Genomic DNA, 57,671 nt, shown 5'->3' with positions numbered 1-57,671 from the left:
CAGCATCGCAATGAGGGCAGCTGCACCAACGAGCTGAAGCTGATGCTGATTTTGACCAAAAAAATGGGATAAGGCGACCGTGAGTGTATGCATCTCTTTATCTTGCAAAAAGAAAATAGCAAATTGATAGTCGTTCCAAATATACACGCAGGCAATGATTAATACAGAAGCGGTAATGGGCTTTAGAAGCGGAAAAACGACAGTGAAAAAAACTTTGAGTGTCCCTGCTCCATCAATACGGGCAGCTTCTTCAAGCTCCTTTGGAATGGTCGACTGGATAAAGCCTGCGTATAAGAAAATCGTCAGCGGCAAAAAAGCAGCCACATTATTTAAAATAGCAATTTGATAGGTGTTCATCATCCCGATTTGAACGACCATTTTATAGAGCGGGACAAGGGCTGTGAGCGGCGGAATGACCATAATGGCAATAAATAAAACATAGACAGCTTTATTCAGCTTTGTGTTCCTTCTTGCAAGCGGATAGGCTGCAAGAGATCCAAAGATAATGAGCAATACAGCGGAACTGAACGTAATGATCACTGTATTCAAAAAGGACTGGCCAAGCTGAGCCTCTGTCCATGCTGTGCGGAAGTTTTCAAGGTGCAGCGCTTTTGGAAACAGCCATTTTGAGCTAAAATCTCCTATCCCTTTTAATGAAGTCGTCACTAAAATATAAAATGGAATGAGGTGTAGCAATGTAATCAATAGTGCGAGGAAGGAGTACCATCTTTTCTTGCGTTTATAGGCGTTATCCATCACACCTCGGTCTCCTTTCGTTTGAAATAAATCAGCGCTGCGACACTAATGATAAGGATGATGATCGCCATGAAAACCCCTTGTGTCGCTGCATAGCCCGCATCCTGACGTTTGAAATACAGATCATACATAAAGGTCGACATGGATTGCGAGGAATCTCCAGGTCCGCCGCCCGTGAGTGCCACAATGACATCAAAGAGCTTGAGCCCGCCAATGACATTCAGCACAACATTAATGGTGATCGACGGCATAAGCAGCGGCAATGTGATCCGCCTGAATTGCTGGAGGCTCGATGCGCCGTCTAATTGTGCCGCTTCGTAATAATCCTTAGGGATACTTTGAAGTCCTGCTAAATAAATGATCATCGCAATCCCGACGAATTGATATGTGTTGACAAGCACAATGATCCATGTGTTGAATTGCGGGTTGCCGAGCGCATTTATTTGATCAAATCCAAAAAGCATCACCACATCATTTAAGGCACCGCCTTGGTAAGCAAACACAAAATACCAAATATAGCCCATCGCAATCGGGCTGATCATGACAGGTAAATAGATGACTGTTCTTGTGATGGCTTTCATCTTTAAGCTTTGATTTAATAAGAGCGCATATCCAAGTCCGATGATATTTTGTAAGATGGTGCTCCCAATTCCGTAGAGAAGCGTGTTTTTGACAACAAGCCATGTCGCTTGATCCTGAAGCAGCCGCTCATATTGCTCAAGACCAATCCATTGATAAGTTTGTGAGAAACCGTTCCAATTCGTAAAAGAAAGCTGAATGCCGTTCAAAAAAGGATAAATGATAAAGGTACTGACGACGAGAACAGCTGGCATGTACATCCACCAAAGTGAGGAATTCTGGCGTTTTTGCATCTTTTGTTTTGGTATAGAGGTGAATGCGGCTGGCTGCTTTGCTTTTGTGATGTCATTCATTGGCTTCACTCCTGTTTCAGCATCCATCGGCTATTGTTTTTTCAGACGCTTATACTCCTCTTCCATTTTCTTTGACAACTGTTCTGGTGTGATGGAGCCTGCTAATAATTCTTGACCCGTTGTTGCCATGACCGCCCACATTCCGCTTGGTAAGTATTTTCGATCGAAATACGGTTCAATCTTCACCTGTTCGTATTGATCGTAAAATGTAGAGTAATAGTTTTTCGCTTTCACTTGTTTTAGAGCTGTTTCAGAGGATGTGCCTTCTGCGATTTTTTTTGCGTTTTCAGGCTTTGCTAAAAAATCGATGAATTGTTTTGCTTCTTTTAGATGCTTAGAGTCCTTCCAAGCAGCGACAGTAAACCGTTCTCCGCCAATCCAGCTTTGTTCATCTCCTTCATGAATGGCTGGAACAGGCATCGTGCCTACTTTGATCGATGGATTCAGCTCTGTTGCTTCAGGTCCTAACGATCCTCCGACAAAGGTGAAGGCGATTTTGTTTTGCGCCATGAGTTCCGGTGCTTGAGAGAGTTTCGCTGTCAGGACATCTTTGTTTAAAAGGTCTTGATCTTTCAGATCTTTCATGAATTGTGCAAGCGGTGTATAGAGAGACCAATCAAATGATCCGTTTTCAAGTTCCTTTCCGTATTGATGTTTTTGATCGGTGATTAATAAAGGCGTCGCCAGCTCATCAAAGACTTGGGCAATATTTGAGTTATCTCCTCCTGGTATCCAGAGCGGCACAACATCTCCTTTGCTTTTTTCTTTCACTGTCAGCAAAGCCGATTTTAATTCATCAAGTGTTTTAGGGGCTTCGATGCCATATTTCTTTAATAGATTGGCATTAAAGCTAAGCCCGTCTTTTGCTTGATTCAGCGGATAAGCGTACACTTTGCCATCTTGGTCTTTTAAAATCTGGTCGAGTGAAGGATCAAGCTGTTTGACCCAATCCATCTTTTTTAAATCAGCCACATACTCGCTATAGCGCAGTTTGGCCCAGCCATGTGTATCAAAAAGGTCTGGCATATCGTTTGCCCCCATTTTGACGCGGATCATATCTTCATAGCTGTTGCCTGGGAAATTGGCATCGATTCGAATGTGTTGATGCTCCTTTTCAAACTCACGAATCACTTCTTCAAACGCTTTTCTTTCCCCGCTGTTGCTCATCGTTGAAAATAGCGTCAAGGTGACCTTTCCATTTGCTTCAGAAGAACCGTTATAGCCGCAAGCAGACAAAATCATGGTCAAGAAAATGGCTGCAATCAGCAGCATGATTTTTTTATTCATGGTTTCCTCCTTTTGATCACTGAAAATTCAGACGATAATCGGTAGAATTCATGCAGTTGCGGAAACAAAAGAAGTCCATTATACTGGAATTCTATTCTTTTCAAAGAGATAAGAGAGCATACCGGCAGGCTGCCTTGTTCTTAGCATGATCTGGCCATCATGCTAAGCAGCTTGCTTTCTGCTTTTTTGTCTCTTTTTTGTGTGCTGAAATTGATGGTTCACCCCCTTTCATGGATGAGACATGTACTGCCTCGCTCGATGAGTGTTGTTGGCACGACGACTTTTAGAGGAAGTTTTCTTCCGTTTATTCTCTCAAGCAAAAGCTTCAGACCGACTTCCCCCATTTCTTCTGTATATACTTTGACGGTCGTAAGCGGCGGGCTTGAAAATGACGCGGCTTCAATGTCATTAAACCCAACAATGGATACATCTGAAGGAACGTGTAGACCAGCTTCATGGAGAGCGCGCATTGCCCCGATTGCCATAGAGTCACTTCCGATGAAAAAGGCTTGCGGCAGTTTTCCTTTTTTGATAGCTTGCTGCATAAGCGTATAGCCTTCATGCATGGAGTATTCACCAATGTGGATGTCTTCCATATGAAGAGCTCCCGCCTCCTGCATTCTTTTCATAAACGTCGTTTGTCTTTCGTCCTCAATCACAGCGTTGCCTTCGAAATAATGCTCCCGCTCTTTCCCCCCAATATAGCCTAGATGTGAATAGCCGAGAGATTGCAGATGACGAATGGCGCGATCTGCCGCTCTGACAAAATCCACATGTACACAATCATACAAATCTTCATCTGCAAAATGATTGATAAAAACAATGTGTTCCATTCGATTTGTCATTTTTTCAACCGTATCAGGGCTGATTCGTCCAATGACGATCAAGCCGTCAATATCCTTTAGCATCGCCCCTTTATCCATGCTTCTTAGGCGAAAGGTATGGAGAGTGGACAGTCCTTGTTTGGCATATTCTTTTTCAATTCCTTTTCGAATCGATGAAAAAAAGGGATCATTTAATTCTTCGTCAATGGATTGAGCGACAACGATACCGATGACTGGGGATTCAGATGGGCTTTTTTCTTCTGCTTGATCGGCTTTTCTTGCTCTCACTGGGGTATAGTTTAACTTCTTAGCAATGTCGAGGATATTTTGTCTCGTTGCGTGTGAAACGGCAAGTGTTTGATCGCCATTTAACACACGGGATACAGTGGAAACGGACACTTTTGCATCATGAGCAATATCTTTGAGTGTGGTCATAGGCAAACTCCTCATCGTTATTTGACTAAATATTTACTAAAGATATTTGAAGGATAACATATTAATAAAGCGCTTTCAATTATAGATTTGTGATTATTATTTTGTATTTGGGTAAGTTTTAGTGAGTAAATGTTGTTTTAGTAAAAATTGCGTAAAAAAGAGGATGGGTTTCATCCTCTCTTTTACTAACGCGATTCGATTGAAGCTGTTTCTTTTGAAAATATTTGCTTCATTGTTTCCCAAGCAGTGTCGAGTTGTTTATGAAGTCCAAATAAACCTGAGGTGCCGATGATGTATATCTCATTTCCAGCCTCAGCAAGCAGCCGGAACGTGCTCTCATTACAAGAACCATCTACTTCAATTGAAAACGAGTATCCTCCGTGTTTTTTGATATCTTTCACCTGTTTAATTTTCTGAAGCATTTCTTTAATAAAAGGCTGTCCGGCAAAGCCTGGATCGATCGTCATGATCGTCACTCGGTCTATTAAATGAATAAAGGAATCTAATGCTGCAACTGGTGTGGCGGGGTTTAAAACAAAGCCAACCTCACATTTTCTTTGGTGAATATGCCGGATGATTCGAAAGGCATCTTTCTGCACGACTTCTGGGTGTAAACAAATCATCGTTGCGCCTGCATCAATACACGCATCGATTAAAAATTCCTGGGGGTGTTCAGCCATTAGATGAACATCAATCGGTAAATTTGTCAGTTTCCGAAGCTGTTCAATGAAAAAGGGTGATAACGTCATATTCTTCACATAATGCCCATCCATCACATCGACATGGTACCTGTCTGCTCTCGTGTTGAGAAAATGAATTTGTTCACGGAAGTGCGTGAGATCCATGCACATTAGTGAAGGTGAAAAAGTGGCTGTCAATCTCAGTCTCCTCCTTATTACAGCTGAAATAAAAGCTTGATCAAGCCAATTAAGATTCCGATGATACCAAAGTCTGTATCTCCAAACGTTGTCCCTTCAAAACCGAGGGTTCCGAGCACAGGTAATAAACAAGCAGGTAAAAAGGAAAGAAGCAATCCATTTACAAAGGACCCAGCGACAGCACCTCTTACCCCTCCTGTTGCATTGCCATACACTCCTGCTGTAGCACCGCAAAAAAAGTGCGGGACAAGACCAGGGACAATGATAGTTAAACCAAACAAAGGTAAAAGAAAAATGGATACGATGCCTCCTGCAAAGCTGCATAGAAAACCGATAATCACCGCATTTGGCGCAAATGGAAAAACGGTTGGCGCATCAAGTGCCGGCTTTGCTCCCTTCACGAATCGATCGGCAATCCCCTTAAAAGCAGGCACGATCTCGCCAATGGCCATCCGTACCCCTGCTAAAATAATGTAGACACCAGCAGCAAACGTGATCGCCTGAATGAGAATGAAGACAGCGAAGTTCGTGCCCCCGCTAATTTGTTCTATAAAAGGAATTCCTGCAAACGGTGCAATCGCAAAGAACAGCAAAGCCATCGTAATCGAAATGGCAACAGATGTATCTCTTAGAAAACCGAGTGATTTAGGCACTTGAATGGTTTCCGTTGATTTTTCAGGAGAACCAACCCATTTGCCGATCATTCCCGCAGTAAAATAACCGAAGGTACTGAAGTGTCCGAGCGCGAGATCATTGCTTCCGGTGACTTTCCTCGTAAACGGCTGGAGGATTGCGGGGGAAATGACCATAGCTGCACCTAATATCATTGAGCCAGTGGAGATGAGCAGCCACCCGTGCATGCCGGCTGTCGAAAGAACGACGGCGAGCATAGCCGCCATATACAACGTGTGATGTCCAGTCAAAAAGACGTATTTAAAGGGTGTGAATCTTGCAAGTAACAAATTGACCAGCATGCCAAAAATCATGATAAGTGCTGTCTGTGTACCGAATTCCTTTTGAGCAATGGCGGCCATAGCATCTGTATTTGGCACAACCCCTTGAATGTGAAAGGCTGCTTCAAACATCTTTCGAAAAACCCCGAGTGAATCAGAGACGACTGTAGCGCCCGCCCCTAATATTAAAAAGCCCATGGTTGTTTTCAAGGTGCCTGACACAGTATCTGCGGCTGATTTTTTCTGCAAAAGTAAACCGGCTAGAGCAAATAAACCGATGAGAATGGCAGGTGTGCCCAATATATCGTTCATAATCAGTTCTATCAAGATGTGAATCCCCCTTTTTCATGACTTAAATGTGTTGACGAAGGACGTCCTTAATGGCTTTCTGGTCTAACAAATTATTTAAGCCAGCCACATTTCTTGTGCCGTCATTCAGCTGGTCAATAATATCAGCTGCGCCGATATAAAGATCTGCTTGTTCATTTTTACTTGTACTGAGATCGGTATGATCCACTTCAGCTATAAGACCTAATTCTTCTAATGCTTTTTTGACATTCATTTCTACAATAAAGCTGCTCCCTAACCCGTTTCCACATACAACTAGAATTTTTTTCATTCTCTTTTTCCCCCTTTATACTTGTGAAAATTGATCAATTAATTCTTGCATCGATGCTAAATCTTCTGCTTCAATCAATTGTTTCGTCCGTTTCTCTTCACTTAACAGCATGGTCAGCTGTTTGAGTGCTTTCAAGTGGCTCATGCTGTCAATAGCGGCTAACACAATGACAAGCCGCACCTGCTTTTTGCCATCCTTTGAAAACGAAATGGGCTGTTTGAATGACATGAGTGTCATGCTCAATTTGTTCACGCCATCCTCGGGCCTTGCATGTGGAATGGCCACTTGTGGTGCAATCACAATATAAGGACCATTTTGATGAACAGACTGAATCATGGCTTCTACATAACTTGATTCAATGGCATTTTGATCAAGTAAAGGCTGCGCCGCTTTTGTAATCGCCTCTTGCCATGTGTCTGCTGTTTGGTGGAGTTTAATGGTTTGTTCTGTTAATAAATCGTTTAACACTGGGTTCCACCCTTTCTGATAGGATACATATGTGGGATGAAGCAGCTCCTGAATGTCATGAAGCAGTGCTTGTTTGTTTTGTACGATGGTATGCTGCTGAATGATGTTGAATAAAGCGTTTACATGCTGCTCGTCAACCTTCGTTTCTAAGACTTTCCCGTATTGAAGTAATGTTTTTTTCTCATAGGCAGTTAAAATAGGATGAACGAGATGAACTGGTTTTCCTTTAAAAGAAATAGGTGTTGTGGACACAACGAAATCTGCATCAACGGCTGCTAATTCTTCATATGCACGCTTTGATAACAGCCCGCGTACTTCGATGTAGCCGATTAATTCGAGGAGCTGAGTTTTCAGCATGTAACTTGTGCCGATTCCTTCTCCGCAGACAATGTATACAGAACGCTTAACAATGGATGAAATTCCTTCTCTTCTCATCCAGCTGCCAAAATGCATGGTGAGATATGCAATTTCATGGTCACTCAATTTTGAACAGGACGCCTTTTCTAAATGGCAGGCAACTTTTTGAGTGATTTCAAATACTTCTGGCTGTGCTTTTTTTATAGACTCCGTCAGTTCGTTGATTATACCAATGTGATAGATGAGCCTGTAATAAGCTGGAATTAAATGCATGGTTAAGTTTTGCTCTAATGCTTTTGGTTCTTGAAAGGAAATACAAGCATATCGCTGAAAGTCAAATATCATTTGTCTAGCGATGGTGCGAATGAGATGTTCTTCTGGTTTTTTAATTGATGGAAGTTTTTGTTTTTTGGCACTTAGCCATAGGGTGCTAAGAAAATAGATCTCATCATCATGAACAATGAGACTGGCCTCTTTTTGAATCTGCGCCATGAAACGAATAGCCGCCAAGCATTCCTCTGTTTCCTGCAATGTTCGCTTTTCTTCGTTTGAAATGTGTACAGCATGCCCTAGCTTCATCCGCTTGAAGTAGAAAAAGAGATCCAAAGAGAGCTGATCCAGCATCTCATCTGCAAATTCAAGCTTAAGTTCTTGTTCTGACTGCTGGAGGAGATGGTGTACCCGTTTGGACGAAATAGGTCCCTTTAACCAAAATGACGGAAACGTTTTTTCGTTTTTTATCATTGTGCGAATGAAATGTATATAAGGTTTGAGTGCCAATCGAATGGACCTTTCGTCTCCTGAAATCACATAGCCGCTTGCTGCCTGATAGCGGAGTGTGATCTCCTGCTTTGAAAGCGCCTCTTTTAGCTGTTTCATATCCTCGAGCAATGTATTTCGGCTCACCTTTGTCATCTTCATAAAATCATCAATTCTTAGGCAATGCTCGCTGCATGCTATGGATAAAAGCAAGATGGCCCTTCGTTCCTTTTTACATGGTTCATAATCGTGACCAACAAGAATGGTATCAGCTTTTTGAATAATGATTTCTTTTTCCAGAGGATTTAAATAATAGCCAAGTTGACCTTTTCGCTGCACACCACTAAGCTGATGAGTTTCCAGCCAGCTGTTCATTCGCTGGATTTCAGCGTAAACGGTTCGAGTCGAGACTTTCATCCGATTCTGTAAATCTTCTATTGATAGATAAGTTGTCGTGTGAAGCAGCATAGATAGTAAAGTCGTGCCCCTTTTGGTTAAGTACAGTTGGAATTCCTCCTTTCTTCTCTTTGCTTATAAGTCTAATCAACTCACATGCATCAAAGAAGTCCAAATGTCTTCAGCACGTGCTGTGCAGCGATTGTGTGCTCTTTTCATAAGAAAAACACACAATTTGAGTGTGCTTTCAGGCAAAGAGTCCTTTGTCTTTTTTTAGTGTTTGAGGACCAATAAACACAAAAAACCTTGAATGATATAAAGCCAGTCAAGGTTTTTTCACTTCTTATCATCTTTTATTTTTCCTATACGTGACGTTTAAAATTATTTTTTGTTTAAACTAAATCCGAAATCCAAATCGTTTTCAAATGAAATACAAATACACCAATCACCTTTTAATGATATAAAGTAGTGGTGCTGAGGGATATTTAAAAAATAGACTAGTAGCTCTTCTAATTGTTTTAATTCAAACTGATACCCAAACTCTGTAAGGTTATCCCCTATGTAAATTACTTGTAAGTGATTATCTAAATATTTGCCTTTTAATTCAGTTATAAATAGAAGAGCATCAGGAAGTAACGATTCATTATTTGAGCTCTTACTATAATGTTTATTGGTTTGTAACCAATCTATTTTTGAACCAGCAAAATCAAATTTTTGTTCTATTAAATCTAAATAAATTTCGGGATTTTTATGTACTTTGACACTTTTAAGAAGGTCTTTTAATTCCAAATCCTTTATTAGTTCTTCATCATAAGAAATCAATAAAATTAACCCCTTTATCTAAAATGTATTTAACTGCCTTCTTGTCAAAATTCATAGGAATCGCTGTTCCATCATTTGTCGCATTCATCATTTCGGCTTACAATGCCATTGTAGTTTGCTGCTCTGTCTCTAACAAAGAATATTCACCTTTTAAATTTTGATCGAGTTTTATTAAATCTTTAACCGTTTTCTTCCGCAGCTGAGCTCTACAGAAGATGGAAATAAGATTGGTGGTTCATTGAGATTTGTTCGAAATACGACTCAGCTTCATGTATCTAATACAAGGTCTAACCAGCATTGATTATGGACAATATAGTAGTAGTCTCTCTTGTAAACTTTCCAAAATTTCTACAGGCATTTCCCTGACCTTGATATCCTCACCTAGGAAAAATAGCCAATTTGTTATTTCGGTTATTTCTTCTGAATAATTAACATTGATAAAAGTCTTTAAAATGGCTGTAGTTTGGTAAGGATTCGTATAAGAAATTGACATTTTGAAAGGATGGTATTTTTTGAACTGTGCAATTGCCTTTGGACCAAGTTCAAGGGCAAGGTTGATTACTTCCTTCTGCTTACTTAGTTTTTCTAAAATCTTTTTCCTGGTTAATCTATTTTTTGTAGAGCATGGTTCTACATCTGTGAGGTTGTCGACAGTCAAAATCCGTTTCTTCTCTTCCTTTAAATCAAAGCCTTCAATCAACCACAGGCTTTTTTCACGATAAGGTTCAAAAGGTAAATAGGATAGGACTTGATCACTTTCTCCTCTCTAACGGTAATCAGTAAATATCGATCCAAAATAAGCAATTGGATTAATTTTTCTAACATGGGGTGAGGGAGATCGGACAAATCAAGCAGATCAGGATTATTCGGGTTGGTCCCTTCAAATAGCAAGAGGCGATTTAACAGAACGAGGTCATCTTGCTGGGTTTCTGAGATGAGTCCTAGTAATTTTTCAGCTAAAGACTGGCGACTCTTTAAATAAGGGAGTTGTTGGTTTCTCGTGGCCATAAAGGCAATAAAAAGAGCTTTAATCTCATTATCGGTAAAACGGACAGTTGGCAGGACAGAATTGTTCATCACAAAATATCCTCCGTCCCTTCCTACTTCTGCGACAAGTGGCATCCCCATAGCTTCAATTTCTCTGATGTCTCTAATTGCTGTCGAACGAGAGATATGAAATTCTCTCATGATTTCAGTAATTGTAAAGTTGGAGCGGTTGTTAATATACCGCATGATGGTATTAATCCGTTCAACTTTTTTCATCTGGTCCTCCTAAACAGTATCATTTTTTGACATGGTTTAAGCCTATTATATATTTATCAAGTGAAAAAAACATTTGATCAATTCACCAGAAGGAAGTGTTGAATATGGCAGAGTATATACTAGAAGAAAAAGACAGCTTTCACGTGTTAGGTATTGGAACTGAACTTAAGAGTCATTACACAGACTATGCGGGCATAACGAAGGAAAAAGCAGACTTTTGGCAAGCAGTCAACCAAGAAGGTAAGCTTGACACCTTAAAAGCCATTGCCACAAATGACTATATTTTTATCGTAAACGAAGCGGTAAATAATAAGCTGATGCATTATGTCGGGGTCATGACAGAGGAATCGTTACCAGAAGCGGACAGAGTGATTCAATTTCCTAAAGGGGAATATCTAATCGTTAAAGGGGAAGCTAAAACTGCTGATGAATTGCATCAAACGCTTACTGGTATTGCATTTGGTCAAGTCTTGCCTGAAGCAAAGAATTTCGCCTATGTTGGTGGACCAAATGCAGTGGTAGAAATGGGACAGCGAAACGACTTATTACTTGGTGAGATGTGGATTCCTGTTGTACGGAAATAACAAGGATATGGAGGGATAGAAATGGCTTATATCGTTGATTTTAAACATGTGTCTACGATTGGTTTAGAGTCTTCACCTGTAGCAGAAGCACTTGCTGGCTTACGAGCGAATGAGGCTCGTTACTTTATGAACAAATATAAGCATGAATTTACAGTATTACCTGCCAGCGATAGTCAGGAGACCCTTGATTATGTAAACCGAGTGTTAAAAGAAGAACGTGAACTAGAGTTTGCAGCCAAACCTTTAGAAACGGCAAGTTTTCAAGTGGAAAATATCAAATGGACCTACGTCTTTTATGAGGATGGTCTTGCAATTAACGTCCTGTATACAGTGGATGACCCGAAAAAACGTGCTGTTGGTTTTAAGCTTTCTGAAGGGATGGAAGTACCAAAGGAATTAGAAGGAAAATTTAAATTTGCTAGGCAGAAGTCTAAACTAGCTGGAACGATTCGTGGGTCATTCTTTAAAATTAAAGGGGAATATTGAGTTGAGAAACCCTTTCTTCACTCGAATTTGTGAAACTGATTGAACAAATAAATTAAAATAATTTCCACCTTCTAAACAGAGCAGCATTCTCTATGCATTATTAGAGGATGTTTTTCTGTTTATTGTACCAACCTTATTTTCTTATGAAGAAGTTCGCCGTCAAAGCGATTAGTCTGCTATTTCACTGTTTAACATCTATACTTTTTTCAGATCTATATTCAAAGAAAATGAGGTGAAGTATCCCTCATTAAAAAACACTCACCATAAAAGCTGTGAGTGCCTAGTTTTGCTTGTCTCTATCATACGATGACCCACTCAGGAAAAAAGATCCCCATTTTATCGGTATGAAGGCCAATAAACACAAAAACCTTGAAAGGCATATAGCCAGTCAAGGTATGATAACAATAACATTATATTTAGAAGTATCAACTACTTCACCTACTGATTTATCTGAGAGAATATCATATTTGTTTTATATTTCTTTCTAATACAATAAGGCTATTTTAAAGTAACTCCACTCCAACTTGTTTATAAAATTTAACTTTTAGCCTCTCTTCTTCGCCCACGTTCATTACCATAGCTTTGTCATCTTTTTTTATACTTGTTACATTATTAAAATCACCTGTAAATACTATAGAATCATTAAATGTAATACTTAGACTACTCGTTTGCTTATATACATCTAAAGTTAAAATCACCTTGAAATTTTGGTCATCTTTGTAAGTATAAATTAATTCTCCATCATCTATATTGCCTGTTATACTCACCGGCTCACTTTGAAAAAGTTCTAATAGATCATATTCATCATACTTGATAAACATTCGTATTCATCCTTTTATTAATTATTTTGGTATAACTGTGATAACATCGCCTGCTTCATTTATAATTACTTTGACATCCCGAGTTTCATGAACAAACGTTCCACTTCTATTACCAGGTATCTTTTTCGTATTCATTATAGCGTCTTCAATAACTGAAGGTGGAATATTTCTTGGATCAACATATTTTTTGATGAAATCACTAAATTCTTTTGTTTGTGGTTTAAATCCTAATTCTTCAGCTTTTTTAATTGCTCTACTTGTTAAAGTAGCTTTTACTTCAGGAGTATCAGGTGCCATTCTTTCCAAAGCATGGTGAGAATACATTCTTCCATTTATTTTCCCTCCGCCTTTTGACATATTCCAACCAATTTCACCCGTACCCTTAACCCCCATTTTACCATGAAACCCTTTCGCCCCAAACGGCAAAAGCATTCCTAGCGCCGCATTCATACTTGCTTCCTGCTGTTCTTTTGAGATCTTGTTTCCAAACATGTCTCGGCCTGTGATTGCTTCGCTGAAGCCGTTGGTGGCGGTTAGGCCATATAATCCTTTTTGAGATGTTTTCAGGGCGTCAAAGGATTTTTGTGATGTCTTGTAAATGTCGACTGCCCTGACTGCGGCTGATGTGGCTTGGGTCGTTTTATAGACAGCTTTTCCGCCTTTGAAAATGCGGCCTGCCCAGCCGACGATTGGGATGTAGCCTGCTGCTGCCATGCCTCCTGCCGCGACTCGCTGGCCTGCGGTGAGTTCCTCGCCTGTGATTGGATCAACGCCTGTTGCGGCACGTTTTGCATCGTTCACACCGGTCAGTTCATTCACGATGTTTCCACCATAATCGAGCGCTTTTTCATACCAAGGGCGGTTGGCGAGCGCTTCTTGTTCCTTTGCGACCTTGCGGGCTTCTTCTTGTTCTTTTTTGATTTTCAGATATTCAGAAGTTTGCTTCTCAATATCGCTCTTTGCCTTGTAGATGTCGCTATTTTGATACGCTTTCTTGTCAAAATTCATAGGCGAAATCGCTTTTCCGTCATTTGTCGCATTCATCATTTCAGCGTACAATGCCATTGTAGCTTGCTGCTCTGTCTCTGACAAAGCATATTCATCTTTTAAATTTTGATCAAGCTCTCTTAGTTCTTTGACCGTTTTTTTTCGTTCATCTTCCGCATCTTCTATTTTTTCATCAAAGGTTTGGCTATCAAATACCTCTAGGGAAATGAGGTCATCAATGTCTTGAAAAATCGTTTTGAGTGCCTTTTTTTGATCCTTCACAATGCTTTTGGCATTCTTGATGCCCATATGTACTGCGTTGTCTAAAAAGTGTTCTTCTACAAAGGTATCGCCGCCAAAGCTCGTATCATCAAGTGTCCCAGAAACACCGTCATGAAAGGCTTTTTGCTTATCAATGAAGCTGATAAACATGTCTACATTTCCGGAGAGCTCTTTATAAAAGCTTTTAATGTTATCGGCACCTTTCCCAGTAAAATCATCACCGAGGTTAGCAACACCTTGTAATGCCTTTTTTAAATCTACCATTTGTTCACGGAGTTCCTGATGGTGTTTTGCCCTTGTGTCCATGGCACTTGTTAGTGCTTTTGCATCAAGTATCTTGCCCAGAAGAATTCACTCCCTCCCATTCTTTGACAAGGCCAATTTTACCAATACAAAGTTTATCATTAAATAGGCATTAAGATACAAAAACAATACTGATTATGTAAATGAACATTGTTTCAATTGAAAAGCAAACTATAGAATTCATTAGCTCCACTTTTGTCATAACAATTATAATGTAGTTTTTAGAACAATCTTTTAAATAGAACATTTTTTTGAGCTACTCCATTATAAAAAAGAGTTATAGAGCACTTCCATGGTAAGGAAGATGTCACTAGTCGAGGCAATCCCTACATGAATTAGGAATGCACTTAGAAAAAGCACACCCGGATCAGTGTACTTTTTACGATTTAGACTTAAGCAATTGAAGTTCTTGCTCCATGATATCTGCTGCTTCAGTTATAAATTGAATAATTAAATCTAATTCTTCTGGTTTGTATTCATTTGTGAGTTCCTTCGTTGATGTTGATAAGGATCGAAAGAGTTCTTTCACCTGTGATTTCCCTGCCGTTAATGGAACGATGATCACTCTTCGTTTGTCTTTTGGGTCCTTTGCTCTTTTGGCGTAGCCCGCTTTTTCAAGCCGGTCAATGAGTGCTGTGACTGCACCGGAGCTAAGGCCTGTTTTTTCACTTAATTCCCCTGCTGTAAGGGGGCCGAGTTCATTTAATAAATCAGCTGATTTGAGATCTGTTGGAAAAAGGCCGAGTGATTGGGCGGCCGCTTGGTGGAATAAAACGGTTCGTGTGGCGAGGCGCCTCATTGTATGGATGATCTGGGTTGCTCTGTCTTCAGCCTCGTTCTTTATTGACAACTTGTTCTCCTCCCTTTAAAATCAATTTATCTTGATCATCAAGATAAATGTTCTCTTACTTTAATATTTAAGTTGATCATAGCAAAAATAAGGAGAGAACGTAAGCAGGAGGTAAATGAAATGAATCATGTGGATAAAGGCAAGGCATCCACTCGCTTTGTTGTCATCGGTTTGCTGTTAGGGATTTTTATGGCAGCGATGGACAATACCATTGTTGCAACAGCGATGGGAAGTATCGTAGCAGATTTGGGCAGTTTTGATAAATTTGCTTGGGTGACGGCTTCTTATATGGTGGCAGTAATGGCGGGAATGCCTATTTACGGAAAGCTTTCTGATATGTATGGTCGAAAGCGTTTTTTTCTGTTTGGACTTATTTTCTTTTTAATTGGATCAGCGCTGTGCGGTATCGCACAAACGATGGATCAGCTCATTATTTACCGAGCCATTCAAGGGCTTGGAGGCGGTGCCCTTCTTCCAATCGCATTTACAATTATCTTTGACATCTTCCCGCCTGAAAAGCGTGGAAAAATGTCTGGTATGTTTGGAGCTGTCTTTGGTTTATCAAGTGTACTCGGACCGCTCTTAGGTGCTATTATTACGGATTCGATCGGCTGGCATTGGGTTTTCTATATTAATGTGCCGATTGGTATTGTCAGTGTCTTCTTGATCGCCAGATATTATCAGGAATCGCTTGAACATCGTAAGCAGAAAATCGACTGGTCAGGTGCTATTACACTTGTCGTTGCGGTTGTCAGCTTAATGTTTGCGCTTGAGCTTGGCGGTAAATCTTATGCTTGGGATTCGGTGCAAATCCTCACACTTTTTGCTGTGTTTCTTGTGTTCGGTACGATCTTCTTTATTGTTGAGCGTAAAGCTGAGGAACCGATTATCTCATTTTGGATGTTTAAAAATCGATTATTTGCGACATCTCAAATTTTGGCGTTTTTATATGGTGGGACATTCATTATTCTTGCTGTGTTTATTCCTATTTTCGTGCAGGCGGTGTACGGTGAATCTGCAACAAGTGCAGGGTTTATTTTAACACCGATGATGATTGGATCAGTCATTGGCAGTATGATTGGCGGAACGATGCAGACGAAAGTGCCTTTCAGACGTCTTATGACCATCTCTGTCATTTCATTTTTCGCTGGGATGCTGCTGCTTGCCAATATGTCACCAGATACAGCAAGACTGTGGCTCACACTCTTTATGATGATATCAGGCTTTGGGGTCGGGTTCAGCTTCTCCCTTCTGCCGTCAGCTTCAATGAATGATCTTGAGCCGCGCTATCGAGGCAGTGCAAACTCGACCAATTCATTTATGAGATCACTTGGGATGACGCTCGGTGTCACGATTTTCGGGACGATTCAAACCAATGTGCTGACAAATCGTTTAGCTGATGCCTTTAGCGGAATGAAAGGAACCCCTTCTCAAATAGGCGATCCACAGGCTATTTTCCAAGAAGGTGCCCGCTCACAAATTCCGACTGATATTTTAAATAAAGTCATCGATGCAATGTCACAAAGTATTACGTATGTATTTTTGCTTGCTTTATTCCCGATTGCACTTGCGGCGATTACAGTCATATTTATGGGAAATGCACGAGTACGTACATCAAATGAAATGAAAGAAAACGATTAATGTGAAAAAGCAGAGCGATTGCAGCTCTGCTTTTTTTCTTATTGATATAGCGGATGGGCTTTGCCCTCACTGCCAACGATTCGTATTTTCGATTGGACCATGTCTTTTGCTGCTTGTTTTGCTTTTTGTAAATACATACGCGGATCTAAGCTTTCAGGTTCATTTGAGAAATGATCACGTATGGCCTCGGAGTATGCATTTTTCAATTCAGTTGAGACATTCACCTTTGCCATACCAAGTGCAACGCATCGCTTCACATCCTCATCCGGTACAGCAGAACCACCGTGGAGAACAAGTGGTACATCGACCAGGTCCGCAATTTGTTCAATGCGGGCAAAGTCAATATCCGGCACCCCTTTATAAATGCCATGGGCAGTACCAATCGCAGGCGCTAAAGTGGGCACCCCAGTTTCTTCTACAAATTGACGGCATTCTGATGGAATGGCTTTTTCAGCATCCTTTTCATCAACGACGATATCATCTTCGACACCGCCTACCTTGCCTAATTCTGCTTCAACGTTCACCCCTACTTTTAATGCGAGGTCCACAACTTCTTTTGTGCGGCGAACATTTTCTTCATATGAGTGCATAGATGCATCGATCATAACGGATGTATATCCGGCCCTGATACAGGTGAGAATCACATCAAAGTCTGTGCAGTGATCGAGGTGAAGACCAATTGGGATTTGATATTGATCAGCCGCCGCCTTCACTGTATCTGCAATCGCTTTTGCTCCAAGAGATTGAACCGTTCCAACCGTTGTTTGCAATATCACAGGTGACTTTAATTCTGCTGCCGTTTCGAGCACCCAATATATACTGTCAAAGGAGTGCACATTGAATGCCACAATTCCGTATTTTTCTTTTTTCGCAGCCTCAAGCATTGGTGTTGTTGAAAGTAAAGGCATGATCAAACATCCTCTCTAGTTAAAATATCCGTTTTTAATACAGCCAGCATGTCTTCATTTGTTCTTGTTTCCAGCAGTTTTTGACGTTTCGTTTCATCCATTAAGCCTCGTGAAAGGGCAGAAAGAGCCTTTAAATGAGTCGTACCTGCTTCACTTTTAGGAATCAATAAGGATAAGAAGAAAAAGCAAGGCTTCCCATCAAAAGCGTCCCATTCAATGCCTGTTTCCGTGCGGACGATCACAAGTGCTGGTTTTGTGATGGCTTCTGTTTGTGTATGCGGAATAGCAAATCCATCTTGAAAACCGGTTGTACTCAGAGCTTCTCTTTCCGCTAAGCCTTTTTTGACTTCCTCTGGTGAGGTGCAAATACCTGATTTGTAGGCAATGTCAGCAATGGCTGCGAACACGCCAGCCTGTGAAGAAGCTGTTTCGTGAAGATTCATATAGATATGTTCCATTATTTCTCTTCCTCCCTCTTAAACTGCGGGTTTGTCTATTTTTTTACGGTAAAGTCCGTATAGAATCGCACCTACAATTGATCCGATTAGTATGGAAAGCACCCATTGGAAAGCACCTGTGACAACTGGAAGGACAAGGAATCCACCGTGCGGAGCTGGAACCTGTACGCCAAACAAATATGTCAATATAGCAGAGATGGCCGAGCCAAACATGATAATTGGCAGGACAACGACTGGGTTTTTTGCCGCAAATGGGATGGCTCCTTCTGTAATATGTGTCGCCCCCAGAATATAGTTGATTGCCCCAGCATTTCGTTCTTGTGGCGTGAAATGTTTTCGGAAAATGGTTGTAGCAATCGCGATGATAAGTGGTGGTGTGATACATGCTGCAGACACACCTGCCATAAAGTAAAGGTTGCCTTGTGCAAGTAAAGCCGTTCCTGTAACATAGGCTGCTTTGTTAAATGGTCCGCCCATATCAAATCCACACATTGCTCCCACAATTAAGCCTAAAAGCAGCGGATTTGTGGATTGTACAGATGAGAGAAAATCCATTAAGGAATTATTTAACCCTGTGATGGGAACCAATAGCGGGGTCATGACAGCCCCAATTAAGAAAATACCGATGACAGGATAGATGAAGATCGATTTTAATCCATCAAGCGATGCTGGTAATTTTTGAAGCAAGAATTGAAGCAATAAAATGATATATCCTGCTGCAAAACCTGCGATTATACCGCCTAAGAAGCCAGCACCTCCATCATTTGCAAGGAGCCCTCCTATAAAGCCGACGACCATCCCTGGGCGTCTTGCAATTGAATCAGCGATAAATGCTGCTAAAATTGGTACCATTAAGCTAAAGCCAAGTCCGCCAATGCTTTTCAAATAGGCAGCAAACGGATGATACGTTTCGTGCTGAGGATCAGCAGAGTAGATTCCGAATAGGAAGGAAATAGCTATTAAGACCCCGCCTCCAACGACAAATGGCAGCATGTGTGATACACCGTTCATTAAGTGCTTATAAATGGTGTGTATCCATTTATTTGCCGATTTTTGTTGAGAGGATGAAGGAGCAGATGGTTTCTCTGTTCCAGAAGCTCTTCCTTTCACTTGATGAACGGGAGCATCTCCATTGATAATGCTCTGAATCAGCTCAGTCGGCGTGCGAATGCCTTTGGCTACAGGCACTTCAATCAGTGGCTTGCCGTGAAAACGGTCTGTATGCACATCTTTGTCGGCTGCCACAATGACTCCATCTGCTTCCATAATGTCTTGATCGGTTAAAGCGTTTTCAATTCCTACTTGACCATGCGTTTCGACTTTGATGTCGACCCCTAGTTGCTCAGCAGCGATTTTTAATGCTTCAGCTGCCATGAATGTGTGTGCAATGCCTGTTGGACAGCCGGTTGCAGCGACAATTTTTTTACGGCTCATGTGTATTCCCCCTTATATTTTCTGTATGTGTACTTGCTCAATCAATGAATCAATGTCATGTAAATCACTTAAGCCTTTCGAAAATGCGGTAGAGGCTCCTGTTGCAATGCCGTAGCGTAAGCATTCTTCAGGTGAATGTCCTTCAAGCTGTTTACTAAGAAAAGCTGCAAGCATCGCATCTCCTGAACAAGCTGTGTTTACTACAATGCCTGTCGGTGCGTTTCCTTTTAAGACGGCGTTTTTCGTAATGAACAAAGCCCCTTCTCCCCCGCGGGAAATAAGCACTTGCTCTGCACCCATCTCAATAAGCTTTTCTCCTGATTGAATGAGTTCTTTTTCTGACAGAGGATGTGTTTTGCCGAAAAAAGCAGCCATTTCTTCTTCATTCGGTTTTAATAAGTACGGCTTGTATTGAAGCGTCTCAAGAACCGCTGCAGAGCTTGTGTCTAAAATGAACTTGACGCTTTGTTGATGGCAAATAGCTGCTACTTCTGAAAAAATGCTGGCAGGAACGCCCTTTGGCAAACTGCCTGACATGATGAGGATGCCCCCCTGCGGGATAGCTGCAATTTTCTCACGAAAGGCGTGAAGCGCTTTTTCTTCAATCGCAGGGCCCTGGTTCACGAGCTTGTATTCTTCTGTCGTATTAATAAAAACATTAATGCGTGTAATTCCCTCAACCGAGATAAAATCGGTCTGAATAGAGAGATCCTTTAAGGATTGTTCAATATAAGAGCCTGAAAACCCAGCGATAAACCCTAATGCAGTGCTGGTGAAGCCATATTTCTTTAGCATAATCGACACGTTCACGCCTTTTCCATTCGGCTGATAATCTTCATCTTCCGTACGGTTGACTGCATTTGCCCGCATTTCTTTTAATGCAATATATAGGTCAATAGCAGGATTTAAGGTGCAGGTATAAATCAATTGGTTTCACCTTCTTTCTTTTCTCTAAAGAAAGTATCTCATACGATTCAGTGAAAATGTTTTCAGAATGTGTAAAGGTTTTCATGAGAAAAAGCCTTCCAGATCAAAGTCTCGAAGGCTTTCTTATTGGTTATTTCATTCGGATCACATAGGCATCGAGTAAAATGCGGGCAATGACATGGAGAGACAGGCGGGATCTGACTTCATAATCTGGGAAGAAAGATTGTTCCCCTTTATATCCGACTAGTGTCATATCTGATATTTTGCTTAATGTAGAATCTATTCTTGTCGTGACTGTAATAGTTGTCACTTGCTTCATGCTGAGATTTTGACACGCTTCAACGAGCTCAGACGTTTCGCCATTTAATGAAACAAAGATGGCAAGCTCACTTTTTTCAATGTCTCGCGATTTCAGCCGAATGATATTCGGATCGTCGTGTACTTCACATGTTTTCCCGATGAGCTGTAACTTGATGGTCATCTCTTTGGCGATCATCTCTGAGAAGCCTCTGCCGAAAATATAAATTTTGTCTGCATTATGTATTTTTTGAACGGCATCTTCAATTTGTCCAATACTTTGCAGCTGTATCGTCTTTAAAACCTCTTCTTCATTTTTCCGAATCGCTAGTTTGATGTCTTCATCAATATTCTTGAGCTGGTCGCTTGCATCTGTCATTTTCTTTTCTTGTTTCAATCGATATTTAAAGGATGTATAGCCATTATAACCAATTTTTTTCATCAGTCTGACAATTGTGGCTGTCGATACATTGGCTCTTTCGCTTAAAGTGACAATGGATAAGGTGGAGATATCCTCTAAATGCTGGTGAATATAATTGAGTAAATAACGCTCTGTTTCACTTAACGTTTGATATACATCGCTTGGGATGTTAAATAATGATTCGTTCAATTCGATTCCCCCTTACTCATTTCATACTATAATTAAATGCCCAATAAAAACAAGATGATTCTTTTGTCATGTATTTAGGTGAAAGGCGGAAATGAGTGAAATTTTATTTTTGACATAAACTAAGGAAAAGTTGTGTCTATGTGAAAGGAGCTGATCCGTATGCTTCATCTTTTGTTTTATCTGATCCTTCTCTATGTCGTTTATGTCTTTTTGACCGCATTTGTTTTGTTTTATTTACCGATTCAAAAAACATGCAAAGAACATTGTATCTATAAAGCCTCTTCCATCTCAGGAGACGATCAGGGCACAAATCAAGTGATGCTTCTTGACGATGGATTTGAGTCTGGCCAGGCCAGAATTCAAATGATTCGTGAGGCAAAGAGGATGATCCGTCTTAGTTATTACTCCATTCAAAAGGGAAAAACAGCCGAATGGGTACTAGGTGCTTTGATTGAAGCAGCTGATCGAGGGGTGAAAGTTCAGCTGCTTTTAGACGGCATCTGCCATAGTTTGCGTGGACCGCTGAAGCATTTAAGGTATGCCGTGGCAAATCACCCGAACATGGCCATTCGTTTTTATGAGCCCTTTCGGTTATTTAAGCCATGGACGTGGCATAACCGCCTTCATGATAAGCTGCTGCTGGCAGATGGCCGAGTAGCTGTCATGGGCGGAAGAAATATCGGTGATAAATACTTTGCAGATCAGCCGCCGAAAGACTTTGCATTCGACCGCGATGTGCTGCTTTATAACGACAAAAAAGGAAAAGTATTAGATGAAATGGAGCAATATTTCGTTTATTTATGGAATCATAACTTTACGAAAAAAACAAAAGCCGTGTTCTCCAAGCAAAAAGCAAAAAATGGCTTAAAACTAAGAAAGAAACTGCTTAGGTCCTATCAGGAGGCAGTGCGTACGAAAGAACCTTTTGTGATGTCGTCCTTTAATTGGGCAGCAGATACCACCTCAGTAAAACAGATTGCATTCTTTACAAATCCAGTGGAGCGCTTCAATAAGCGTCCTCTTGTACTGAAAAAATTAAACGATCTTGCTCACCGGGCAAAGCGATCTGTGCTCATACAGACACCTTATATTATCCCGACACGACCCATGAAGGAAGGCCTCACTCCATTAGCTAGCGAGATTCAAACAACAGTTGTCACGAATTCTCTGACAGCCACGCCAAATCCTTTAGCTTTTGCAGGCTACTTAAGCACGAAAAAGGAACTGATGAAAACAGGCGTTCATTTGTACGAATATGAAGGTCCGTATTCCATTCATGCGAAATCGATGGTCATTGATGATTATTTAAGTATTATTGGAACATATAATTTAGATGCGAGGTCTAGTTTTTTAAATACAGAGTCGATTTTGGTCATTGATAGTGCCCCGTTTGCGCTATCACTTACTCAGGCAATCGAACGTAAAATCGCCTATAGTATTCTCGTCGCGAAGGACAAAGCAGCCTATAAAGCGGACGGCTATGGGCAGAAAAAAAAGCCTTTGATGAAAAGGCTCCTTTTAAATGGTTTATCCGCGATAACCGTTTTATGGCGGCGGTTGATCTAAAGGGCAGCTACTCTTGTGGCAGCCCTTTTTCTTCTGATTGCTCTTCTTCTGCTGGTTCCAATTTGGTCAATTTAAACACCAAGATTCCTGCAATAATCACAATGACACCTAATAGTTTTGCGGGCGAAAATTCCACTTTCTCTAACCCAAGCCAGCCAAGCGAATCGAACAAAAGCGCGCAGCCAAGCTGTGAAATCAGGACAATTGAGATTCCATAAGTCGGACCAAGACGTTTGATTGCTTGAACGAGGCAGATGACCACCCCTACTCCAATGGCTCCGCTAATCCAGTACCACGCTTCCATATGTCTTAATTGAAACATGCCGGTTCCTTCTAGCAAAAGACCCATCAAAAGTGAAGCAATAAAGCCCATACCTAGAACGAGAGTGGTTGTTGACCAAGAGCCTGTCTGCTCATTGACCTTACTGTTAAAAATGGTTTGTAAGCTGACGAGTGCGCCAGCCGCGATGGCTAATCCTATTCCTATGATCATGTCTGAATCCCTTCATTTCTTCTATTCATAAATGTTGTGCTCTGCTATTTCTAAGAGCCCTTTCCGGTCAAGAATCGTAATCTCGCCTCTTTGCCTCTCTATCAGCCCTTTTTCACAAAATTGCTGAATCACCCGGTTAATATGCCTGTAGCTTGTACCAATTAAGCTCGCCGCATCGGTAAGACGAAGTGCGCTCGCGCTGTTATCAACTGTTAACACAGACAATAAGTAGCTTGCGAGCCTGACCTCTACAGGATATAAAAGGTGGAAGCTCAAATCGTTTGATTTCGTATAAAATTTGTTTGTAATACCTTTTAATAAAAAGGTTAATATGCGGGGGTCATCCTTCGCATGACGCATGAGCGCTTGATGAGAAATCCTTAGCATATGTACTTCTGTGACAGCCTCCACTGTATTGACCATATCTGTCTGCTGAACGTATTCAATATCTCCAATGGCTTCAAGAGGATGTTTAAAACAAAGAATAAAGGTCTTCCCTTCCTTTGTGGTGGTGAAAATCTTTAATTTTCCTTTTACTAACAAGTACAAGTGCTCCCTCTGATCTCCCTTTGAACAAATCAGCTCACCTTGCTCATAGCGCCATAAGCTGACATGTGATATGAGTTTCTGATGAAAGACGTTTTCTAATTGATGTGCCTTGAGATAAGAAGAAAATAGACATTCATCATGAAGCTCCTCCATCTGACGCCCTCCTTTATAGCTTTAAAATGATTACACCCGCGATCATCAATAGAATTCCTGCATAATGCGGCCATTTCATTTTCTTCTTCTGTACACCAAACCATCCTTTTGCATCGATTGCAAAGGTAAATGCCAGCTGTGCAATGAGTAAAGCAGCGATCGTCAGTGTGACACCGATCATTTGAATTGCAGTGACTTCATTAAAAATAATAATGGCTGCAAATGCGCCGCCTACTAAATAAAGCGGCTGCACCTTTCGATATTCTCGAACATGTCCGTCACGTACGATCAGTAAAATGATAAGTGCGATAACAAAACCGGTCAGCTGCGTGATGGTTGCCGCCTGCCATGTCCCGATATCCTGGCTGATTCTTGCGTTTGCTACGCCTTGCAGTGTAATACAAGCGCCTCCTAATAAAGCGAAAATAACACCTTTCATTCGTTCAAATGCTCCTTCTTTTTTCAGTCTAGTTCCATTAAATGATAGATGCCCTGAAGTTGAAAAGGACATATGTCCCACTTTGCGTATTATATCAGAAACTTTTTCTTTTACAGTTTCATCGTTTTAGATTTTTCACAGTGGGTACAGTTTTATATCACCTGAAAACAGAATATTGAATGGAATCACATATAAAAAGGAGACATGTCAGAATGAGAAATCAAGAGAAACATTTTATTAACGGAGAATGGATCGCATCAACAGGAAACGAAACGACGGAAGTCATCAATCCTGCTACAGAGGAAGTCATTGGCACCATTAGTTTAGGTACAAAAGAAGATTTAGATAAGGCAGTCAAAGCTGCTCGTGCCGCCTTCCCTTCTTTCTCAAAAACATCTCGAAATGAACGCGTAAAGATGCTGGAAAACATTGTGCGCGGCTACGAAAAACGTAAGGATGAACTGATAGAAGTCATGACACAAGAGCTCGGTGCACCGCTGAAAGTATCAGAAGAGGTTCATTACAAAATGGGACATGAACATTTTTCTAAAGCAGCGGAAGCACTTAAATCTTATACATTTACTGAGGACCGCGGCGGGCATACCATTATAAAAGAAGCGATTGGTGTCAGCGGATTGATTACACCTTGGAATTTCCCAACGAATCAAACATCACTTAAAATCGCAGGTGCCATTGCAGCAGGTTCACCAGTTGTCTTAAAGCCTGCGGAAATTACACCTTTTGCCGCAATGATTCTTGCAGACATCATTGATGAAGCAGGCGTACCAAAAGGAGTCTTCAACCTAGTAAACGGAACTGGTGACGTCATTGGTGACGGCATTAGCTCACATCCTGATATTGACTTTGTTTCATTTACTGGATCAGGTGCTGTCGGCTCTAAAATAATGGAGAACGCTGCAGACAATATTAAGAAAGTGGCTCTTGAGCTCGGCGGGAAATCCCCTCTTATCGTCTTAGATGATGCAGATGTGGATGAGGCAGCCGAAACAGCCGTTCATCATATTGCGATGAATACAGGTCAAGTATGTTCCGCAGCTACACGTGTGCTGATTCCTGAATCAATGAAAGACGCATTTGAAAAAGCGCTGCTGAATGCCCTGCCGAAGTTTACAGTTGGTGATCCGCGAGAAGATCACGCCACTGGCCCGCTTGTCTCCAAAAAGCAGTGGGATACCGTGCAGTCTTATATTGAAAAAGGAATTGAAGAAGGTGCTAACCTGCTTGCTGGGGGAACTGGGAAGCCGGACGGACTAGACAAAGGATATTTTGCCAAGCATACTATTTTCACAAATGTGAAAAATGATATGACCATTGCGCAAGAGGAAATATTCGGACCCGTCATGAGTGTGATCACATATCAAGACCTGGATCATGCCCTTGAGATTGCCAATGATACAGTGTACGGTCTTGCTGGATATGTGGTTGGAAAAGATGAAAAAACATTAAAATATGTAGCTGAACATATTCGTGCCGGTCAAATTACCATTAACAATGCCGAAACAGATTACTTTGCCCCGTTTGGCGGCTTTAAGCAATCTGGTATCGGAAGAGAATGGGGAGACTTCGGAATCGAGGAATATTTAGAAGTGAAAGCTGTGATGGGACTTCCAACAGCATAATTTGAGAAAGGAGAAAAACCTTAGGGTTTTTCTCCTTTTTCATGATAGAAAGAATCTGCCCCCCTACTTATCCATTATGATGTGATATTTCTTGACCGTTGCTTTAGGAGGAGACGATTCTTGTAACTCATCAAACCAAACCTCAATCGTTTGACCCTGTGACAGCTTTTTAGAATCTACTTTCGTTAAATCAGAACATAAAAAAGTCATTGGGGTTTAAAGTGGTGACTATAATAATGATCGTGAATTCACTTTTCCACTGATCCCAAAAATTACTTCAACCTCTTTAATATGATCTAATTCATAGAACATAAAAAATTCAGCTTCTTTTCGATTTGGAGATTTCATTAAAATCTCGAAACGGTCAGAATAATGAACACAAGAAATTACCTTCCAATTCATAGCTCTTCTCTGTTGCATTTGTTTATAATCCTTTTGAAATTGTTCCTCTCGTTTTAATTTCATGTCATATATTTCATCAATTAAATTAAAAAGTTTATTTGTTTTGGAAACATCAAATCTTCTACTGAGAAGAACAATAAAAACACATAACAATATACTTAAAGCGATATTCAGATAAGTATCCATTATATTTATTGAAATTTCATCGAAAGCATTTTGCAATTTCGAATCGTTAGTTTTGTGCTTTTTAGTAATAAAATCTAATCCATAGTTAAAATATGAATTAAAGTAGGAGTTCAAAAATAAAAATGCTGGCACAATTGTTATTGTTATAATTGAAGCTTTTGTGGAAAAATTGGCAGCTCTCTCATATTTATCTTTCGCATAAATTCGAAGATCTGCAACTTGATTCAGATTTAATTTTTCTAATTCCTTTCTATAGATAGACACCTTCTTTGCTAATTTAAACTTAACTTTTGGATCTTCCAAATCTCTAATAATACTCATATTTCCTCCTTGACAGAATAAACTAATTTCACCTTGCAAAGGTATTAGAAATCTTAATCATGACAATCAATATTATATATTTTACTTAATGGCAAACTTTCGGTAAAGTTCAAATTGAACCTATATATATAATTCCTATCGAATTAATCTATGTTTATATTCCTTGTGAGGTGGATATCGTTGCAACTTCATGTATTGAACAGTCCGTTTAGTCAGCAGCAGGCAGAACTGCTTAATCAGCTGCTTCCGACTTTAACAGATCAGCAAAAAATTTGGCTTACCGGTTATTTATCAGCACAGGCAGCTTTAACCGGATTAGAAAATACTGCCCAACCCCCTTCTCCTTCTGCTGCAGCACCAGCGCAGCCTGTCAGCAAAGATGTGACCGTGCTTTATGGCTCGCAAACAGGCAATTCTGAAGGGTTAGCAAAAAAGACAGCGCAGCATCTTGAAGAGAAAGGTTTTCAAGTGACGCTCTCTTCTATGTCAGATTTTAAACCAAATAGTCTGAAAAAAATAAACAATTTACTGATCATTGTGAGCACACATGGTGAGGGAGATCCGCCTGATAATGCCCTTTCTTTCCATGAATATGTTCACGGCAGACGTGCACCAAAGCTCGATCATTTAAGCTTTTCTGTCCTTTCACTTGGCGACAGCTCTTACGAATTCTTCTGTCAAACAGGTAAAGAATTTGATGAGCGTTTAAAAGAGCTTGGCGGAACGCGTCTTTTCGATCGAGTGGACTGTGACCTTGATTATGATGAGCCGTTTTCTGAATGGCTTCAAGGGGTGGCATCTTCACTTAGTGAAGGCGGAGCCGCAGCAACCCAGCAGGAATCAGCAGGAGTAAACACTCAAACCGCTGCATCTGAATACTCAAGAACAAATCCTTTTTATGCTGAAGTGCTTGAAAATATCAACCTAAATGGCCGCGGCTCTAACAAAGAAACCCGTCATTTGGAGCTTTCTCTTGAAGGATCAGGACTTGTTTATGAGCCAGGTGACAGCCTTGGTATTTATCCTACAAATGATCCTGCGCTTGTTGATGAACTGATCACAACATGTGGATGGAATGCAGAGGAAACCGTCACCGTTCATAAAAACGGCGACACGCTTCCTTTAAAAGAAGCACTCACCTCTCATTTTGAGATTACCGTATTAACAAAACCTCTTCTTCAAAAGATGTCGTCCTTTACAAAAAGCGAAGCCTTGCAGGCCCTTTTAGAAGAAGGAAGCGAAGAAAAATTAAAAGCGTATATAGCAGGAAGAGATTTAGTAGATGCTGCGCGTGATTTCGGTCCTTTTGAAGGAACAGCAGCAGACTTCACTGCGATTTTAAGAAAAATTCCTGCACGCCTTTATTCCATTGCAAGCAGCCTTAAAGCAAATGAAGAAGAAGTTCATTTGACGATCGGTGCTGTGAGATATGATGCTCACGGAAGAGAACGTCAAGGTGTCTGCTCAATCTTATGTGCGGAGCGCTTAGAGCCAGGTGATAAGCTGCCTGTTTATATCCAGCACAATCAAAACTTTAAGCTTCCTGAAAACCATGATGCACCGATCATTATGGTGGGACCAGGCACAGGTATCGCCCCTTTCCGTTCATTTATGCAGGAGCGTGAGGAAGTCGGTGCAGATGGAAAGTCATGGTTGTTCTTCGGTGATCAGCACTTTGTGACGGATTTCTTATATCAAACCGAATGGCAAAAGTGGTTAAAAGATGGTGTGTTAACGAAAATGGATGTGGCTTTTTCAAGAGATTCAGAGGAAAAAGTATATGTCCAGCACCAAATGAAGAAACAAAGTAAAGAATTATTCGAATGGCTGGAGCAAGGTGCTTATGTATATGTCTGCGGAGATGAAAAACATATGGCGCATGATGTTCATGATACCCTTCTATCAATCATCCAAGAAGAAGGTGCGATGAGCAAAGAGAAAGCAGAAAGCTATCTAGCCAACTTGCAGCAGCAAAAACGCTATCAGCGTGACGTATATTGATTGAATGCTTGAGAGAAAGGAGCTTTTACTTACATGGTGAAGACAGCATTAACAGCGCCGGATGGACCTCCGAGCGACGTAGAGGAAATCAAAGAAAAAAGTGATTATTTACGGGGTACATTAAAAGAAGTGATGCTTGATCCGATTTCAGCGGGTATTCCTGATGATGACAACCGCCTGATGAAGCATCACGGCAGTTATTTACAGGATGATCGTGACCTGAGAAATGAACGGCAGAAACAAAAGCTTGAGCCTGCTTATCAATTTATGCTGCGCGTCCGCCTGCCTGGCGGAATTGCTACATCCAAGCAGTGGCTTGTCATGGATGAGCTTGCTCATAAATATGGAAACGGTACGTTAAAGCTGACAACTCGTGAAACCTTTCAGCTTCACGGTATTTTAAAATGGAACATGAAAAAGACCATTCAAGACATCCACTCTACTATGCTTGATACAATCGCTGCTTGCGGTGATGTGAACCGTAATGTCATGTGTACGTCAAATCCCTATCAATCAGAAGTACACCATGACGTATACGAGCTCGCCAAAAAATTAAGTGATGACCTGCTTCCGCAAACAAGAGCATATCATGAAATTTGGCTTGATGAGGAAAAAGTAGCGGCAACGCCTGATACAGAGGTTGAGCCGATGTATGGTCCGCTTTATCTGCCAAGAAAATTCAAGATTGGTGTGGCGGTCCCTCCTGCTAACGATATTGATGTCTTTTCGCAGGATTTAGGCTTCATTGCGATTATTGAAAATGATCAATTAGTCGGCTTTAATGTCGCGATTGGCGGCGGAATGGGTATGACGCATGGTGACACAGCGACCTATCCTCAGCTTGCAAAAGTGATTGGCTTTTGTACACCGGAACAAGTTGTAGAGATTGCCAAACAAGTGATCACTATTCAACGTGACTACGGAAACCGTTCGGTGAGAAAAAATGCCCGCTTTAAATATACAGTGGACCGTCTCGGTCTTGAGAATGTAAAAGAAGAGCTTGAACGCCGCCTAGGGTTTACCCTTTTAGACGCAAGAGATTATCACTTTGATCATAACGGTGACCGCTATGGCTGGGTAAAAGGCATCAATGGCAGATGGCATTATACGATGTTTGTAGAAGGCGGCCGCATCACGGATTACGATGACTACCCGCTGATGACAGGCATTCGTGAAATCGCGAAGATTCATACAGGTGACTTCCGCTTAACAGCGAATCAAAATTTAATGATTGGAAATGTCACAACGCATAAAAAGAAACAAATCGAGCAGCTCATTCAGGAGTTCGGTTTATCAGCTGGCCAGCAGCACTCGGCACTCCGCCGCAGTTCAATGGCCTGTGTTTCTCTTCCAACATGTGGTTTAGCGATGGCAGAAGCAGAACGCTACCTCCCGCGCTTGATTGACAAAATTGAAGAGATTGTCGAAGAAAACGGCTTAAGTGATAAAGAAATCACGATTCGTATGACTGGATGTCCAAATGGATGCGCCCGTCATGCACTAGGTGAAATTGGCTTTATCGGGAAATCACCTGGCAAATACAATATGTATCTTGGCGCTGCTTTCGATGGCAGCAGATTAAGTAAATTGTACCGAGAAAATGTTGGAGAAGAAGACATTTTAAACGAGCTTGGCTCTCTTCTCCCCCGCTATGCCAAAGAACGTGAAGAGGATGAACATTTCGGTGATTTTGTGATTCGGGCAGGAATTGTAAAAGCAACAACAGATGGCACGAATTTTCATGTGCAATAAAAAAGACAGGGATCTCTCCTGTCTTTTTTTATATACTTTGTTTCCTTTTCAAGTATTCGCAAATGCTTTTGTACACCTTCGGATTGTCTAAAGAAGATAGATCGGGTGAAGGCAGCTGCTCATACGCGCCTTTTAATAAACGCCGGACGATTTTTCCGTTTCTTGTTTTCGGTAAAGCTGAAATGAGATGAATTTCCTTTGGAGTGAGCGCTTTCCCCGCATATGAACCAACATGAGTTTTAAGCTCTGAAATGAGTGCTGCTTCTTCGAAAGACTGTAAACTGGCTACAACGAAACAAACAAGTGCTTCTCCCTTCACCTCATCCTTGACTCCAATCACAGCAGCCTCATGTACGGCTGGATGCCCGACAAGAATGGATTCAATTTCAGCTGGACCGACGCGTTTTCCTGCTGTATTAATGACATCATCCGATCTGCCCGTGATATGGAATGCGCCATCCTCTGATTGCATCACCCAATCACCGTGTGTCCACACCCCATCAAATCGTTTGAAATATGTGTCTTCATATCGCTCCGGATCTTTCCAAAACCCACATGTCATACCGACCCATGGCTTTTTCACAACAAGCTCCCCTACCTCATTCATCATGCTCTGTCCTGCCTCATTAAACACATCTGCCGCCATTCCTAAGATTGCCGCATTAAAAAGGATCGGTTTAATTGGACGAAGCAGCGTACTTCCTACAATACCGCCAGAAACCTCTGTTCCCCCTGAGTAATTTAAGATCGGAATGTGCTTTTGACCAATTGTGTCAAAAAGCCATTGCCATGGTGCTTCATTCCACGGTTCACCTGTAGAAATGATGGCTTTGACATGCGGCAGCTCAATGTCTGCAAGGTTTTGCTGCATCGCAGAACGTACAAAAGTAGGTGAAAGTCCAAAATGGGTGACTTTTTGCTCGTGGATGAATGACCAAAGGTGCTGTTCATCTGGATAATCGGGAGCGCCGTCATATAAAACAATTGCAGCTCCATTGATCAAACCGCCAAAGACGAGAAATGGCCCCATCATCCATCCCATGTCTGTGAGCCAAAACAAGCGGTCTCCTTTTGCAACGTCCATACAAAGACCAGCATCAAAAGCCGCTTTTACAGGAAAGCCTGCGTGGGTATGAACAGCCCCTTTTGGTGTACCGGTTGTTCCAGACGTGTATAAGATCATAAGAGGATCTTCATTTGAAAGATAAGTCGTTTCACTCATTGGTTCTTCTTTTAACAAATCGTTTAGCTTCATATCCTCTTTATATCCAGTAGGAGAGGAAGCGTGTACAATGACTGTTTTGACAGTCTTGGTTTTGTCGATTGCTTCTGCTGCACATTCCCGCATGTTGATCGTTTTTCCCCGGCGCGTCACGCTCGACCCTGTGACGACAATGCTTGCCCCCGATGCACGAATACGTACGGCAAGAGGCTCGCTTCCATAGCCAGAAAAAACTGGGCTAAAGATGACCCCAATCTTTGCAAAGGCAAGCATGACGGCAGCCGTTTCCGGAAGCATCTGCATATAAATGACCGCCACATCCCCTTTTTGAATTCCCTTCTTCAAAAAACCAGCAGCGAGACGATTGACCTTTTCCTGAAGTTCGAGAAACGTCCATCTTCTTTCTTCTCCCGCTTCATTTCTCCAAATCACGGCTGGTTGATGCTGGGTTTCTTCATCTTCTGCCCATTTGTCAACAGCCGTTTCGACCACGTTGAGCCGGCCGCCTTTATACCAATTGGGCCACATGAATGAATGTTGGCCTAAAACGGCTTCATACGGCTCCTTCCACACGATGCCGACCGCCTTTTCAGCTTCTCTCCAAAACCAATCGGTACGCTCGATACTAGCTTGATAGAACGCATCGTAAGTAGAAAAACCAAGTGAATGCATCCATTTGTAAAGACGTGTTTGTTTCATCATCTGCTCTTCGGGGATCCACGCTGGTTTTTGGTTCATCATGAGGCCGCCCCCTTTAGACCGGATAAACCGGGTGTTTTCGTCTTGTAAATGTCATCTCTTTTGAGGTATAGGCTTGTAATCTATGACAAAGCTCATCTCGCAAATGGTCAAACGGGATGACACCATCCACAATCATTTCAGAGGCAAGCTTATATATATTCATATCTTCCTGGTATTCCTTGCGTTTCTCTTGTATAAATGCCGCTCTCTCTTCGGCAGGCAATTCGGCAATTTTATTCGCATAGACAGCATTTACAGCGGCTTCTGGCCCCATGACAGCAATTTGTGCTGATGGAAGTGCGAGACAGCAGTCCGGTTCAAAGGCTGGTCCTGCCATTGCATATAAACCTGCACCATATGCTTTACGAACAATGACGGATATTTTCGGAACGGTTGCCTCTGACATGGCGGAGATCATTTTCGCCCCATGCCTAATAATCCCTGCTTGTTCCACTTTTGTTCCGATCATAAACCCCGGTATATCCGCAAGAAAAAGGAGCGGAATATGAAAGGCGTCACATAGCTGAATAAACTTGGCGGCTTTGTCGGCCGAGTCATGGAATAATACGCCGCCTTTTACCCTAGGCTGGTTGGCAATAAGACCAACAGGCTGACCATTCATACGGCCAAATCCTGTGATCAGCTCTGCGGCAAATAGCTTTTTGATTTCAAAAAATGATCCTTCATCAATGAGTAAATCAATAAGCTGATACATATCAAAAGGGGTATTCTGCCCTTTAGGGATGAGATCTTGAATGGTAATCTCTGATGGTTTAGGTGCTTTTGCGGCTGTTCGTTTTGGTTTTTCTGTATAATTGGCAGGCATGTAAGTTAAATAGGTGCGAGCGATTTGAATGGCTTCTTCTTCTGTTTTTGCTAAAATATCGCCGCATCCAGAAATGCTGCAATGCATTTTCGCTCCGCCCATTTCTTCAAGTGATACTTTCTCTCCAATCACCATTTCGGCCATTCGCGGTGAGCCTAAATACATTGAGGCATTCCCTTCGACCATGACGACGATGTCACAAAAAGCAGGAATGTAAGCACCTCCGGCTGCAGAAGGACCAAATAGTAAACAAATTTGCGGAATACGTCCAGACAGCTTTACCTGGTTATAAAAAATGCGGCCTGCACCTCTTCTGCCTGGAAACATGGCGATTTGATCGGTGATTCTAGCACCCGCAGAGTCGACTAAATACAGCATCGGACAGTTGAGTTTTTCGACTGTTTCTTGGATTCTAATGATTTTTTCTACCGTTTTGACGCCCCATGATCCTGCTTTGACGGTAGAATCATTTGCCATGACGCAAACCGTCTGCCCATTCATCCGCCCCGTCCCTGTGACAACACCATCTGCTGGTAAATGTTCATCTTGACACTCGGCAAACATGGCATCCTCAATGAAAGAATCCTCATCTAATAACAACTGGAGGCGGTCACGGACGAATAATTTTCCTTTTTCTTTGTTTTTTTGATGGTATCGCTCGGCCCCGCCTTTCAGAATCTGCTGTTTTTTCTTTTCATATTCTTCAATCATACCCATTCCCCTTTCTTGCTACCTGCCTCTGTATTGAGGCGTGCGTTTTTCTTGGAAGGCTTGAAGACCTTCCGTTCGATCTTCTGTATCAATGAGCCGTAGATAGGCTTCGTATTCCTTCTTTAGACCTGTATGCAAATCGTGATCAAGGCTTGATTGAATCGCTTGTTTCGCTTCTTTTAAGGCAAGCGGACCATTTTTGATGATTTGTTTTGCAAGAGAGATGGCATCGTTCATAAGGGAATCTGCTACAGAAATATGCTCAATCAGCCCGATTTGAATGGCTTCTTCTGCTTGTAATGATGCGCCTGTGAAAATAAGTTCTTTTGCTTTACCGAGTCCAATGAGACGCGGAAGCCGCTGCGTCCCTCCGGCTCCTGGTATGATAGCTAGTCCTGTTTCTGGCAGGCCGAGTCTGGCTCCGGCTCGTGCGATGCGGAGATCACAAGCGAGCGCGAGCTCAAGTCCTCCGCCAAGTGCGTGTCCGTTCATCACTGCAATGACAGGTACAGGAATGGATTCAATCTCGATAAAGGTTTGCTGAATTAAACGAACAGCGCCTTTTGCTTCTGTTTCTGTCATCAATCGTCGTTCTTTTAAATCTGCACCAGCGCAAAAGACTTTTGAACCGGCTCCTGTAATGAGCAGACAGCGGATGCTTTCATCGTGTTTGATTTCTTTAATGATTTGATTGACCTCCTCGAGCATTGTAGAGGATAGGGAATTCGCTTGTTCTGGCCTGTTTAAGGTCATGATGCCGATCTGTTCATCTTGTATTGAAAAATGGACCAATGATGTCATGTTATTCATCCTTTATGAAGTAGTCTGAGAGTGAAAAGCGCGTAAACAGTGACTAGGCAGGGTTCGATCTACTTTTGCTTCAATCCATTCTGCCGCTTGAATTAATGCAGGAAGGTGAATATTTGTCTCAATTCCTAGTTTTTGAAGCATATGCACCACATCTTCTGTCGCCACGTTTCCGCTGGAGCCAGGTGCATAGGGACATCCGCCAAGCCCCCCGCTGGAGGAGTCAAATATCGTGATTCCGGCTTTTAATGCCGTATAAATATTGGCAAGAGCCATCCCCTTCGTATCATGAAAATGAAGAGCGATTTTATCAGCAGGAAAACGTTCAAGTAAAATGTCTAAGCGCCTTTCTACTTGTAGCGGATGGGCTTCACCGATGGTGTCACCGAGCGATATTTCATCAATGCCATAAGAAAGCAAAATATCCGTTAACCGCAGGACTTGATCCATTGGCACTTGTTTTTCATACGGGCAGCCAAACACGGTGGAAATATACGCGCGTGTGTGTTTTCCTGCTGCTTTTAAATCAGCTGTCATTTGTTTGATGACAGGAAGTGTTTCGTGAATGGATTGATTCATATTTTTCTTGTTATGTGTTTCACTCGAAGAGATAAACATAGCGCCTGTGTCAAGATTGGCTTCAAAAAAGTGAGCTAAGCCTTTTTCATTGGGAATGAGTGCTGCATAGGTGGTGTCGTCTTTTTTGTTTAAGGATTGGGTGAGTTCTTTGGCATCTTTTAAGGCTGGAACCCATTTAGGATGAACAAATGATGTGACTTCAATATAAGGGAGCTGGGCTGCTGCGAGCAGATCTATCCACGTTCGCTTCTCGCTTGTGTCCAGCCAGACTGATTCATTTTGCAGTCCGTCCCGCGGGCCGACCTCCCTGATAAGCACACTCTTTGGTAATGCCATCTGGCTCCCTCCTATTCTGTTAGTTCTAAAAGAACCTCTCCTTCATCGACAAATTCCCCCTCTGCTTTATGCACTTTGCGGATGATCCCGGCCTCTTCAGCAACGATCGGAATTTCCATTTTCATTGATTCTAAGATGGCAACCTCCTGTCCTTTTTGCACTTCATCGCCTTGTTTCACAAGAAGCTTCCACAAGTTTCCGGCCATTTGAATCGTGACAGTTTTCATGAACGGTTTCCCTCCCTTTTTTTCATGAGAAAATCGGTTGTGATGCTACCTTGTAAGAAGGCAGAAGATCCGGCCATTTCCCTTAAAAGTGGTAAGTTGGTTTTGATCCCTTCTATTTCATATGCTTGTAATGCCCCTTTTAATCGTTCTATTGCAAGTTTTCGTGTATCACCGTAAACGATCATTTTCGCAATCATTGGATCGTAAAAAGGGGTTATAATGCTTCCCTTTGTCACACTTGACTCATGACGGATATACGGAGCTTCAGGCGTAGAAAGCCGAGTGATCGTTCCTGGTGAAGGATAAAAGGTGACGGGATCTTCCGCATAAATTCTAACCTCGATGGCATGCCCGATTTGATGAATATCCTCCTGATTAAAGGAAAGCGGCTCACATGCAGCGATTTTCAGCTGCTCCTCAACAAGGTCAATACCTGTAATTTCTTCTGTGATAGGGTGCTCTACTTGTAATCTTGTGTTCATTTCTAGGAAATAAAATTGTTGATGCTGATCGACTAAACATTCAATCGTCCCTGCATTTTCATACCCAATCGCTTTGGCTGCTTTGAGGGCCATCTCCCCCATCTGACGTCTCACCGGTTCATCGAGACAGGCGGCTGGTGCTTCTTCAATGATTTTTTGATGTCTCCGCTGGAGTGAACAGTCGCGCTCAAATAAGTGAACCCCATGGCCGAAGGAATCAAAGAGAACCTGGATTTCAATGTGCCGCGCGTTTTCAATGACCTTTTCCATATACAGCGTCCCATCGTTGAAAAAGCTTTGTGCTCTTTTTTGATTCCCTTCAAAAGCCCTGTACAGCTCATCATCATTTTGCACGAGCTGCATACCAATTCCTCCTCCCCCGCTTGATGCCTTGAGCATGATCGGATAACCGAGTGACTGCGCTTGACTCACTCCTTCTTCTGCATCATGCAGCGGAGCTGAAACGCCTGGTACAATGGGGATACCTGCTTGAGCCATCGTTTTTCTTGCTTCAATTTTATTCCCCATTCGCTGAATGACTTGTGCGGATGGTCCAATAAAGGCAATACCTTCGCTGCGGCAGCGTTCTGCAAAGGCCGCATTTTCTGATAAGAGGCCATATCCTGGGTGAATAGCATCTGTATTTGTCTGCTTGGCTACCCTAATGATGGCTTCCATGTTTAAATAGCTTTCAGATACTTTCGCGCCTCCAATCAGATAGGCGCTGTCTGCTTCTTGCACATGAAGTGCATGCTGATCTGCTTCTGAATAAACGGCAACGGTGTGGATCCCGAGCCTTTTACATGTTCGAATAATTCGCCTAGCAATTTCGCCTCGATTGGCAATCAGTACTTTTTGAAACATCGCTGCCTTCACTCCTTTATTAGATCAAGCGCCTGTTTTTTCAGACGAAATTTTTGAATCTTCCCTGATGCGGTCATCGGATACTCGTCAGTGATGAAAAAATATTTAGGAATTTTGTAGCGCGCCATTTGCGACTGACAATAGCTGGTGAGTGTCTCAATCGTCACCGTTCTGCCTTGCTTAAGCCGAATGAATGCGGCGGCTTCTTCTCCATACGTCTCGTCAGGTATACCAACAACCTGTGCATCAAGAATGTCCGGATGAGTATAAAGAACGTCCTCAATCTCTTTTGGGTATACATTCTCCCCGCCTCTAATGATCATATCTTTCAGCCGTCCTGTGATTTTCACATAGCCGTCCTCATCCATCTCTGCTAAGTCTCCCGTATGAAGCCAGTCGTCCTCATCAATCACTTCATTTGTGGCTTCTTCATTTTTATAGTAGCCTTTCATCACATGATAGCCTCTTGTACACAGCTCGCCTTGTTCTCCTCTTGGTACTTCCTCCGGCGTGCCTGGGACGGTGATTTTCACTTCGATGTGAGGAAGCGCCCGGCCGACGGTTTGAACCCGTCTTTCAAATGAATCATCCGTTCTTGTTTGGGTAATGACAGGAGAGCTTTCAGTCTGTCCGTAGGCAATCGTGAGCTCCTTCAGTCCCATTTGTTCAATGACGGCTTTCATCACATGGGATGGGCAAAGAGATCCTGCCATAATGCCCGTTCGTAATGTGGACAGATCGTATTGGTGAAAATTCGGATGGTCAAGCTCTGCAATGAACATTGTCGGGACGCCGTGAAGTACGGTGCACTTCTCTTTTTCCACGGTTTGAAGGACACGCTCTGGGTGGAAGGATTCAACCGGAATAATCGTTCCTCCTTTTGTGAGACAAGCAAGCACGCCAAGAACGGATCCAAAGCAATGAAAGAAAGGAACGGGGATACACATTCGATCCTTTTGGGTGAGCTTCATACAATCTGCGATTTGGCTGGCATTGCAGACGATGTTTGTATGGCTGAGCATGACTCCTTTTGGATAGCCGGTTGTGCCTGAAGTATATTGCATATTAATAACGTCATCTGGCGCAAGCTCATCCATTCGTTTCTCCCACTCGTGATCCTCAGTTCTTTTAGCAGCAGCTTGAATACTGCTCCAGCTGCGCATGCCTTTTGGCGTGTGCTCGCCAATATAGACGACACTTTTTAAATAAGGAAAAGATGAGGAGGTGATCTCGCCTTGATGAGCGTTTTGAAGCTCTGGTATGAGTTCTTCCAGCATTTTGACATAGGATGTCTCTTTAAAGCCGTCTACGATAAACAGCATGCTGCTATCAGAATGCTTGAGTAAATAGGCGAGTTCCTGTGCTTGAAAATTCGTATTTACGGTGACAAGAACGGCTCCAATCGAAGCGCAGGCAAATTGCAGCATGAGCCACTCAGGTACATTGGGCGCCATGATGGCGATATGATCCCCTTTTTGAACTCCTAATGCCATAAGACCTTTCCCTGTTTCCTTGACTTCTCGATAAAACGCTTCATATGAATAACGTAATGAACGTTCTGGATACACAATGGCTTCATGTGCTGGATGCTGCTCCCTTTTCTCTTTTAAAAGGGAGCCGATTGTCTGTGGATGAATCGACATGATGGCTTTCCTCCTCCATTGATAGTAAGCGTTTTCATTATCGGATTATGCTAACAGTTGTCTTGCGATGACTAGACGCTGAATTTCAGAGGTCCCTTCTCCAATTTCCATCAGCTTTGCATCTCTCACTAGCCGTTCTACACCACATTCTTTCATATAGCCTGTTCCTCCGTGAATTTGGACAGCATCAAGGCTTGCTTTTGTCGCCATTTCAGAAGCAAAAAGTTTGGCATAAGCAGCTTCTTTTGTAAACGGCTTGCCGTGATCTTTCAGCCAAGCGGCTTTCCAAACCATTTGTCTGGCGAGTTCTATTTGCATCGCCATATCTGCCAGCTTAAACTGAATGGCTTGGAAGGAAGAAAGGGTCTGCCCAAATTGCTTTCTTTCCTTTGCATGCGAGAGCGAAGCATCGAGTGCAGCTTGTGCAATGCCAACTGATAACGCAGCAATTGAAATACGTCCTCCGTCTAATGTATATAAAAATTGCTTAAAGCCTTTCGCTGGGTCTCCTAAAATATTCTGGGCTGGTACACGTACACCGTCTAAAATGATTTCTGCTGTATCTGACCCGCGCACGCCCATTTTGTCATATGGATTTGTAATGGACAGCCCTTTTTGCCCTTTCTCCACAATGAAGGCGGAGATGATCGGGCGGCCGTGTTCATCATGATCCGTGACAGCGGTGACAATAATGGTTCTGGCAAAATTGGCGTTTGTGATCCAGCACTTCTCCCCGCTGATGACATATTCTTGTCCGTCTTTGACTGCTTTTGTTTTTGTCCCTTTTGCATCTGACCCTGCGTTTGGTTCTGTTAATCCGAAGGAACCAAGTGCTGTCCCAGAAGCCAGCGGGACAAGGTGGTCCATCTTTTGGTCCTCTGTACCGAAGTAATAAAGCGGGCTTGCGCCTAAGGATACGGCTGCGGCATAGCTAAGACCTGTACTGGCACACTGTTTTCCTATTTCTTCTACAGCGAGTGCATACGATATCGTATCTCCTCCTGAGCCTCCGTATTTCTCTGGAAAGGGGATGCCCATAAAGCCGAGCTCCCCCATTTTTTGAAACGTTTTGGCTGGGAATACGGCCTGTTCATCAATCGTTTGAGCGTGTGGTGCAATTTCTGCTTTGGCAAAATCTTTGACCATCTGGCGGATCATTTGTTGTTCTTTCGTTAATTCAAAATCCATCTTGCTTCCCCCTTTGGCTCTTTTCTATCATATTTATTAATCAAGCAGCGGCTTCATGCCAAGCTTGATTGAATTCAGAAAATTAAAACAAGAATAATAGAAAAAAAGCATGAACGAAGAAAATCCTCATTCATGCTTTTTTCGTTATTTTACTATTTTTGTAGAAGGCTTGCTTTCGTGATGAAGACGATTAAGAGCCGTAATCTTATAAGTATCAATCGTCTTTTGATTGATTGGTAGGTCTTTAATCGTTGTGATGGCGCCTTTTTCTTTTCTAACTGTTTGCACCAATTCATATGTTCCTTTATTTGTCAATCGATAGACTGCATAATAGGATACGGTAGAATGTGGATCATTTTTGATTTGCAAAGCCGCACCATCCGCTGTCTTTTTCACAGATTGAATGATTGGTTTTTTAGGCGCTTTCTGATGAAGCCAAGGCATTTCTGGAATGAGAGCTGGTTTGCGGTATGACTCTTCTATCAATCGATCCTTTACATTCAAAGGGTTGCGATTGAGATCCTTTAAGCTGAAATGCATGCTTCCCTGCACGAGCTGTGACTGCCTGTTCAGCTCAATCTGCCTAAAATATTCTTCCGGGTCAGACCAAGCAGGATCACTGTTTTGATTAATTTTATATGCCGCCTGACCAATATACAGGTGAACCGGCTCCCCTTTCACCTCATTTGACCACCATTTCGTCAGCACGTCATAAGCGGCAGCTTGAAAACCGATGCTCCAGTAAATTTGCGGAGTGACATAATCAATATCGTGCTGCTGAATCCACTCTCTTGTATCAGCATACAAATCATCGTAGTTGGTCATTCCTGCAGTGGTGTTTGAACCAGTCGGGTCATCTTTTATGTTGCGCCATACCCCGAATGGACTAATACCAAATTTCACATACGGCTTTTCTTTCTTAATGGTGTCATTGATCTGTTTCACCAGCTGATTCACATTATCTCTTCGCCAATCTTCTATATGTGTAAAAGCTTTTTTTCCATATGTTTCATATGTTTCTTGATCTGGAAACGGCACACCGGCTATTTTATTTGGGTAAAAATAATCATCCATATGCACTGCATCAATATCGTAGTTTTTCACAACCTCTTCTATGCCGAGGGCAATGAAGTCCTGAGCCTCAGGGATGCCAGGGTTGTAATAAAGCTGATTACCATAGGCAATGGTCCATTCAGGATGTTGTCTTGCAGGGTGATCAGCTGATAAACGGCTGAGATCAGTATGATTCATCGTGATTCGGTAAGGATTAAACCATGCGTGAAATTCAAGGCCGCGTTTATGAGCTTCTTCTATCATAAACTCAAGCGGATCATACCCAGGATCTTTCCCTTGCGTTCCAGTCAAATACTCTGACCACGGTCCGTATGCTGAAGGATAAAAGGCATCTGCTGTTGGTTTAATTTGCATAATGACGGCATTCATATTCATTGCTTTGATCTCGTCTAACAAACGAATGAACTCTTTTTTCTGCTCTGCTACGGGCAGCCCTTTCTTTGAGGGCCAATCTAAGTTATAAACCGATGCAATCCATACCGCGCGCATCTCTCTTGTGCTCTCTAGCTTCCCTTTTGGCACTGGACGAGCTGCTAGACTGCTAGAAGGAATCAATAAGAATACAAACATTAACATCAGTGTTAGAACTGTCATACTGATCTTTTTCAGCATGTTTTGCATCACCTCATATTCAGTTTATTCCGCTTTTTGTGATGGAATGCCAGCAGATGGTGTAAGCAGAATGTTTTTCATTTGATTGAGCTGAGCTTCAGGGACTTTGCAGGCTTCAATTAAATACCGCTCTACACTCCCGTATGTCTCCAGCATTTCGTGCAGCACATCTTCAAGATAATCTTGCTGCACACCGACAAGCGGCTGAATTTGTTCTTTTGATACCCGGTATAAACTCATCCATCGGACAAATCGTTCCTGCCTTCTGACAAGCATTTGCACGCCTTCATTGGACCGCATGTATTCACTTAAAACGACAGTCAGCGGTACACCTGCTGTTAACTGAATCAGGGCAGATAAAAAACCTGTACGGTCCTTGCCGCTCGTGCAGTGAAGCATCAGCGGATAATGGCTTTGATCTGAAAGTAGTGTGAACAGCTGCCGAATCTCTTCTTTACGCTCATTGAGCATGCTTTGATATAAATCTTTCATGATCGGTGTAAATGAGAGAGACTTCCCTTCTGTTACCAGCATACGAAACATGGTCCATTTACTCGGCATCTTACTGTCAGGCTGCATCGGAATATGGACGATTTTGTCGTGTTCCTTGATCTTTGGTGGATGTGATTTACGTTCTGAGGTTGTACGGAGGTCGCAAACAGTTTGAATCCCGAGTGTTGAGAATATCGCGATGTCTTGTTTCGTCAATCGAGATAAGTCTGCGGATCGATAAATCATTCCCTGTTTGATCACCATCCCCTCTGTTGTTTGAAGTCCCCCTACTTCTCTAAAATTCGCAAGCTTTGAAAATGGGTTGTTTGATTGATTCATAGAAGTGAAAGTCCTTTCTGGTTTCGTTCTTTTTTCTATCATACGCTTTTATATCAAAGGAGAAAAGAGAATCAATTGACCTAATCCACGTAGAGAATTTATTGGTATAATGGAAAAAGGACATTCGGATTGATTGGAGATATGAAGCATGATAAAAACAAAACGGATTCAGCAAATCAAAGAGTATGTGTTTGACCGGGAATCTGCCTCACTTGATGAGCTTGTGGTGCATTTTGGTGTCTCAAAAAACACAATACGCCGAGATGTACAGGCATTGGTCGAGTCCGGCGTGCTCAAAAAAGTGTATGGCGGAGTGGCTGTGAACCACTCAACGTTAGTGGTGTATCAGGAGCGAAAGATCCGTCAGCTCAGTAAAAAGCAATTGATCGGTCAGACGGCTGCCGCTTTTGTGGAAAACGGGGATATGATTTTTATTGATTCTGGTACGACAACGCTTGAGATGCTCCCCTATTTGACTGAGAAACAGGTGACCGTTGTGACCAATAATGTGGATTTCATTACACAGGCGATGCCTTATGAAAATCTCACCATCTTTTCTACTGGCGGGATGCTTGAAAGAAAAACAAATTCTTTCGTAGGCTATCAAAGTGTAAAGCGATTAAAAGCTTACAATGTGAATAAAGCCTTTATCGCATCAACTGGTTTATCTATTGATCACGGCGTCACGAATTCGTCCCCGCTTGAAACCGATATTAAAAAGACGCTCGTTCAAAAAAGTGCCAAAACGTTTTTATTAGTGGATGATAGCAAATTCGATCATTACGCCTTGACCACGTTTTGTGATTTGCACGAAATTGATGTCATCGTGACCAATCAGGAGCCACATGAACATTATCTTCAATATGGAAAAGAGCATGATGTGCGGTTTGTCACGCCTTCTTCAAATGAATAGATCAAAAAAACGGCTCAGGAATTTGAGCCGTTTTTTCATTCATTGCTTTCAAGCTGTATGATCATACGGAATAAAAATCGGTACACGGCCGAGATAACGTCAATGAAAGCCGTATCTTCGTGGATGTCCTCAAGCTCAAGAAGCTGTAAATTCACATCAAATAAGCCATCTTGTCCATTAAATTGAAGCTGAGCACCATTTAATGGCGATAGCAAGTCCTTTAAAATATTCGTGTCTTTCTTAGGACGTTTGAAACCGAATAACACGGTATACGTTTGAAACACTTCGTCCCATTCAATGGCCAAGCCATCTACTTTCACGACATCAAACCACTTTGATTCGATATAAATAAATTCTTTTTGATGTTTTTTCACATATGTAAGCGGTGTGTTTAGAAATGAGGCGTCTTCTGTTTGAATCATGTCCTCCGATTCCTTGTCTACACGCTCTATATATACATCGCCAAAGCGTGCTTCTTCTTTTATCCTCGCCCCTTTTAAAGGCCAATTTCGGCTCGCCGCTTCATCATATTCGAAGTCTGTCAGCGCTTGTCCTTCTTTCAGTAAATCTTGTAAGCGATTTTGCAGTGACATGGCTATGTCTCCTTTCTTCTCCTTCATGTGCGTTTATTATTTTAGCATAACTCAGGAAAAGAAAGATATGTCCTAGCATATGATGGTATGATAGTGTCAAAAGAAACATCTCGGAGGGGTACATTTTGCTCACAATGACACTGGCAGAAAAGATCGTAGACGAAGTGAAAAAGGTGCTGACTGAGGAAATCATCATCGCACAAACGAACGGCACCATCATTGCAGCAACAGATCCAGCGCGCATTGGACAATTTCATGAAGGAGCGTATCTGACATCTTTTGAAGGACAGAAACGAATTCTCACGAAGGATGACCAGCAGCACATGAAAGGCGTCAAAGCTGGCATCAATCTGCCTATTTATTTTAAGCAGGAGGTCATCGGAGTCATTGGGATGACAGGAGATCCTGTACATGTGTCTCCTTTTGGCGAAATATTAAGAAAAATGACCGAGCTGCTTATTCATGAACATGAATTTTTTCAAGAAACCGAAACGGATGAACGTCAGCTCGAAGCGTTTGTATTCGACTGGCTCCATCTTCCAGAGACAGCGATTGATCTCACTGAAAAAGCATCGCGGCTTCAGCTTGATATCAACAAGGAGCGTGCGGTTGTCCTGATCGATTGTCAGGATGAATCGTTTATGAAACAAAATCAATACAAAGAATTAAAGGAAACGCTGCATCTCACTAGTCAGGAGATCATCGTCCGCTGGGGGCATGCCCGCTTTTTGCTCATGCTGCAAACAACAGCAGATGATCGTAAAACACTGCAGCAGCGCCTATTTCACATCCATGCCTCCCTTACGGCGCAGAGCACGCCAGGGGTTTTGATTGGGGCGGGAAAACCAGCAGCTGCTCATTTGATGAAGCAATCCTTTCAACAAGCCTTTCGTGCATTAAAAATGGCACATGCTGATACGCCGATTGTATTTGATGAAGATTTAACGCTTGAACTTTTTATGGAGGAAGTCAGTCAGGAAACAAAGGAAGTGTTTCTTGATCGAACGATCGCCCCTCTTCTCCCCTATCCTGAATTAGTGAAAACATTGCGGGTACTCATGACATCAGATTGCTCATTAAAATATACCGCAGAAGCAATGCATGTTCATATCAATACACTACATTACAGGCTAAAACGAATCCAAGATTTAACGACACTTGATCCAAAGCGCATGCAAGATGCAATGCTTTTTTATTTAGCCTTCATGCTTTTAGATCATGATCCAAAAAAACGAAGCGAACAGCCCGATATTTTGTAGAATCGTCCATAGGCATGAGGCGATTCTTTTTTTATACTGAAAGAAACGATACGTCTAATCAGTAGGAGTTGAATGCGCATGTTAAATTCTGAATTTTTAAATCAATTGAAAAAGATTGTTGGTGCGCCTTACGTACAGGACAGTAAAGCCGATCGGCTTGCCTACTCTTATGATGCAACACCAAATTTTCAGCAGATGCCAGATGTCATCGTAAGCCCGCATACGGCTGAGGAAATCCAGCAGATTGTCCGGCTCTGCGCCTCATATCATATACCGATCGTGCCAAGAGGATCAGGAACGAACCTTTGTGCAGGTACATGTCCCACACAAGGCGGACTTGTGCTGCTGTTTACAAGAATGAACCAATTAATAGAAATAGATGAAGAAAACCTGACAGCAACGGTGCAGCCTGGTTTGATCACACAGGAACTCATTCGCCAAGTAGAGGCAAAAGGGCTCTTCTATCCACCTGATCCAAGCTCTATGAAAATCTCTACATTAGGCGGAAATATTAATGAAAATTCAGGTGGTCTCCGGGGCTTAAAATATGGCGTGACAAGAGATTATGTACTTGGACTTGAAGTGGTTCTGCCAAACGGTGACATCATCAAAACAGGCGGCAAACTTGCAAAGGACGTGGCTGGGTATGATATGACCCGTTTGTTCGTAGGTTCAGAAGGAACGCTCGGGATTGTCACTGAAGCCACGCTGAAGCTTTTGCCGCTTCCAGAAACAAAACAAACGATGCTTTGCTTATATGAAAGCCTAGAGGAAGCAGCCGCTTCAGTGTCGGCGATTATTGCAGAGCGTATCATCCCCGCCACATTAGAATTTATGGATCAGCCGACCCTGGAAGTCGTTGAAGACTTTGCAAAAATCGGTCTGCCGACGGACGTTCAAGCTGTGCTGTTAATCGAACAGGACGGCCATCCTGAGGCGGTTTCCCGTGATATGCAGAGCATCGCAAAAGTGTGTAAGCAGCACGGTGCAAAAGAAGTGAATATCGCTCATTCTGAAGAAGAAGCAAATGCACTTTTAACAGCGAGACGATCCGCTTTATCTGCCCTCGCCCGGTTAAGCCCAACGACCATTTTAGAAGATGCCACAGTCCCTCGGTCTGAAATTGCCAGCATGGTGCGGGCAATCGAAGATATTGCGAAGGAGTACAAAGTGAAAATCTGTACATTCGGTCATGCAGGTGATGGCAATTTGCACCCTACTTGTGCAGCAGATGCAAGAAATGAAGAAGAAATGAAACGGGTGGAGGAAGCCTTTCAGGCCATTTTTGAAAAAGCCGTCTCACTTGGCGGCACCATTACGGGTGAACATGGTGTGGGTCTTATGAAAGCCCCTTACTTGGAACTAAAGGTTAAAAAAGAAGGCATTGCAGCAATGAAAGCGATCAAACAAGCGCTAGACCCAGAAAATATGATGAACCCTGATAAAGTGTTTGGTAAAGCCGCAAGAAAGCGAGTGGTGGTCTCATGAGTTCCTCTAAACAAACAGAGATTCAGCAATCATTTCAGCAGCAAATGGACGAAAAAGAGCTGCTCAATTGCATGCGCTGCGGCTTCTGCCTTCCTTCCTGCCCTACTTATATTGAATCTGGGCAACAAGAAACACACTCTCCCCGCGGCCGAATTGCTTTAATGAAGGCGGTGAGAGACGGCGTCATTGAGCCAGATGAAGATGTCGAGCATTCACTGAATCTTTGTCTTGGCTGCCGTGCATGTGAACCGGTGTGCCCTTCCGGCGTTAAATATGGCCGGTTACTTGAGGATGCAAGAGACATCATTCAGCAGCACAAAAAACAATCAATCCCTGTCAAACTTGTGAGACGTGCAGTATTCAAAGGACTCTTTCCTTCACAAAGCCGAATGCGGCAAGCGGCAGGACTTCTTCGATTTTATCAAACATCTGGTCTGCAAACAGCCGCCCGTAAAACTGGCATGCTGAAGGTGCTTCCTCCGCATTTACGGCAGATGGAACAGGCGCTTCCAAAGGTGCCGCGTCAACAGAAAATCCGTTTGACGGAATACAAAGCCGCTGGCCCAGCAAGTAAGCGTGTCGCCTTTTTTACTGGCTGTTTAATGGACACCGTTTTTTCCAGTACAAACGAAGCGACTATTCAGCTTTTGCAGCTGGCAGGCTGTGACGTCATCGTCCCTCCTATTCAGACGTGCTGCGGAGCGCTTCATGGTCATAGCGGAGAAAAAGAGCAAGCGAAACAGCTAGCAAAGCGGAATATTGAAGCATTTGAAAAGATAGATGCAGATGCCATAGTCATGAATGCGGGCGGTTGTGGTGCTTTTTTAAGTGATTACGATCATTTGCTTCACGATGATCCGGACTTTCAAAAACGAAGTGAAGTCTTCTCAAAGAAAATCACCGATATATCAGACATTCTAGTGGAGCTGGAATTTCACCGCCGCATGCCGCTTGCTTTGCCAGAGCAAGCCATCACCTATCAGGATTCCTGTCATTTGCGGAACGGAATGGGTGTACAGCATGCGCCAAGGGTGCTGATGAAGGCCATTCAAGGCGTATCATTTAATGAAATGAAGGATTCGGGCCGGTGCTGCGGCTCAGCAGGCATTTACAACATCTTGCAGCCAAAGATGTCGATGCAAATTTTAGATCATAAAATGACAGAAGCAAGGGAAACAAAGGCTGCTGCCATTGTTACGTCTAATCCAGGCTGTCAGCTGCAAATGGCAGCAGGCATCAAACGCTCAGATCACTCGCCGACCATGCGTGCCGTCCATCTAGCTGATTTATTATTAGAAGCCGTTCAATATGGAAAAAAAGCGTCCAGCCCATCAAGCTGAACGCTTTTTTTATGCATATCTTTAGATAATTGGTTGGATAATAGAGGAAAATCGCCGAAGGAGCTGGTTCAAATGCTGAAAAAAAACAAACAACAAAAGGACCCGAATTCAGTATTTGAAGCATTGTCACGTTCTGCTGATTTTACAAATGAGCTGTCTCGAAATGGAGATTTTCTGTATAGGATTTCCTTTTTTCGATCTTTAATTAATGGACATCTTCTACATGAACAAATTCTCCCCTCTCTCAAACAAATGCACCTGACACCTACTCTTGAAGAGCTGAAAGAACAAATTCCCATTGAGCAGGCTGTCATCACGAACGATCTTCAAAAAGTGGAAGAAGCCCTTCACCGGGGCAGCATTGCCATTAGATTTGAGACAGACTGGGGCAAAACGCTTCTTTTGCCGATTGAAGAAAAGAAAGGCAGACAAGTAGGTCCGCCTGAGATTGAATTTGGGATTATCAGTGCTCAGGAAGCATTTGTGGAGGTTTTAGATACCAATTTAAATTTGGTCAGGCGGCGGCTGCCGACGCCTAACTTGAAAGTTGAGGAAAAGACGGTTGGAACGCTCTCTCAAACAAAAGTAGCCGTGTTATATATTGAAGAAATCGCTAACCCGGAAAACATCGAAACGGTTCTTCAGCGAATTGAGGACGTTGATTATGATCAGATTTTAGATGCGAATTACCTCGCTCAAATGCTTTATGATGTGTCAAATACGATTTTTCCGTTGTTTTTGAATACAGAAAGACCCGACCGTGTGTCTTCAGGTTTATCAGAAGGGAAAATTGCCATATTAGTGGATGGCTCGCCTCATGTCTTGCTTGCCCCAACTATTTTACTTGAGTATTTTTCCACTATGGAAGACTACAATATGTCGTGGATTGCGGCTTCTTGCTTTAGACTGTTACGCATATTTGCTGTGATATTTTCCATTTTTGCAACACCTTTATATGTCGCCGTTTTAACCTTTCATTATGAGCTGATCCCAAAGGATTTATTAGAAACCATTGTGTCCTCGCGCTATCTTGTTCCATTTCCTCCGATCATTGAGGCTCTATTTTTAGAGATTTCGATTGAATTACTAAGAGAAGCAGGATCAAGGCTTCCGGCTAAAGTTGGTCAGACGCTCGGGATTGTTGGAGGGATTGTCATTGGACAGGCGGCTGTAGCAGCAGGCTTAACGAGCAATATTTTACTCATTATTGTTGCCCTGTCTGCCCTCGCCTCATTTGTCACCCCTATTTACAAAATGGGCAATGCCATTCGGCTGCTGAGATTTCCCTTCTTACTCGCAGCACAGGTTTGGGGCGCATTAGGCATTGCCGTGATGGGATCTTTTCTGCTCACTCATTTAATGAAATTAACCTCGATTGGCCGGCCGTATTTAGAGCCTATTTTTCCAATGCGCCTTGCTGATTTAAAGGGCAGTTTGATTCGTCCTCAGCTCCGTTTTTTGAACAAAAGGCCGGAAAATTTACGTCCGCAAAATGAAACCATTCACCGCTCTAAGCCTAAACAAGGCCGCAAGGGGAAAAATGATTTTTATGAATAAGGAAGTGAAGGCATGAGCTCTTCTTCTGTCAAAGAGAAATTTCAAGTATCTCCTTATTTTGTGTTTTTTCTCGTCAATGCCAATCAAGTCGGTGTCAGCATTTTAAACTTTCAAACAAACCTTGTTCGTTCTATCAATAATGATGGATGGATCGCTATTTTGATTTCTGGCATGAGCGTCAATGTGATGATCTTTCTCATGTACTTGATGTTTAAAAAGGCACCTTCGGATGAATTTGGTGATATCACGCAATATGTATTTGGCAAATGGATTGGGCAATTATTCAACATTCTTTATATCTTATATTTTGCTTCTTTGTCGCTGACCGTTCTTATCCATTACATGGATGTGATCCATGTATGGCTGTTTAAAGAAATTCCAGGCCTTTTGTTTGCGGCTGTTCTGCTACTGCTTGTGTATTACATTCATACTGGCGGCTTTAGAACCATTGCTGGCTGGGCATTTTTTAGTGTTGTATTGACGTATTGGATGACGTTTATTTGTTTTTATGCCATGAAATATAGTCACATTCGTTTCATGTTCCCAATGTTTGATCATACATTTTCGCAAATGCTTGTGGGAGTCAAAGATGCATCCTTATCCATGTTTGGTTTTGGCACGCTGCTTGTCTATTATCCCTTTATTAAACAAGCTCAGACATCTCAAAAATTTGCTCACATGGGGGCATTATTTACGACATGCTTAAACTTGCTCACTTTTCTCGTCTCTATTGCGTATTACTCAAGTGCTCAGCTCAAATTAACAAAATGGCCGACACTCACGTTAACAAGCATTGTGAAGCTTCCTTTTATCCAGCGCTTTGAATTTATTGAAGTGTCTCTTTGGCTACTTCTGATCATTCCTAATATCACAATTCCATTATGGGCAGCGAGCCGAATGGCGAAACAAGTGTTTCATACGAGTCAGCGTGTCACTTTAATCAGTCTCAGTATCCTCATTCTAATTATGTTTTCATTTTTTGCTAGTGCCACTTCTTTTGAGGTCTTTAATCAATGGGTGGAATATAGCGGATACATTCTGATCTATGGATTGATTGTCTGTATGGTCATTGGACTGATGCTGAAAAAAAGGAGGAAGAAAAAACGAGCATGAAACGTTATATACTTACGGGCCTCATGTTGTGTAGTCTTTTGTTAACCAGCTGTGCAGAGCCCCGCCTTTTAGATGAATTAAATATCTCTCAGGCGGCAGGATTTGATTTATTGAAAGATGGAGAAATGAAGGGCTTCTTTGTCTTCCCTGTCTTTAAAAGTCAAGAGCAAGGAAGTTATCAAATATTAAGTGCAAGGTCAAACACCATTAGCAATATTCAATTTCTTGTATCAGAAAAATCGCCTTTTCCAGTCGTCATGGGCCAGGTGCTCGTTATTTTAGTCAGTGAAAAGTTAGCAAAAGAAGTCGGCATGATCGATTTAATGAATTATATTTATCGTGATCCTATCATTGGTTCACGCCAAGTGTTTGCAATTGTAGGCGGAGAAGTGGAAGAGTTATTATACACAAAAATGAATCAAACGAACTTAAATATAGGTGTATATCTCTCTGATCTGCTCGCCCAAAATATGCGAAATGGCAATGAACCTGTCACCAATCAGCATATTTTTATGAATCAGATGCTGGCAAAAGGGGTCGATGCATACCTCCCTTACATCAAGAAAACAAACAGTGGCATCAAGATCACAGGAGTCGCTCTGTTTGATCATGAAAAAATGGTCAGTCATATACCTGGAAAAGACACGTTCACATTTAAAGCGATGATTGAAAATCATAAAAATGGCATCTATGAGTTTCAATTGGCAGATCAAGCAAAGACCCATGTCGTCATTGAAAATATCAAATCTCATGTGTCTTACCGAATCAAACCAACGAAAAACCTAACAAAGAAGCCTCATATCATGATTGATATCAAGCTGAAAGGCGAATTAAAAGAATTCATGAAGTCCAAAAAAATTGATAAACCTTCTATATTGAACCATGTTGAAAAAGAAGTAGAAAAACGTGTCGCTCAGCAAGGACAAGACCTTGTTCAATCCTTTAAAAAGCAAAACATAGATCCTCTTGGGCTGGGCCTTAGGTATAGATCAAAAGACAAAGCAGTGACACCAGAAAAATGGAAGAACATTTATCCTGATGCAGATGTACAAGTTAAATGCCACATGAAAATTGTTCAAACGGGAGTCAGCCAATAAAAAGGCTTATTCAAATATGTCTTGTTTGTTCTCCAAGATTTTGCACACTTTCATTTTCACTCTTGGAACATGATCTTTTTGATAATATTCATTTAAAATCTTTTCTATTTCATTTTTATCAGTTTTAAGGATTTTAGGTGAATATTGTTCCACTAGAGCCGGTCTATTCCCTTTTGCACAGGTTGCCATTGTATCTAGTGCAATAAGCTGAAAGGTCTTCCTTTGTTTAGCCAAGATTTCATTCTCTCCCAGGTTGGGTAGCTCACGGCTGCCAGCCTTACTGCCAATGAATGGTCATTCTGCTTCTTTCAAATAGAGATTATTCTATCTATCACCCACGGCCATTGAGCCATGTTAAATCAATTGAAAAGATATTCTAATCTTCATCCTTTACATCGGGGTCTTCCGGAATCGGTTCATTTAAGATCTCTTGGACGAGCTCTTTATATTGTTCGAGCTGCTTTAAATGCGTTTGAAACTGCCCTTGATAAATAAGATAAGATTCCCCGTCAAATACGTAACGGATCTTTTTTTGCTGGATCAATTTTTCAATATACGCTTCTGATACTTCCAAGTATTCAGCTGTTTCTGCGATTGTTAAATACATGCTTGTGCACCACCCGTTCGTTTCATCTATCAAATTATATCATGATCTGCTGAAAAAACGGATGCAGCCTATTCTCTTTTCTGGTGGCCATTCTTCATATAGCAAGTAGATCGTCTAGATGCCGGCAAATATGGTATGATAAAATCTGCTAGATGAGAGCTTGCCAACATAGATTTGGTGAAAAAGCCAGGTTCAGTGGTGACTCTATGAGCCGCAAGCCATGCTGGCATATATAGAAAGCATACTCATGAGAAAAGCAAAACAAGCATAGGCTCTTATAAGGATGCTTGAAGAAAATTCGTATTTAAAGGCAGAGTGAAATGAATGGGAACCTTTTTTAATGAAATTTTAACCTGGCTGACAAGCCTTGGTTATGTAGGTGTAGCACTAGGGCTGATGATTGAAATCATTCCGAGTGAAATTGTACTTGCCTATGGCGGATATATGGTGTCAACAGGCACAATTGGTTTTGTTGGAGCTGTTATTGCCGGCGTCATCGGTGGTACGCTCGCCCAGTGTTTTATTTACTGGATCGGTCTGTACGGCGGAAGACCTTTTTTAACAAAGTATGGAAAGTATTTATTCATCCATGAACATCATATCGCGACTGCAGAGCGCTGGTTTGACCGGTATGGAACCGGTGTAGTGTTTACCGCGCGCTTTATCCCTGTTGTGCGCCATGCCATCTCGATTCCAGCAGGTATTGCCAAGATGCCTTTTTTGAAATTTGTTTTCTTGACTGGATTAGCTGCCATCCCTTGGTCTATTTTATTTATCTATCTTGGCATGCAGCTTGGGACAAAATGGGATCATATTCAAAGTGTTGCTCATACTTATACAACCCCTATTATGGTCATTGCTATTGTACTGATTGTTCTCTATTTTGTACTCAAAAAAATTCGGACGAATCGAAAACGGACAATTTAACAAAAACGCCTTTCACTGATCTGGTGAAAGGCGTTTTTTTAGGAGTGTGCTGATTGTTTTTTCATATATTGTGATAATTCTATAATCATTGCACCCATTCTCTCAAGTGAAGGGGCAAGAATTCGGTCTATTCCTTCTTCTTTTAAAGCTTCAGCAGTGACTTTTCCAACAGCTACTGCCAGAACGTCCTGCTCGAATAATGCTTGCAATTCTTCTTTTCTGCCCCATTCTGCGGCCAGTTTGAAAAAGGCGTGAACCTGGACAGCGGTTGTAAAACAGACGGCATGAACTTGTCCATCTTTCATTTCTTGCAGAAGCGTTTCAGCAGCCTCTGGTTCAGGTGGTGTGTGCTGATATGGTAAAAGCGGCAAAACATCTGCCCCCTTGTCATGTAAAAACTGAATGAGAGCTGGTGCATTTTCACCATGAAGCTGCACCATCACGCGTTTTCCTTGAAATTCCTTGTTTTCAAGCTTTGAAATCAAGTCACGAACCGTTCCGTCTTCATCAGAGACCTCTGGCTGAATTCCGCGTTTTTTCAACGCAGCAAAGGTTTTGTACCCTCTTGAAGCAATATGGGCATTTGATAGAATGTTCATAAATTCTTTACCAAGCTGCAGCTCTTCTGCACTCTCAATCAATGTATCTGTACCGATGCCTGTCGTCAAGATCACCCAGTCGGCCCCTTGTTTCACAAAGGTTTCTATACCTGGCTTTAATTCCTCTTTGGCTAAAAATACGGTTCCTTGAAGAGAGCGAATGACGGCTTGTCCTCCTTGTTTTTCGACAAGTGTACGCATTTCTTCTGTTTTTCTCGTTCCACAAATGGCAATCGTTTTCCCAGATAAGCCTTTACTCATATTATCCCTCTTTTTCTATCACATTTGATATGTATTAAATATAGATTTATTTGGAAGACGATGCAAGTGTCTACTAAAAAAGAGCTTGACGTTTCTATCGAATTCGAGTATCTTTTGTAAGTGCAAATTGTAGGAGGTCATTATGGAAAAACAGAATGTTCAAGCAATTCGATTATCAATTGCAGACCCAACACCACTTGGTTTGTTTGGTTTAGCAATGGTGACGCTCGTTGCGTCCTCACAAAAACTAGGAATCACAGATGGCACTTCCCTTATTTTACCTTGGGCTATCTTCCTTGGAGGAATCGCGCAGTTGATCGCGTCCATACAAGATTCAAAGCATCATAATATTTTTGGAGCCACTGCTTTTGGCGCATTCGGTCTTTTCTGGATGGGCGTTGGAACGACTTGGCTCATTCAAGCCGGCGTTTTTGGGAAAACGCTTGCGGGAGCAGCAGATCCAAAACAGCTAGGCTTTGCGTTTATTGGTTATTTGATTTTCAGCTTGTTTATGACGATTGGTGCAATGGAAACACATAAAGTGTTATTTTTGATTTTCGTCTTTATTGATTTCTTATTCATTGGTCTTTCCCTTAGCACTTTTGGTGTGATGTACGATGTCACTCATACCATGGCTGGTATTGCAGAATTGATCATTTCCCTGCTTTCATTTTATGGTTCTGCAGCTGTTGTCCTTAATACACATTTTGGCCGTATTGTTCTGCCAATTGGACAACCATTTCGCATTTTTACAAAAGCATAAATAAAAAAGAACTGCTCTGTGCAGTTCTTTTTTTATGTTTAATTTTCTTGTGCCTCTTGAAAGATCTCTCCGATAATTTCATACGAACGCATTCTTTCTTGATGGTCAAACATATCCGAATTAATCATCACTTCATCAGCTTGAGTAGCTTCAATAAAGGCTTCTAATTCTGTTTTCACCTTTTCTTTATCCCCAATGATAGTCGAGCTTAATTGTTCATCCACCATCGCCTTTTCATATGGACTCCAAAGACCGTCCATGCTGTCGACAGGCGCTTTCAGTTTTCCTGGTGTATTGCGAATGAGACTTAAAAACCGCTGATAATGAGAGGTTGCCAAATATTCAGCACGCTCAGTTTGATCTGCAGCAAAAACCGTCACACCAACCATGGCATAAGGCTCTTTTAACACATCAGAAGGTCTAAATGACTGTCTGTACAATTCTAACGCGGGAATTGTATTTTTAGGTGAGAAATGTGCAGCAAAGGCAAATGGCAATCCAAGTTCTCCTGCAAGTCTGGCGCTAAAACCACTTGAACCAAGGAGCCAAATTGGAATGTCCAGGCCTTCTCCTGGAACAGCTCTTACATGTTTTTTAACCTGACCGGTCGGCTTGAAATATTGCATCAGTTCTTCAAGCTGCTCAGGGAAATCTTCTCCGTTATGAAGATTACGTCTAAGCGCTCTTGCTGTTAACTGATCCGTCCCTGGTGCTCGGCCAAGACCTAAATCAATTCTCCCCGGATACAATGTCTCAAGTGTGCCAAATTGTTCGGCTATGACAAGTGAAGAGTGATTTGGCAGCATAATCCCACCAGATCCTACTCGAATTTTTTCTGTTCCTCCCGCAATATATCCAATTAAAACGGACGTTGCAGAGCTCGCAACCCCTTCCATGTTATGGTGTTCTGCCAGCCAGTATCTATGATAGCCCCACTTCTCCGCCTTTTTTGCTAAATCCATGCTACGATCAAAAGATTCTTTAATGGTGCCTCCTTCTGTCACAGAGGATAAATTTAAAACGGAATAGGCTTTGCCCTGTAAAACTGATTGACTCATAAATGATGTCCCCATTTCTGTCAAATATCATACTATTTTATACTTTCAACACCATAACATAAATCCATGAAAGATTTAAATAATTTGATTCGATGATTTTCGAAATGATGATTTTTTAGGTTTTACTTCCAATTTAAAAATTTGCACATAGAATGAAATATCAATTCTAGGAGATGGGCAATTTGTACAATCAATTCGAACACAAATGTCCCTTTTGCGGTAAATACCATGAACAGCCTCATTACAAAAGATCACGTCATGACCGTCCTCGAAAAAGAGACTGTCCATTCATTAAACAAGAATATATAAAACAAAATATATCTCAAGGGAATCACCCCTGCTACATTGCAAAAGGAATAAAGCAATCAAAACCAAATCAAAGAGCTGGACCAAGAGGCCCGGCAGGCCCAGCAGGTCCCCCCGGACCAACCGGACCTACTGGACCAGCTGGCGGGTTAACCGGCGCTATTCCTTTTAATCCCTCACAATCACAAGATTACGATGCAGGGCAAGTGGTCACGTTTGATGGCAGTACTTACATTGCCAATGTTGACGCTCCATCAGGAATACCTGGACTCTCCCCCGACTATACCCTTTTGGCTGCTTCTGGAGAAACTGGGCCTACGGGTCCTACTGGGATCGGATTAAGTGGTGTTGAATCCTATGATCCTGTAACGGCACCAACATATTCAGTAGGGCAAGTGGTCACTTATGGTGGGGGTACTTATCTTGTGAATTCTTCACCACCTTCAGGTACGCCAGATACGTCGCCAGATTACACACTTTTAGCAGCACCAGGTGAAACTGGACCTGCAGGTGCTACGGGTATTACTGGCGCGACTGGTCCTACTGGCGCTACGGGCATCACCGGAGATACTGGTCCTACTGGATCAACCGGACCTACCGGCGCAACAGGTATTACTGGACCAACGGGTCCTACTGGCGTAACAGGTAGCACTGGAGATACGGGTCCTACCGGTGCCACTGGTATTACTGGAGCTACCGGACCTGCCGGTGCTACGGGTAGCACTGGAGATACTGGTCCTACTGGTGCCACAGGTTCTACTGGATCAACCGGTCCTACTGGCGCTACGGGTAGCACTGGAGCTACCGG

Annotated in this window: 53 protein-coding genes and 3 pseudogenes (1 of these 56 running past the window's edge); 17 read left to right on the top strand and 39 right to left on the bottom strand. The window is 42.1% G+C overall.

Annotated features, from left to right (window positions below; all coding sequences use genetic code 11):
• The 11 genes and pseudogenes from AC3WTB_RS00280 to AC3WTB_RS00230 form a co-directional block, all read right to left on the bottom strand.
• A protein-coding gene (locus AC3WTB_RS00280) for a carbohydrate ABC transporter permease (protein ID WP_492333166.1) crosses the window boundary here: on the bottom strand, positions 1 to 756 show its 5' portion. 75 nt of this gene lie to the left of the window's left edge; the window shows 756 of its 831 coding nt (coding positions 1-756); it begins with the start codon at positions 754 to 756; the stop codon falls past the left edge of the window.
• Positions 756 to 1,688 carry a carbohydrate ABC transporter permease gene (locus AC3WTB_RS00275; protein WP_268474575.1) on the bottom strand — a complete coding sequence of 311 codons (933 nt, stop codon included), beginning with the start codon at positions 1,686 to 1,688 and terminating at the stop codon, positions 756 to 758. The genes AC3WTB_RS00280 and AC3WTB_RS00275 overlap by 1 nt, the downstream gene beginning before the upstream one ends.
• A gap of 30 nt (positions 1,689 to 1,718) precedes the next feature.
• Complete coding sequence (locus tag AC3WTB_RS00270) at positions 1,719 to 2,975, bottom strand: ABC transporter substrate-binding protein (RefSeq protein WP_492333165.1); 1,257 nt, start codon at positions 2,973 to 2,975, stop codon at positions 1,719 to 1,721.
• 218 nt (positions 2,976 to 3,193) lie between these two features.
• Positions 3,194 to 4,234 (bottom strand): LacI family DNA-binding transcriptional regulator, encoded by a 1,041-nt coding sequence (locus tag AC3WTB_RS00265; protein ID WP_330545150.1) that lies wholly within the window; start codon positions 4,232 to 4,234, stop codon positions 3,194 to 3,196.
• A gap of 185 nt (positions 4,235 to 4,419) precedes the next feature.
• Positions 4,420 to 5,112 (bottom strand): D-allulose 6-phosphate 3-epimerase, encoded by a 693-nt coding sequence (gene alsE, locus AC3WTB_RS00260; RefSeq protein ID WP_330545151.1) that lies wholly within the window; start codon positions 5,110 to 5,112, stop codon positions 4,420 to 4,422.
• 17 nt (positions 5,113 to 5,129) lie between these two features.
• Positions 5,130 to 6,392: a PTS ascorbate transporter subunit IIC gene (gene ulaA, locus AC3WTB_RS00255; protein ID WP_330545152.1), complete on the bottom strand. Its 1,263-nt coding sequence runs from the start codon at positions 6,390 to 6,392 to the stop codon at positions 5,130 to 5,132.
• Positions 6,393 to 6,417: 25 nt separating this feature from the next.
• Entirely contained in the window at positions 6,418 to 6,684 is a 267-nt protein-coding gene (locus AC3WTB_RS00250) for a PTS sugar transporter subunit IIB (protein ID WP_047203175.1), read from the bottom strand.
• A gap of 15 nt (positions 6,685 to 6,699) precedes the next feature.
• The gene (locus AC3WTB_RS00245) at positions 6,700 to 8,772 is read right to left on the bottom strand and encodes a BglG family transcription antiterminator (protein ID WP_492333430.1); all 2,073 of its coding nucleotides are present in this window, start codon (positions 8,770 to 8,772) and stop codon (positions 6,700 to 6,702) included.
• Between the two features lie 273 nt (positions 8,773 to 9,045).
• Positions 9,046 to 9,486 (bottom strand): rhs-associated protein, encoded by a 441-nt coding sequence (locus tag AC3WTB_RS00240; RefSeq protein WP_144494745.1) that lies wholly within the window; start codon positions 9,484 to 9,486, stop codon positions 9,046 to 9,048.
• A 34-nt stretch (positions 9,487 to 9,520) separates the two neighbouring features.
• A pseudogene (locus tag AC3WTB_RS00235) lies at positions 9,521 to 9,682 on the bottom strand (T7SS effector LXG polymorphic toxin); the annotation flags it as partial.
• A gap of 105 nt (positions 9,683 to 9,787) precedes the next feature.
• A pseudogene (locus AC3WTB_RS00230) lies at positions 9,788 to 10,749 on the bottom strand (helix-turn-helix transcriptional regulator).
• 104 nt (positions 10,750 to 10,853) lie between these two features.
• Here AC3WTB_RS00230 and AC3WTB_RS00225 point away from each other — a divergent pair.
• Together AC3WTB_RS00225 and AC3WTB_RS00220 are read left to right on the top strand one after the other, a co-directional pair.
• Positions 10,854 to 11,333 (top strand): GyrI-like domain-containing protein, encoded by a 480-nt coding sequence (locus tag AC3WTB_RS00225; RefSeq protein WP_058838635.1) that lies wholly within the window; start codon positions 10,854 to 10,856, stop codon positions 11,331 to 11,333.
• 21 nt (positions 11,334 to 11,354) lie between these two features.
• Positions 11,355 to 11,819 carry a DUF8821 family protein gene (locus tag AC3WTB_RS00220; protein ID WP_041085199.1) on the top strand — a complete coding sequence of 155 codons (465 nt, stop codon included), beginning with the start codon at positions 11,355 to 11,357 and terminating at the stop codon, positions 11,817 to 11,819.
• A gap of 503 nt (positions 11,820 to 12,322) precedes the next feature.
• Here AC3WTB_RS00220 and AC3WTB_RS00215 read toward each other — a convergent pair.
• The 3 genes from AC3WTB_RS00215 to AC3WTB_RS00205 form a co-directional block, all read right to left on the bottom strand.
• Positions 12,323 to 12,640 (bottom strand): hypothetical protein, encoded by a 318-nt coding sequence (locus AC3WTB_RS00215; RefSeq protein WP_039179063.1) that lies wholly within the window; start codon positions 12,638 to 12,640, stop codon positions 12,323 to 12,325.
• A gap of 21 nt (positions 12,641 to 12,661) precedes the next feature.
• Positions 12,662 to 14,215 carry a ribonuclease YeeF family protein gene (locus tag AC3WTB_RS00210; protein WP_492333164.1) on the bottom strand — a complete coding sequence of 518 codons (1,554 nt, stop codon included), beginning with the start codon at positions 14,213 to 14,215 and terminating at the stop codon, positions 12,662 to 12,664.
• 376 nt (positions 14,216 to 14,591) lie between these two features.
• Positions 14,592 to 15,011 carry a MarR family winged helix-turn-helix transcriptional regulator gene (locus AC3WTB_RS00205; RefSeq protein ID WP_059377412.1) on the bottom strand — a complete coding sequence of 140 codons (420 nt, stop codon included), beginning with the start codon at positions 15,009 to 15,011 and terminating at the stop codon, positions 14,592 to 14,594.
• Positions 15,012 to 15,182: 171 nt separating this feature from the next.
• Between AC3WTB_RS00205 and AC3WTB_RS00200 the strand changes: the two genes are divergently transcribed.
• Positions 15,183 to 16,703: an MDR family MFS transporter gene (locus tag AC3WTB_RS00200; protein ID WP_492333163.1), complete on the top strand. Its 1,521-nt coding sequence runs from the start codon at positions 15,183 to 15,185 to the stop codon at positions 16,701 to 16,703.
• Positions 16,704 to 16,741: 38 nt separating this feature from the next.
• Here the strand turns inward: AC3WTB_RS00200 and AC3WTB_RS00195 are convergent, their stop codons facing one another.
• From AC3WTB_RS00195 to AC3WTB_RS00175, 5 genes are all read right to left on the bottom strand, one after another.
• A complete protein-coding gene (locus tag AC3WTB_RS00195) occupies positions 16,742 to 17,611 on the bottom strand; it encodes a class II fructose-bisphosphate aldolase (RefSeq protein ID WP_107164280.1) in 870 nt (289 codons plus the stop codon).
• A gap of 2 nt (positions 17,612 to 17,613) precedes the next feature.
• Positions 17,614 to 18,072 carry a PTS sugar transporter subunit IIA gene (locus tag AC3WTB_RS00190; protein WP_492333429.1) on the bottom strand — a complete coding sequence of 153 codons (459 nt, stop codon included), beginning with the start codon at positions 18,070 to 18,072 and terminating at the stop codon, positions 17,614 to 17,616.
• A gap of 15 nt (positions 18,073 to 18,087) precedes the next feature.
• Positions 18,088 to 19,503: a PTS fructose transporter subunit IIC gene (locus AC3WTB_RS00185; protein WP_039179080.1), complete on the bottom strand. Its 1,416-nt coding sequence runs from the start codon at positions 19,501 to 19,503 to the stop codon at positions 18,088 to 18,090.
• A 12-nt stretch (positions 19,504 to 19,515) separates the two neighbouring features.
• Positions 19,516 to 20,430: a 1-phosphofructokinase gene (pfkB, locus tag AC3WTB_RS00180; protein WP_059377360.1), complete on the bottom strand. Its 915-nt coding sequence runs from the start codon at positions 20,428 to 20,430 to the stop codon at positions 19,516 to 19,518.
• 130 nt (positions 20,431 to 20,560) lie between these two features.
• Entirely contained in the window at positions 20,561 to 21,337 is a 777-nt protein-coding gene (locus tag AC3WTB_RS00175) for a MurR/RpiR family transcriptional regulator (protein WP_059377363.1), read from the bottom strand.
• 159 nt (positions 21,338 to 21,496) lie between these two features.
• Between AC3WTB_RS00175 and AC3WTB_RS00170 the strand changes: the two genes are divergently transcribed.
• A complete protein-coding gene (locus AC3WTB_RS00170; RefSeq protein ID WP_144491281.1) occupies positions 21,497 to 22,903 on the top strand; it encodes a phospholipase D-like domain-containing protein in 1,407 nt (468 codons plus the stop codon).
• Positions 22,904 to 22,910: 7 nt separating this feature from the next.
• Here AC3WTB_RS00170 and AC3WTB_RS00165 read toward each other — a convergent pair whose 3' ends face one another.
• From AC3WTB_RS00165 to AC3WTB_RS00155, 3 genes are read right to left on the bottom strand one after another with little or no spacing between them, the layout of a single operon-like run.
• Positions 22,911 to 23,396, bottom strand: a complete 486-nt coding sequence (locus AC3WTB_RS00165; protein WP_144491282.1) for a DMT family transporter — start codon at positions 23,394 to 23,396, stop codon at positions 22,911 to 22,913.
• A 21-nt stretch (positions 23,397 to 23,417) separates the two neighbouring features.
• A complete protein-coding gene (locus AC3WTB_RS00160; RefSeq protein ID WP_492333162.1) occupies positions 23,418 to 24,098 on the bottom strand; it encodes a Crp/Fnr family transcriptional regulator in 681 nt (226 codons plus the stop codon).
• Positions 24,099 to 24,111: 13 nt separating this feature from the next.
• On the bottom strand, positions 24,112 to 24,537 hold the full coding sequence (locus AC3WTB_RS00155) for a DMT family transporter (protein ID WP_039183136.1): 426 nt from the start codon (positions 24,535 to 24,537) through the stop codon (positions 24,112 to 24,114).
• A gap of 212 nt (positions 24,538 to 24,749) precedes the next feature.
• Between AC3WTB_RS00155 and AC3WTB_RS00150 the strand changes: the two genes are divergently transcribed.
• Positions 24,750 to 26,177: an aldehyde dehydrogenase family protein gene (locus tag AC3WTB_RS00150; RefSeq protein WP_041085402.1), complete on the top strand. Its 1,428-nt coding sequence runs from the start codon at positions 24,750 to 24,752 to the stop codon at positions 26,175 to 26,177.
• 63 nt (positions 26,178 to 26,240) lie between these two features.
• Here AC3WTB_RS00150 and AC3WTB_RS00145 read toward each other — a convergent pair whose 3' ends face one another.
• Positions 26,241 to 26,387: a DUF3221 domain-containing protein gene (locus tag AC3WTB_RS00145; RefSeq protein ID WP_390274493.1), complete on the bottom strand. Its 147-nt coding sequence runs from the start codon at positions 26,385 to 26,387 to the stop codon at positions 26,241 to 26,243.
• Between the two features lie 18 nt (positions 26,388 to 26,405).
• Positions 26,406 to 27,086, bottom strand: coding sequence for a hypothetical protein (locus tag AC3WTB_RS00140; RefSeq protein ID WP_492333161.1), 681 nt, complete (start codon positions 27,084 to 27,086; stop codon positions 26,406 to 26,408).
• Between the two features lie 180 nt (positions 27,087 to 27,266).
• Between AC3WTB_RS00140 and AC3WTB_RS00135 the strand changes: the two genes are divergently transcribed.
• A complete protein-coding gene (locus AC3WTB_RS00135) occupies positions 27,267 to 29,087 on the top strand; it encodes an assimilatory sulfite reductase (NADPH) flavoprotein subunit (protein ID WP_458210008.1) in 1,821 nt (606 codons plus the stop codon).
• A 33-nt stretch (positions 29,088 to 29,120) separates the two neighbouring features.
• Positions 29,121 to 30,839 (top strand): assimilatory sulfite reductase (NADPH) hemoprotein subunit, encoded by a 1,719-nt coding sequence (gene cysI / locus AC3WTB_RS00130; RefSeq protein WP_059377376.1) that lies wholly within the window; start codon positions 29,121 to 29,123, stop codon positions 30,837 to 30,839.
• 28 nt (positions 30,840 to 30,867) lie between these two features.
• On the opposite strand, the gene AC3WTB_RS00125 is transcribed toward cysI, so the two are convergent.
• The 10 genes from AC3WTB_RS00125 to AC3WTB_RS00080 all read right to left on the bottom strand — a co-directional run bounded on the left by AC3WTB_RS00125 (position 30,868) and on the right by AC3WTB_RS00080 (position 42,982).
• Complete coding sequence (locus AC3WTB_RS00125; protein WP_492333160.1) at positions 30,868 to 32,802, bottom strand: AMP-binding protein; 1,935 nt, start codon at positions 32,800 to 32,802, stop codon at positions 30,868 to 30,870.
• A 13-nt stretch (positions 32,803 to 32,815) separates the two neighbouring features.
• Positions 32,816 to 34,339, bottom strand: a complete 1,524-nt coding sequence (locus tag AC3WTB_RS00120) for an acyl-CoA carboxylase subunit beta (RefSeq protein WP_492333159.1) — start codon at positions 34,337 to 34,339, stop codon at positions 32,816 to 32,818.
• Between the two features lie 18 nt (positions 34,340 to 34,357).
• The gene (locus tag AC3WTB_RS00115) at positions 34,358 to 35,140 is read right to left on the bottom strand and encodes an enoyl-CoA hydratase (protein ID WP_106025083.1); all 783 of its coding nucleotides are present in this window, start codon (positions 35,138 to 35,140) and stop codon (positions 34,358 to 34,360) included.
• A 12-nt stretch (positions 35,141 to 35,152) separates the two neighbouring features.
• On the bottom strand, positions 35,153 to 36,061 hold the full coding sequence (locus AC3WTB_RS00110) for a hydroxymethylglutaryl-CoA lyase (RefSeq protein WP_064498552.1): 909 nt from the start codon (positions 36,059 to 36,061) through the stop codon (positions 35,153 to 35,155).
• Positions 36,062 to 36,072: 11 nt separating this feature from the next.
• On the bottom strand, positions 36,073 to 36,288 hold the full coding sequence (locus AC3WTB_RS00105) for an acetyl-CoA carboxylase biotin carboxyl carrier protein subunit (protein ID WP_039179120.1): 216 nt from the start codon (positions 36,286 to 36,288) through the stop codon (positions 36,073 to 36,075).
• Positions 36,285 to 37,634: an acetyl-CoA carboxylase biotin carboxylase subunit gene (locus AC3WTB_RS00100; RefSeq protein ID WP_492333158.1), complete on the bottom strand. Its 1,350-nt coding sequence runs from the start codon at positions 37,632 to 37,634 to the stop codon at positions 36,285 to 36,287. Before AC3WTB_RS00100 ends, AC3WTB_RS00105 begins: the two co-directional genes overlap by 4 nt.
• A gap of 8 nt (positions 37,635 to 37,642) precedes the next feature.
• Positions 37,643 to 39,277, bottom strand: coding sequence for an AMP-binding protein (locus AC3WTB_RS00095; RefSeq protein ID WP_185847144.1), 1,635 nt, complete (start codon positions 39,275 to 39,277; stop codon positions 37,643 to 37,645).
• Positions 39,278 to 39,322: 45 nt separating this feature from the next.
• Positions 39,323 to 40,465 (bottom strand): acyl-CoA dehydrogenase family protein, encoded by a 1,143-nt coding sequence (locus AC3WTB_RS00090; protein WP_039179129.1) that lies wholly within the window; start codon positions 40,463 to 40,465, stop codon positions 39,323 to 39,325.
• 144 nt (positions 40,466 to 40,609) lie between these two features.
• Positions 40,610 to 42,151 (bottom strand): glycoside hydrolase family 10-like protein, encoded by a 1,542-nt coding sequence (locus tag AC3WTB_RS00085; protein ID WP_039179134.1) that lies wholly within the window; start codon positions 42,149 to 42,151, stop codon positions 40,610 to 40,612.
• A 24-nt stretch (positions 42,152 to 42,175) separates the two neighbouring features.
• Entirely contained in the window at positions 42,176 to 42,982 is an 807-nt protein-coding gene (locus tag AC3WTB_RS00080) for a tyrosine-protein phosphatase (protein WP_492333157.1), read from the bottom strand.
• A gap of 148 nt (positions 42,983 to 43,130) precedes the next feature.
• Here AC3WTB_RS00080 and AC3WTB_RS00075 point away from each other — a divergent pair, with 148 nt between their 5' ends.
• On the top strand, positions 43,131 to 43,895 hold the full coding sequence (locus AC3WTB_RS00075) for a DeoR/GlpR family DNA-binding transcription regulator (RefSeq protein WP_492333156.1): 765 nt from the start codon (positions 43,131 to 43,133) through the stop codon (positions 43,893 to 43,895).
• A gap of 35 nt (positions 43,896 to 43,930) precedes the next feature.
• On the opposite strand, the gene AC3WTB_RS00070 is transcribed toward AC3WTB_RS00075, so the two are convergent.
• Positions 43,931 to 44,488, bottom strand: a complete 558-nt coding sequence (locus tag AC3WTB_RS00070; protein ID WP_410559135.1) for a branched-chain amino acid aminotransferase — start codon at positions 44,486 to 44,488, stop codon at positions 43,931 to 43,933.
• A 125-nt stretch (positions 44,489 to 44,613) separates the two neighbouring features.
• Here AC3WTB_RS00070 and AC3WTB_RS00065 point away from each other — a divergent pair, with 125 nt between their 5' ends.
• The 6 genes from AC3WTB_RS00065 (at position 44,614) to AC3WTB_RS00040 (ending at position 52,342) form a co-directional block, all read left to right on the top strand.
• Entirely contained in the window at positions 44,614 to 45,747 is a 1,134-nt protein-coding gene (locus AC3WTB_RS00065) for a CdaR family transcriptional regulator (protein WP_366204823.1), read from the top strand.
• 78 nt (positions 45,748 to 45,825) lie between these two features.
• Complete coding sequence (glcD, locus tag AC3WTB_RS00060) at positions 45,826 to 47,235, top strand: glycolate oxidase subunit GlcD (protein WP_268464469.1); 1,410 nt, start codon at positions 45,826 to 45,828, stop codon at positions 47,233 to 47,235.
• Positions 47,232 to 48,575, top strand: coding sequence for a (Fe-S)-binding protein (locus tag AC3WTB_RS00055; RefSeq protein ID WP_492333155.1), 1,344 nt, complete (start codon positions 47,232 to 47,234; stop codon positions 48,573 to 48,575). Before glcD ends, AC3WTB_RS00055 begins: the two co-directional genes overlap by 4 nt.
• A gap of 72 nt (positions 48,576 to 48,647) precedes the next feature.
• The gene (locus AC3WTB_RS00050; RefSeq protein WP_492333154.1) at positions 48,648 to 50,132 is read left to right on the top strand and encodes a spore germination protein; all 1,485 of its coding nucleotides are present in this window, start codon (positions 48,648 to 48,650) and stop codon (positions 50,130 to 50,132) included.
• 12 nt (positions 50,133 to 50,144) lie between these two features.
• Entirely contained in the window at positions 50,145 to 51,245 is a 1,101-nt protein-coding gene (locus AC3WTB_RS00045) for a GerAB/ArcD/ProY family transporter (protein WP_492333153.1), read from the top strand.
• A complete protein-coding gene (locus AC3WTB_RS00040) occupies positions 51,242 to 52,342 on the top strand; it encodes a Ger(x)C family spore germination protein (RefSeq protein WP_492333152.1) in 1,101 nt (366 codons plus the stop codon). Before AC3WTB_RS00045 ends, AC3WTB_RS00040 begins: the two co-directional genes overlap by 4 nt.
• 6 nt (positions 52,343 to 52,348) lie before the next feature.
• Here AC3WTB_RS00040 and AC3WTB_RS00035 read toward each other — a convergent pair whose 3' ends face one another.
• Positions 52,349 to 52,576, bottom strand: coding sequence for a hypothetical protein (locus AC3WTB_RS00035; RefSeq protein ID WP_492333151.1), 228 nt, complete (start codon positions 52,574 to 52,576; stop codon positions 52,349 to 52,351).
• Between the two features lie 142 nt (positions 52,577 to 52,718).
• Positions 52,719 to 52,949: an excisionase family DNA-binding protein gene (locus tag AC3WTB_RS00030; RefSeq protein ID WP_039179160.1), complete on the bottom strand. Its 231-nt coding sequence runs from the start codon at positions 52,947 to 52,949 to the stop codon at positions 52,719 to 52,721.
• Positions 52,950 to 53,273: 324 nt separating this feature from the next.
• Here AC3WTB_RS00030 and uptA point away from each other — a divergent pair, with 324 nt between their 5' ends.
• Positions 53,274 to 53,876 carry an undecaprenyl phosphate transporter UptA gene (gene uptA / locus AC3WTB_RS00025; RefSeq protein WP_039179163.1) on the top strand — a complete coding sequence of 201 codons (603 nt, stop codon included), beginning with the start codon at positions 53,274 to 53,276 and terminating at the stop codon, positions 53,874 to 53,876.
• A gap of 38 nt (positions 53,877 to 53,914) precedes the next feature.
• Here the strand turns inward: uptA and AC3WTB_RS00020 are convergent, their stop codons facing one another.
• On the bottom strand, positions 53,915 to 54,736 hold the full coding sequence (locus tag AC3WTB_RS00020; protein WP_126681952.1) for a uroporphyrinogen-III synthase: 822 nt from the start codon (positions 54,734 to 54,736) through the stop codon (positions 53,915 to 53,917).
• A gap of 142 nt (positions 54,737 to 54,878) precedes the next feature.
• Between AC3WTB_RS00020 and AC3WTB_RS00015 the strand changes: the two genes are divergently transcribed.
• On the top strand, positions 54,879 to 55,499 hold the full coding sequence (locus AC3WTB_RS00015) for an acetate uptake transporter (RefSeq protein WP_024425703.1): 621 nt from the start codon (positions 54,879 to 54,881) through the stop codon (positions 55,497 to 55,499).
• A gap of 38 nt (positions 55,500 to 55,537) precedes the next feature.
• Here the strand turns inward: AC3WTB_RS00015 and AC3WTB_RS00010 are convergent, their stop codons facing one another.
• Complete coding sequence (locus tag AC3WTB_RS00010) at positions 55,538 to 56,557, bottom strand: LLM class flavin-dependent oxidoreductase (RefSeq protein ID WP_047203393.1); 1,020 nt, start codon at positions 56,555 to 56,557, stop codon at positions 55,538 to 55,540.
• Positions 56,558 to 56,730: 173 nt separating this feature from the next.
• On the opposite strand from AC3WTB_RS00010, the pseudogene AC3WTB_RS00005 reads away from it, so the two are divergent.
• Positions 56,731 to 57,671: pseudogene (locus AC3WTB_RS00005) on the top strand (hypothetical protein); the annotation flags it as partial.

Source organism: Bacillus sp. EB106-04-04-XG123 (genome assembly GCF_058791855.1).
The sequence above is the reverse complement of the archived record's forward strand: the minus strand, read 5'-3'. Positions and strand labels throughout refer to the sequence as shown.

Excerpts from the sequence above, each read along its gene's own strand:
- AC3WTB_RS00140 (WP_492333161.1), bottom strand. The coding sequence starts at position 27,086 with ATGAGTATTATTAGAGATTTGGAAGATCCAAAAGTTAAGTTTAAATTA.
- AC3WTB_RS00015 (WP_024425703.1), top strand. The coding sequence starts at position 54,879 with ATGGAAAAACAGAATGTTCAAGCAATTCGATTATCAATTGCAGACCCA.
- AC3WTB_RS00185 (WP_039179080.1), bottom strand. The coding sequence starts at position 19,503 with ATGAGCCGTAAAAAAATTGTCGCTGCAACCGGCTGTCCAACAGGCATT.
- AC3WTB_RS00155 (WP_039183136.1), bottom strand. The coding sequence starts at position 24,537 with ATGAAAGGTGTTATTTTCGCTTTATTAGGAGGCGCTTGTATTACACTG.
- AC3WTB_RS00170 (WP_144491281.1), top strand. The coding sequence starts at position 21,497 with ATGCTTCATCTTTTGTTTTATCTGATCCTTCTCTATGTCGTTTATGTC.
- glcD (WP_268464469.1), top strand. The coding sequence starts at position 45,826 with ATGTTAAATTCTGAATTTTTAAATCAATTGAAAAAGATTGTTGGTGCG.
- AC3WTB_RS00275 (WP_268474575.1), bottom strand. The coding sequence starts at position 1,688 with ATGAATGACATCACAAAAGCAAAGCAGCCAGCCGCATTCACCTCTATA.
- AC3WTB_RS00200 (WP_492333163.1), top strand. The coding sequence starts at position 15,183 with ATGAATCATGTGGATAAAGGCAAGGCATCCACTCGCTTTGTTGTCATC.
- AC3WTB_RS00120 (WP_492333159.1), bottom strand. The coding sequence starts at position 34,339 with ATGATTGAAGAATATGAAAAGAAAAAACAGCAGATTCTGAAAGGCGGG.
- AC3WTB_RS00250 (WP_047203175.1), bottom strand. The coding sequence starts at position 6,684 with ATGAAAAAAATTCTAGTTGTATGTGGAAACGGGTTAGGGAGCAGCTTT.
- AC3WTB_RS00090 (WP_039179129.1), bottom strand. The coding sequence starts at position 40,465 with ATGGATTTTGAATTAACGAAAGAACAACAAATGATCCGCCAGATGGTC.
- cysI (WP_059377376.1), top strand. The coding sequence starts at position 29,121 with ATGGTGAAGACAGCATTAACAGCGCCGGATGGACCTCCGAGCGACGTA.
- AC3WTB_RS00095 (WP_185847144.1), bottom strand. The coding sequence starts at position 39,277 with ATGTCGATTCATCCACAGACAATCGGCTCCCTTTTAAAAGAGAAAAGG.
- AC3WTB_RS00205 (WP_059377412.1), bottom strand. The coding sequence starts at position 15,011 with ATGAGGCGCCTCGCCACACGAACCGTTTTATTCCACCAAGCGGCCGCC.
- AC3WTB_RS00125 (WP_492333160.1), bottom strand. The coding sequence starts at position 32,802 with ATGATGAACCAAAAACCAGCGTGGATCCCCGAAGAGCAGATGATGAAA.
- AC3WTB_RS00145 (WP_390274493.1), bottom strand. The coding sequence starts at position 26,387 with ATGACTTTTTTATGTTCTGATTTAACGAAAGTAGATTCTAAAAAGCTG.
- AC3WTB_RS00110 (WP_064498552.1), bottom strand. The coding sequence starts at position 36,061 with ATGGCATTACCAAAGAGTGTGCTTATCAGGGAGGTCGGCCCGCGGGAC.
- AC3WTB_RS00105 (WP_039179120.1), bottom strand. The coding sequence starts at position 36,288 with ATGAAAACTGTCACGATTCAAATGGCCGGAAACTTGTGGAAGCTTCTT.
- AC3WTB_RS00165 (WP_144491282.1), bottom strand. The coding sequence starts at position 23,396 with ATGATCATAGGAATAGGATTAGCCATCGCGGCTGGCGCACTCGTCAGC.
- uptA (WP_039179163.1), top strand. The coding sequence starts at position 53,274 with ATGGGAACCTTTTTTAATGAAATTTTAACCTGGCTGACAAGCCTTGGT.
- AC3WTB_RS00265 (WP_330545150.1), bottom strand. The coding sequence starts at position 4,234 with ATGACCACACTCAAAGATATTGCTCATGATGCAAAAGTGTCCGTTTCC.
- AC3WTB_RS00115 (WP_106025083.1), bottom strand. The coding sequence starts at position 35,140 with ATGACATCATTGGTCCATTTTTCAATACAAGATGAACAGATCGGCATC.
- AC3WTB_RS00160 (WP_492333162.1), bottom strand. The coding sequence starts at position 24,098 with ATGGAGGAGCTTCATGATGAATGTCTATTTTCTTCTTATCTCAAGGCA.
- AC3WTB_RS00040 (WP_492333152.1), top strand. The coding sequence starts at position 51,242 with ATGAAACGTTATATACTTACGGGCCTCATGTTGTGTAGTCTTTTGTTA.
- AC3WTB_RS00070 (WP_410559135.1), bottom strand. The coding sequence starts at position 44,488 with ATGTCACTGCAAAATCGCTTACAAGATTTACTGAAAGAAGGACAAGCG.
- AC3WTB_RS00020 (WP_126681952.1), bottom strand. The coding sequence starts at position 54,736 with ATGAGTAAAGGCTTATCTGGGAAAACGATTGCCATTTGTGGAACGAGA.
- AC3WTB_RS00085 (WP_039179134.1), bottom strand. The coding sequence starts at position 42,151 with ATGCTGAAAAAGATCAGTATGACAGTTCTAACACTGATGTTAATGTTT.
- AC3WTB_RS00045 (WP_492333153.1), top strand. The coding sequence starts at position 50,145 with ATGAGCTCTTCTTCTGTCAAAGAGAAATTTCAAGTATCTCCTTATTTT.
- AC3WTB_RS00220 (WP_041085199.1), top strand. The coding sequence starts at position 11,355 with ATGGCTTATATCGTTGATTTTAAACATGTGTCTACGATTGGTTTAGAG.
- AC3WTB_RS00215 (WP_039179063.1), bottom strand. The coding sequence starts at position 12,640 with ATGTTTATCAAGTATGATGAATATGATCTATTAGAACTTTTTCAAAGT.
- AC3WTB_RS00030 (WP_039179160.1), bottom strand. The coding sequence starts at position 52,949 with ATGTATTTAACAATCGCAGAAACAGCTGAATACTTGGAAGTATCAGAA.
- AC3WTB_RS00150 (WP_041085402.1), top strand. The coding sequence starts at position 24,750 with ATGAGAAATCAAGAGAAACATTTTATTAACGGAGAATGGATCGCATCA.
- AC3WTB_RS00010 (WP_047203393.1), bottom strand. The coding sequence starts at position 56,557 with ATGAGTCAATCAGTTTTACAGGGCAAAGCCTATTCCGTTTTAAATTTA.
- AC3WTB_RS00055 (WP_492333155.1), top strand. The coding sequence starts at position 47,232 with ATGAGTTCCTCTAAACAAACAGAGATTCAGCAATCATTTCAGCAGCAA.
- AC3WTB_RS00080 (WP_492333157.1), bottom strand. The coding sequence starts at position 42,982 with ATGAATCAATCAAACAACCCATTTTCAAAGCTTGCGAATTTTAGAGAA.
- AC3WTB_RS00225 (WP_058838635.1), top strand. The coding sequence starts at position 10,854 with ATGGCAGAGTATATACTAGAAGAAAAAGACAGCTTTCACGTGTTAGGT.
- AC3WTB_RS00195 (WP_107164280.1), bottom strand. The coding sequence starts at position 17,611 with ATGCCTTTACTTTCAACAACACCAATGCTTGAGGCTGCGAAAAAAGAA.
- AC3WTB_RS00270 (WP_492333165.1), bottom strand. The coding sequence starts at position 2,975 with ATGAATAAAAAAATCATGCTGCTGATTGCAGCCATTTTCTTGACCATG.
- AC3WTB_RS00210 (WP_492333164.1), bottom strand. The coding sequence starts at position 14,215 with ATGGACACAAGGGCAAAACACCATCAGGAACTCCGTGAACAAATGGTA.
- AC3WTB_RS00050 (WP_492333154.1), top strand. The coding sequence starts at position 48,648 with ATGCTGAAAAAAAACAAACAACAAAAGGACCCGAATTCAGTATTTGAA.
- AC3WTB_RS00100 (WP_492333158.1), bottom strand. The coding sequence starts at position 37,634 with ATGTTTCAAAAAGTACTGATTGCCAATCGAGGCGAAATTGCTAGGCGA.
- AC3WTB_RS00075 (WP_492333156.1), top strand. The coding sequence starts at position 43,131 with ATGATAAAAACAAAACGGATTCAGCAAATCAAAGAGTATGTGTTTGAC.